Origin of the sequence: Micromonospora sp. C81 (genome assembly GCF_018070425.1) — a bacterium.
GTDB lineage: Bacteria > Actinomycetota > Actinomycetes > Mycobacteriales > Micromonosporaceae > Micromonospora > Micromonospora zamorensis.
Genome location: NZ_JAGPXS010000003.1, coordinates 114,697 through 169,931 on the forward strand (window position 1 = coordinate 114,697; position 55,235 = coordinate 169,931).

Below are 55,235 nucleotides of genomic sequence, written 5' to 3' on the forward strand. Positions count from 1 at the left end.
TCGGATTCCTGGAAGTCGGGGCGTCCGGCCCGCCCGGATGCCCCGACTTCCCGAATGCCAGTCCACACGGCAGTTATCCACAGCCGTGAACCGTTCTCCACAGGTTATTCACAACGCCACCCACTGATCTCCACGGCGGCTCCCTACAGTCGAGACCCATGACGCAACGCCGGGTACTGGTGGTCGAGGACGAACGGACCATCGCCGAATCCATTGCCGCCCGCCTCCGCGCCGAGGGCTTCAGCGTGGAGATCGCGGCGGACGGGCCCAGCGCAGTCGAGCAGTTTCGCAGCGGCCAGCCGGACCTCGTCGTCCTGGACGTGATGCTGCCCGGCTTCGACGGCCTGGAGGTGTGCCGGCGGATCCAGGCCGACCGTGCGGTGCCGGTGCTGATGCTCACCGCCCGCGACGACGAGACGGACCTGTTGGTGGGGCTCGCGGTCGGTGCGGACGACTACCTCACCAAGCCTTTCTCGATGCGGGAGCTGGCCGCGCGGGTGCACGTCCTGCTGCGCCGGGTGGATCGGGCCGCCACCCCCGCGCCGCCAGCCATCCGCCTCGGCGACATCGAGATCAACGAGGCCGAGCGGCGGGTCCGCCGCGACGGCGCGGACGTGCACCTCACGCCGACGGAGTTCGACCTGCTGGTCCACCTCGCCGGGCGGCCCCGCACGGTGCTTCCCCGCGAACGGCTGCTCGCCGACGTCTGGGGATGGGTCGACGGGAGCGGCACCCGCACGGTGGACAGCCACATCAAGGCCCTACGCCGAAAGCTGGGCGCCGATCTCATCCGCACCGTGCACGGGGTCGGCTACGCGCTGGAGCTGCCGTCGTGACCGCCGCCCTGCCCACCCGCCTGGACCGGGTGCTGGAACTGCTGCCCCGCCCGCTGGATCCGGTGCGCTCGATCAAGCTGAAACTGGGCGTGCTGCTGGTCGTCTCCGGTGCGGCCGGCCTCGGGTACTTCTCGTACGGCATCGGCTGGCCACCACCGGTGACCTCGGCGACCGCCATCGCCGTCGCCCTGCTCACCTCCCAGGTCCTCGCCCACGGGATGACGTCGCCGCTGCGGGAGATGACGGCGGCGGCCGGCGCGATGGCCCGGGGCGACTACACACGACGGATACGCGCCACCTCCCGCGACGAGGTCGGTGAGCTGGCCCAGGCGTTCAACAAGATGGCCGCCGACCTCCATGCCGCGGACCAGCGCCGGCGTGAGCTGATCGCCAACGTCTCACACGAGCTGCGTACGCCGATCACCGCGTTGCAGGGCGTGTTGGAGAACATGGTGGACGGGGTGGCCGATCCCGAGCCCGCGGCGCTGCGCTCGGCGCTGGCCCAGACCGAACGGCTCGGACACCTCGTCGCCGACCTGCTCGACCTGTCCCGCCTCGACGCCGGGGTGGTGCCGCTGCGCCGGGTACGGATGGACGTGTGGGACTTCCTCGACGAGGCGGTCGAGCACGCGACGGCCAGCGCGTCCGGCGCCGGCATGGACGTGCACTTCGAGCTTCGCGAGTTGCTGACACCGCTGGCGGTCAACGCGGACCCGTGGCGGTTGCACCAGGTGTTCGCGAACCTGCTCGACAACGCGGCGCGGCACAGCCCACCCGGCGGCGTCGTGCGGGTCAGCGCCGAGGAACACGGCGACCAGCTCCGGTTCGAGGTGAGCGACGAGGGCCAGGGCATTCCGGCGGACGAGCGTTCCCGGGTCTTCGAGCGGTTCACCCGCGGCGACCGGGCGGCCGGCGGCGGGACGGGTCTCGGTCTGGCGATCGCGCGATGGGTCGTCGAGTTGCACGGCGGCCAGATCCGGGTCCTCGATCCGGTCGGACCGCACCGGGGAGACCAGCCCGGCTGTCGCATCCAGGTCACCATCCCGATCGACGGGCCACACCGAAAAGAGGCCGCATGACCAGCCCTGGCAGCGTTCCCGTTCCGGCCACCGGGCCGACCGGAGCGCAGATCCCCCCACCCGGCAGACCCGGCACGGTTGCCCCGGCGGCCACCGGTCGGCCCCAACCGTGGCCGGTCACGCCGGCCCTGCCCAGGCCGCCGTCACTGATCGCGCGCCGCTGGCCAGGGCCGTCCGGCTCCGCCCGACCTCTGGTCCTGGCGGCCTTGGCGGCGGCGACCGTCGTCGGCGCGTCCACGCTCACGATGGTTCGTCCCGGTCTCGGCTGGCTGGTGGCCGCGCTGGCCGGCGCTGCCGCACTCGTCACCGCCACGCTGAACACCACTGCAACACCTTCGATTACGCCGACGAACACCCCCACGGCCGCGGTGCCACCCGGGCCGACGAACACCCCCACGACCGCGGCACCATCCGGGCCGACGAGCCCGGGAACGGTCGCCGCGACACCGACCGCCACGCCGGCTCCGCCGGCCGCGGCGACCACCGCCCGTCCCGGTGCCACGGGGGCACCGGGGCGGGCGGCACAGGTCGCCTGGGCTGCCGCGACGGTCGCGTTGGTCGCCGTCGGCACGGCCCGGGCCGCCGGCTGGCTCTTCGCCCTGTGCCTGCTCGCGGCCGCGGTGACCGGGACGCTCGCGGTGACCGGTGGGCGAAGCCCGCTCGGGATGCTGGTCGCCGCGACGCTGCCGCCCGCCGCGACGGTACGGGCGCTCCCCTGGGCGGTACGCGGGCTGCGGTTCGGGCAGCCGGCCACCTCGGGTATCGCGGTCGGGCGCATCCTGACCAGCCTGGCGATCTCGGCCGGCCTGCTGCTGCTGTTCGGTCTGCTCTTCTCCTCCGCCGACGCGGTCTTCGAGAACCTGGTCACCGGCCTGCTGCCAGACGTCTCGTCGGTCGGAGTGCTCGGCTGGCTGGCGCGGCTGGCGCTGATCGGCGGAGCCCTGCTCGGTGGCGCGTTCCTGGTCAGCCGTCCACCCGATCTGGAGGGTCTGCGCACGACACCACCCCGACCGGCTCACCGGTTGGAGTGGACCCTCCCGCTGGTGTTGCTGGTCGCCCTGTTCAGCGTGTTCGTGCTGGTCCAGCTGACGGTGTTGTTCGGCGGCGCGGGGCACGTCCTGCGCACGGCCGGGCTCACCTACGCCCAGTACGCCCGCGGCGGGTTCTGGCAACTGCTCGCCGTCACCGCACTCACCCTGCTGGTGATCGCGATCGCCGCCCGCCGGGCACCGAAGGCCACCCGGGCGGACCGCCTGCTGGTGCGCGTCCTGCTCGGCACGCTCACCGGGCTCACCTTGGTGATCGTCGCCTCGGCGCTGTACCGGATGCAGGTCTATGCGGACGCCTACGGCGCCACCCGGCTACGGCTCGTGGTGGCGACCATCGAACTCTGGCTCGGGCTGCTCTTCGTGCTGGTCGGGGTGGCGGTGGTGCGGTTGCGGGCCGACTGGCTGCCCCGGTTGGTGATCGGCACGGCGGTGCTGGCCCTGCTCGGACTGGCCCTGGTGAACCCGGACCGGTTGATCGCCGACCGGAACGTCGACCGGTACCTGCAGACCGGCCGGCTGGACGTCACCTACCTGTCCGGGCTGTCGGCGGACGCCGTACCGGCACTGGCCCGGCTGCCCGAGCCGATGCGCGTCTGCGCGCTGGGGCAGATCGCCGCCGAGCTGCCCTCGGACGGCCTGTGGGGGACGAACCTCGGCCGGGATCGGGCGCGGCGTGAACTCAGCAACATCCCGCTGACCGCGAGGGCCGACTGCAACGGTGGCCGGTCCTGGTGACCGGAGCGGCTTGACAATCCCGCGCGGCGGGCGAGACTGCCGGGGTGGCCAAGCAACTCCCTGACGTGGGGTCGGGCGGTGCGGTACCGCCGCCCCGGCGGGCTCGGATCGTGCTGGCCGAGATCACACGGCAGGACACCCGCGCCGAACGGACCCGCGCCGAGCTGGCCCAGCAGACCCAGGTCGGTGAGGCGCTGGTCCGCGGCCTGGTCCGGGCCCAACTCGCGCTGGCGTTGCGGCTCTCACTGGTGGTGGTCATCGGGTTGGGTGGGCTGCCGTGGCTGTTCGCCATCGCGCCGTCCCTGGGCCGGACCACCATCGCCGGCGTCAACCTGCCGTGGCTGCTGCTCGGGGTCGCCTCCTTCCCGTTCCTGATCGGGGTGGGCTGGGCGTACGTGCGGCTGGCCGAGCGCAACGAGCAGGACTTCAGCGACCTGGTGCAGCGGCCGGAGCGCTGAGGTGAGCAACGATTTTGTGGTTCCGGCCATCGTGGCGGTCACCCTGGTCACCGTCGGGATCGGCTTCTACGGGCTGCGGCTGGCCCGGACCACGTCGGACTTCCTGGTCGCGTCGCGGGCAATCAGCCCAACGTGGAACGCCGCCGCGATCGGCGGGGAGTACCTGTCGGCGGCGAGCTTCCTGGGCATCGCCGGCCTGGTCCTCAAGGACGGCGTGGACGTGCTCTGGTACCCGGTGGGGTTCGCCGCCGGCTACCTCGCCCTGCTGCTCTTCGTGGCGGCACCGCTGCGCCGCTCCGGCGCGTTCACCCTGCCCGACTTCTGCGAGCTGCGGCTGGGGTCCCGCCGGCTGCGCATCCTGGCCACCGCCTTCGTGATCTTCATCGGTTGGCTGTACCTGGTGCCGCAGCTCCAGGGCGCCGGGCTGACGCTGGCAACGGTGGCCGGCTCCCCGTACCCGGTGGGCGCCCTACTGGTGGCCGCCGTGGTCACCGCGAACGTGGCGCTGGGCGGGATGCGGGCGATCACCTTCGTGCAGGCGTTCCAGTACTGGCTCAAGCTGACCGCGCTCGCCGTACCGGTGATCTTCCTGGCGTTGCAGTGGCAGGCCGACGGTCGCCCGGCGGTGACCCCGCCCGACGGGCCGACGTTCCGGGTCGCGACCACCGTCGTGGTCGAGCACCGCGCGACCCTCACCCTGCCCGACGGCGAGATCCGGGAGGTACGCCCCGGCGACGAGCTGACCTTCGCCGCCGGCGACCCGGTGCCGGACGTGTCCGGGGTGGCCGCCGACGCCAGCGACTGGTTGCTGCCCAGCGCCGCAGGTGACGACGACCGAGGGCTCTTCGGGACGTACTCGCTGATCCTTGCCACGTTCCTGGGCACCATGGGCCTGCCGCACGTGCTGGTTCGCTTCTACACCAACCCCGACGGCGCGGCGGCCCGCCGGACAACCCTGGTCGTGCTGGCCCTGGTCGGTGCCTTCTATCTGCTGCCCACCCTGTACGGGGTGCTCGGCCGGATCTACACCCCGCAGTTGCTGGTCAGCGGGCAGACCGACGCGGTGGTGGTGCTGCTGCCCGGCGCGGCCCTCGGCGACGGGACGGTCGGGCGGCTGCTCACCGCGCTGGTCTCGGCGGGCGCGTTCGCGGCCTTCCTCTCCACGTCGTCCGGGCTGCTGACCAGCGTCGCCGGGGTGATCTCGACGGATGTGCTCGGCCGAGGCTCGGTACGCGGCTTCCGTCTGGCCACGGTGATCGCCGGAGCGGTGCCGACGGTGCTGGCGCTGCACGTCTCCGGACTGGACGTGTCGCAGGTGGTCGGGCTGGCCTTCGCGGTCGCCGCGTCGAGCTTCTGTCCGCTGCTGGTGCTCGGCATCTGGTGGCGTGGCCTGACCGACCTTGGCGCCGCCGCCGGTGTGCTGGTCGGCGGCGGGGCGGCGATCGGCGCGGTGCTGGTGACGGTGCTGGGCCCGCCGCTGTCCGGCTGGCCGGCCACGCTCACCACCCAGCCGGCCGCCTGGACGGTGCCGTTGGCCTTCACCGTGATGGTCGCGGTGTCGATGGCGACCCGCCGCCGTGCCCCCGCCGACGTCGCGGCCACCATGCTCCGCCTGCACACCCCGGAAGCCCTCCGGATGTAGAGCGCCGGAGACGGTGGGCGCCGGAGACGGGGGCCGAGGTCGAGGGCTGAAGCGGGAGCCGACAACTCACTACACTGCGCTCGTGACGTACCCCTCGGATCTGAACAGATCGATTTCCGAGCTGCTGTCGACGCTCGGTCGCAATGACGCTGGCAGCGCTGCCGAGGCGGCGCCGGTCGTGCAGGGCGTGGGTGAGGCGGCCGACGGGATGGTCCGGGTGGTGGCGCTCCCCGGTGGACAGATCGAGTCGGTCTGGATCGACCCCCGCTTGATGCGCTCTGCTTCGGAGACCCTGGCCGAGCACGTCCGGGAGGCGACAAACGCTGCTCTGACGGACCTCCGCTCGGCAGTGGCCGCCGTCGCGGTCGCGCCGGACACCACGGCGTTGCTGGAGCAACTGCGCGAGGTGCAGCGCAGCGCTGTGCCGCAGTTGCAGGGCATCATCGACACCCTCGGCGACGTCCAGGATCGGCTCTCTTCCGGTAGGCGGCCCTGACATGGCCCGGGTTGTGAACCCGGACGGGCTGCGCGATGCCGGCACCAACCTGCAGGACATCTCCGACCGTTTCCTCACTGAGCTGCGGGCATTCATGGCCGACCTGCAGGGGTTCGGCGCGCCCTGGGGAGGCGACGACATCGGCAGCCTGATCGGTGCGGCCTGCGAGGAGGTGACCGCGTACGCCGCCCAGTGCTTCGAGTCCGCAATCGAGGAGCTCGGCGTGGTCGGCGTCGACCTCAACCGGATGGCGCATCTGATCGACGAGGACGAGCGGGCTGTCGCGGAGCGCCTAGCCGGGCTCGGCCAGCAGTTGGGATGAGCTGACATGGGACTGCAACTGCCGGGTGAGCTGGTCACCTTCCTCAGCATGATCGGTTACGACTGGCCGCAGGCGGACGAGACGGCCCTGGTCGAGATGGGGCAGCGCTGGCTCGCCTTCAGCGGCACACTGCAGACCCTGACGGCGGAGGCGGGGCAGGCAGCCCAGCCGGTCGGAACCGGCAACGCCGGTGCCGACATCGAGGCCTTCCAGCGGTACTGGACCGAGCAGGACGGCCCGGTGCAGGTGTTGCAGGACGGGGCGCTCGCGGCCACCCTGGCCGGCACCGGGCTCATGGTCGTCGCGGCCATCGTGCTGGCCTTGAAGATCCAGGTCATCGTGCAGCTGGTGATCCTGGGCATCCAGATCGCGCAGGCGGTGGCGACCGCGGTCGCGACGTTCGGGGCCACCCTCGCGGAGATCCCGATCTTCCAGATGATCACCCGGGAGATCGTCGGTCTGCTGATCGACGAGGTGATGGGCGCACTCCTCGATGGGTAAGCGCGCCCGGGGGAAATTCATCCGCGCCGCCCTGTCCCACCTGCGCAAACAACGGGCGCGAGCGCGTCGCGGGCAACGGTCCGGCATGACGCCGGAACGGCTCCGGCACACGCTGCTGGGCGAGCGGGACGGTCGAGCCTCCGGTTGGCACCACCGACCAGGTGGCATCGATCCACCCGGCGCGAAGCTGATCAAGGTGACGAAGCGGGACAATCGCACCGGTGTCTACAACGGCAGGGTTGCGATGTTGAACCGACGAAACGGTGAGTGGCGGGAGAAGCGCGGCGGGAGCACCTTCTTCCCCGACCACTGGACACCCCAGGACGTCGACAACGCGATCACCCGGGGGTTCCACTCCCCCGACGTCGTGAAGGACCCAGAGACTGGACGCTGGTCGGGCAAGTTCAACGGTGTCCACCTGAAAGGCTTCTACGATCCGGAGACCGATACCCTCGCCCACGGTTTCCCGACTCTTCCTGGAGGCACTCCTTGAGCATCGAGTTCCACTGGTCGCAGGAGCGCATCGCGGAATACCACTCCACTGACCGGCGGCTCGCCTGCCTGGGGATGTGGTTGACCGACGACATCCAGAGCGTGCACGAGCTCTGCCTCGATCTGTTGGCCGACCTGGAGGACATCGCAGCCGGGCGGAAGGAGACCGAGAGTTGGGAGGGCAACGCCTGGGCTGCCGAACTCAGCGCAGAGGGCGTCGATCTGCAGAACCTCTGGCGTGACGTGCTCAACGCCCACTATCCGCTCGCGGAGACCCGCCGGGTGGTGGCGCAGTACTGGCGGTTGCTCGCCGAGGACCCGGACCGCACACGTGCGGTGGCCGAGTGGGAGCGCGAGAACGGTCGCCAGCACCCTTATCCGGCGCTCTGAGGGGCCTGTCCACCTCGGGGATGATCTCGGGTCCGCCCGTCGCGGGACGACAGAGCTGGCGATCGGCGGATAACGTCGGCGCATGACTGTTGAGCACCCCGCGCTCGCACTGCGTGGCCTGGCCAAGCGGTTCGACGGCACGATCGCGGTGGCCGGCGTCGACCTGGACGTCCCCGCCGGCTCCTTCTACGGCCTGCTCGGCCCGAACGGCGCCGGCAAGACCACGACCCTGTCGATGGCGGTCGGGCTGTTGCGCCCGGACGCCGGCTCGGCCCGGGTGCTCGGGCAGGACGTCTGGCAGGACCCGGTGGCTGCCAAGCGGCTGCTCGGCGTGATGCCCGACGGTGTGCGCCTGTTCGACCGGCTGACCGGGGCGGAGCTGCTGGCGTACAACGGTTTGTTGCGGGGGATGGACCCGGCGGTGGTCGACCAGCGGGCCGCGGAGCTGCTGGACGTGCTGGCGCTCGGCGACGCGGGTCGGACGCTGGTGGTGGACTACTCGGCGGGCATGAAGAAGAAGATCGGCCTGGCCTGCGCGCTGCTGCACGGCCCTCGGGTGCTGGTGTTGGACGAGCCGTTCGAGGCGGTCGACCCGGTCTCCGCCGCGCTGATCCGGGACATCCTCACCAGGTACGCGGCCGGCGGCGGCACTGTGGTCTTCTCCAGTCACGTGATGGAGGTCGTCGAACGGCTCTGCTCGCACGTGGCGATCCTGGCCAGCGGCACCATCAAGCGGGTCGGGACGATCGGCGAGGTCCGTGGTGACCGCTCGCTGGAGCAGGTCTTCGTCGAGGTGGTCGGCGGGCGCACCGCGACGGGTGAGGAACTGTCGTGGCTGTCCCGGTGAGCACGGACGCCGCGCCCGTGCGCACGGTCTCCGCCCGGCACTTCGTACGGCTCAAGCTGCGCGTGATGGGCAACAACTTCCGCGGCCAGGGCTGGCGGATCGCGATGTTCATCGGTGGCGTGTTCCTCGGCCTCTGGTTCGCCGCCAGCGGCTTCTTCCTCTTTGCCCTGCCCGGCCTGACGGGCGATGGGCAGTACGCGGTGCTGGTCGCGGCGGCGGGCGGTGGCCTGCTGGTGCTTGGTTGGCTGCTCCTGCCGCTGGTCTTCTTCGGTGTGGACGAGACACTGGACCCGGCCCGGTTCGCGCTGCTGCCGCTGCCCCGCCGCACTCTGGTGACCGGCCTGTTCGCGGCGGCTCTGGTGAGCGTGCCGGTGCTGGCGGTGCTGATCGCGTCGTTCGGGTTGGTGCTCACCGCCTGGTCGTTGGGCGGTTGGTCGGCGGGGCTGGTGGCGGTGGTCGGTGTGATCGCCGGGCTGCTGCTCTGCGTGGCCGCCAGCCGGGCGGTGACGAGCGCCTTCGCGACCATGTTGCGGTCTCGTCGGGTCCGCGACCTGGCGGCCGTGCTGCTGGCGGTGACTGCCGCGCTGCTCGGTCCGTTGCAGGTGTTCGGTCTCGCCGCGCTGCGGGAGGCCGACTGGACCCGGTTGACCGGTGTGGCGACCGTGATCGGTTGGACGCCGTTCGGCGCGCCGTGGACCGCCGGCATCGACGTGGCCCAGGGGCGGGTGTGGGCGGCCCCGGTCAAGTTGCTGATCACGGTGGTGGCGCTCGGTGCCCTGCTGGCCTGGTGGTCGCGGTCACTGGAGTCGGCGATGGTGGGTGCGGCGAGCGCCGGTAAGGCTCCGGTGCAACGCGGTGTCACCGGCGGCGCGATCGCCCAACTCTTCCCCAAGGTCGCCGGCTGGGCCCGTCGGGACCGGTTCGGCGCACTGGTCGCCCGGGAGGCCCGTTACTGGTGGCGGGACGCCCGCCGCCGGGCCAACCTGATCACGATCGCGGTGGTCGGCATCTTCGTGCCCGTGATGATCAACCTGGGTGGCGCGGGTTTCGTGGCCGGGGACGGGCCCGATTCGACGACGAGTGCCGCCAACAGCTCACCGGTCCTGGTCACCATCTCCATGCTCTTCGTGGGTGTGGTCGCCGCGGTCACCCTGGCCAACCAGTTCGGCTTCGACGGCAGCGCGTACGCCGTGAACGTGGTGGCCGGGGTGCCCGGTCGGGTCGAGCTGGGCGCACGGATGACGGCCTTCTCGCTGTACGTCCTGCCGATGCTGGCGTTCGTCGCGGTGGTGCTGTCGATCGTGCTCGGCCGGCCAGGTTGGATCGGGCTCACCATCGGCGGCCTGGTCGCCACCTACGGTGCCGGGCTGGCGGTGAACAGCCTGGTCTCGGTGCTCGGGGCGTACTCGCTGCCGGAGACGAGCAACCCGTTCGCGATGAACAGCGGCGCGGGTATGGCGAAGGGGCTGCTCACCCTGCTGGCCATGCTCGCCTCGGCGGTCGCGGCGGTGCCGATGGTGGTGGCCGCCGCGCTGCTCGGCGACGCCTGGCTCTGGCTGGCCCTGCCGGTGGGTGCGGCGTACGGGCTGGGGGCGGCGCTGCTGGGCGCGTACCTGGCCGGCGACGTCCTGGACCGACGCCAACCGGAACTGCTGGCCACTGTCACCCCACGCCGCTAGCCGGTCTGCCGGCTGGGGGCCAGGGCAGCGTCGGCGACGAAGCCACGCCAAGCGGCCGGAGCGAAGGTGAGGGTCGGGCCCGACCGGTCCTTGCTGTCCCGAACCAGCACGACGCCGGGCAGATTGTCCGCCACCTCGACGCAATTGCCGCCGGAGTCGGTCGACCGAGTGGAGGTGCGCCAATGTGGTTCGTTGAGCGTCATGGTGTCACCTTCAGCTTCCGGATCAGATCCATTGAGGCGCTTGTGGAGAGTGCTTCGCCGAGGAGGCTATCCCATTTGCGATCAATCAATCGGAGTATCTCCGGGTCGTCAATAACGTGTCCGCGAGCGGCATTCTCCAGGTAGAGCACCCTGTCCCCGTCTGGCAGATCGGCGAACACGAAGCCGCCCCCAAAGCCGACATGCTCCCCGACGCTCAGTGGGATGACGTGCAACCGGACGAACGGCAGGTCGGCCACCTCAAGCAATCGGCCAAGCTGGGCATCGAGCACGACCGGGCCGCCCACCGGCCGGTAAAGGCCCGTCTCGTCCACCAGGAAAACGCAATACGGCGGCATACTCCGGGACAGCAGCAGTTGGCGTTCCAACCGAACCGCAACAAGCTCGTCGACCACAGCCGGCGGATGCAGTCCACCGGCCGAGATGACAGCGCGGGCGTATTCCTCGGTCTGGAGAAGACCGGGCACGAGGCATGCCTCGAAGGCACGTAGGCGCGTCGCCTGCTGCTCATATCCGCGCCACGGGACGAACCAGGATGGACCGCGCTCCTGGTCGGCAGCCTTGAGGAGTTCGGCGAGGAGGCCGCCGGTGGCGAGGGCCTCGTCGGCGGCGACCGCGAATTCCATTGTCGGCCGACGCCGCCCGGTCTCGATGGCGGCCACCGTGGACGGACTCCACTTGGTCAGCGAGGCCAGAGCCTCCTGGGACACCTCGGCACCGGCTCGGGCGGCCTTCAACGCCCGTACCCACATCTCGACGTTCATCCTTACCTCTCCGGTAAGTACGTGACCCCGCTGCGTAGTAAGCCCTGGCATCCTCCCCTCTCCGCGCCCCTCAGTCCAGGGTGGATGACACGCGGCCCGGCCGGTGGAGGCGATGTCCCGGCGTCCGGTCCTGCGATCGGGCCGCCCTGGTCATCCCCCCGATCGGGGCGGCCCTCGTCGACCGGGAGGAGATCAGCCATGTTCGGGTTCGTCCGTGGCAGGAACGGGGCGCGGTGGTCGTACCGGAAGCGTCGTGCCACCGGCGCGGCCGCCCGCGCCAAGTGCTCGTGGCCAAGATCCGCACAACATCAGGGTTGTTGGTGCCTCCCGCGTGTCGGAGGCAGCAACATCCGGGAAGTTGCTCGGATCTTGGAGCGTGACGTGGAGCGTCATCGGTGAGCCGCCCGCACCTGCCGATGCGGCCGCTGTGGCGGTGTCGGGGCTGCGGCGCGCTCTGGCCGTGCCAGCCGGCGCGGCTGGCGCTGCTCGCCGAGTACCGGCACGACCGTGTGGGGCTGCTGGTCTACCTGGGCTCGGCGATGGCGGAGGCGGGCGATCAACTCGCCCGCCTCAATGGGCGCCCCGCCGACCTGCACGAGCGCTTCCTTGGTTGGGCGAGGGTCCGGGGCGGCACAATGTTTCACGTGAATCATGAGCCGGGCGCCGAGATCCATTCCACCGACCCGTTCGCGGTGCCGAGCGGGCAGCGATCGCCGGTGCGTCGACTCCGCGGCCGGCTCGCCGCGCCGGTGACTCTCTGGACGGCCCCCGGCCCGGCCGGGCTCACGGTGTCGTCCACCCTGGTCGCCGAGGGGGAGCCGGACCGGCTGGTTGGGCTGATCGACGCGGAGTCCGACTTCTGGGCGGCAGCCGAGGAGGCGGGCCGGTTCGCTGTCACGCCGCTCGGCCCGCCGCACCGGCAGCTCGCCGACCGGTTCGCCGGCCTGTTCCCCTCTCCGGGTGGGCTCTTCGCCGCGGACACGTGGATCGAGACGCCCTACGGGCCGGTGCCGGCGGACGCGGGCGGTTGGGCCGCCTGCCGGCTGGACACCGCCCGGGAGTACGGCTGGGGCCTGCTGGTGGAGGCCACCATCGAGGCTGTCGACCTGGCCGAGGAGGCCGCTCCGCTGCTGCACTATCGCGGTCGGTACCACGAGCTGCCGAACTGAACGGGCGACCCCCGGGGACCGACCGGTCACCGGGGTGATCTGAGTCACTGGGCGCAGCCAGGCAACCGCTCGGCGCACTCGACGACCGACGTCGATCTCGGCCTTCCCCGTCGGGGAGCGCGCTCTTTACGGTGCGCGAAACTCCCTCTGACGCCTGTGAAGGTGGTGATCCACAGATGTCCACGGACACACCCGCTCCGGCTGCTTCCCAGTCGGACAAGTACCTGGCCGTACAACGGTCGGACGAGTTCGCCGGGCTGCGGCGTGCGCTGCGCGGCTTCGTCTTCCCGATGACCGTCGCGTTCTTCCTGTGGTATGCGCTCTACGTCATTCTCTCCGCGTACGCCCGGGACTTCATGGGCACGAAGCTGTTCGGCAGCAACATCAACGTCGCGCTGGTCTTCGGCCTGCTCCAGTTCGTCTCCACGTTCCTGATCGCCTGGCTCTACTCCCGGTACGCGGACCGGAAGATCGACCCCATCGCCGACCGGATCCGCGCCGAGATCGGGGAGGTGACCCGTGAAGACGGTTCACGCGGTTGAGACGTTCCTCGCGGCTGAGGCGGGCAATCACACCGCCCGCAACCTGACCATCACGCTGTTCCTGGTCTTCGTGGCGGTGACCCTGGCCATCACGATCTGGGCCAGCCGGCAGACGAAGACGGCAACCGACTTCTACGCGGGCGGCCGGTCCTTCTCCGGTTTCCAGAACGGCATGGCGATCGGCGGCGACTACATGTCGGCCGCGTCGTTCCTCGGCATCGCCGGCATCATCGCGCTCTACGGCTACGACGGCTTCCTCTACTCGATCGGCTTCCTGGTCGCCTGGCTGGTGGCCCTCCTGCTGGTCGCGGAGCTGCTGCGTAACTCGGGTCGGTACACGATGGCCGACGTGCTGGCCTTCCGGATGCGCCAGCGTCCGGTGCGTACGGCGGCGGCGGTCTCCACCATCACGGTGTCGATCTTCTATCTGCTCGCGCAGATGGTGGGCGCCGGCGCGCTGGTCGCGCTGCTGCTCGGCATCAAGCCGGGCACGACCTTCCTCGGCATGGACGCCGCCACCGCGAAGATCGCCACCATCATCATGGTCGGCGCTCTGATGATCATCTACGTCACCGTGGGTGGCATGAAGGGCACCACCTACGTGCAGATCGTCAAGGCGTTCCTGCTCATGGGCGGCGCGCTGCTGATGACGATCCTGGTGCTGGCGAAGTTCAACTTCAACCTGTCGGCGCTCCTGGGCCAGGCCGCCGAGGCGTCCGGCAAGGGCAGCGCGTTCCTCGAACCCGGGTTGCGGTACGGGGTCGAGGTCGCCGGCAACTCGACGCAGACCTTCTACAACAAGGTGGACCTGCTGTCGCTGGGTATCGCCCTGGTGCTCGGCACCGCCGGTCTGCCGCACATCCTGATCCGCTTCTACACGGTGCCGACTGCGAAGGCGGCCCGTAAGAGCGTGCTCTGGGCGATCGGCATCATCGGCACCTTCTACCTGCTCACCCTGGCCCTCGGCTTCGGTGCGGCGGCGTTGGTGGGCAGCGCGGCGATCACCGCGCAGGACAAGGCCGGCAACACCGCGGCGCCCCAGCTGGCCGAAGCGCTCGGAATCGACTTCTTCGGCGGCGAACTGGGTGGTGCGGCACTGCTGGCGATCATCGCGGCGGTCGCCTTCGCGACCATCCTGGCGGTGGTCGCCGGGTTGACGTTGGCCTCGTCGTCCAGCCTGGCGCACGACTTCTACGCCAACGTCATCAAGCGGGGTGACACGTCGGAGCGGCAGGAGGTACGCGTCGCCCGGATCTCCGCCCTGGTGATCGGCGCGGTGTCGATCGCCCTGTCGATCTATGCACAGAACCTCAATGTGGCGTTCCTGGTGGCGCTGGCCTTCGCGGTCGCCGCCTCGGGCAACCTGCCGGCGATCCTCTACAGCCTCTTCTGGCGGCGGTTCAACACCTCCGGCGCGGTGTGGGCGATCTACGGCGGTCTGGTCTCGGCCGTGCTGCTGGTGTTCTTCTCGCCGGTGGTCTCCGGCGCGGCGACGTCGATGTTCCCGGACCACGACTGGCAGTGGTTCCCGCTGTCCAACCCGGGCATCCTCTCCATCCCGTTCGGTTTCCTGTGCGGGTGGATCGGCACCGTCATCTCCAAGGAGCACGACGAGGACAAGTACGCGGAGCTGGAGGTGCGGGCCCTCACGGGCTCCGGCGCCCACTGATCCGAGCGCTCGTCACGAGAGGCCCCCTGTGCTCAACAGGGGGTCTCTTCGTGCAAATGGGGGTCGGTAGGCTGACCGGCATGAAGGTTGCTGAGCGCTTCGGTTCCGGTCACCGCGTTCTCGTCACCGGCGGCGCCGGTTTCGTCCCGTCGCACCTGGTGGATTCCCTGATCGCCCGGGGCTGCACGGTGGTGGCGCTGGACAACTTCGTGACCGGCTCCAAGGAGAACGTCGCCCACCTGCTGGACCGGCCCACCTTCACGCTCGTCGAGGCGGACCTCTCCGACGGCCTGCCGACCGACCATCCGGCGCTGGCCGAGCGGTTCGACGCGATCCTGCACATGGCCTCGCCGGCCAGCCCCACCGACTTCGCCCAACTGCCGGTGGAGATCCTCCGGGTCGGCTCGGTGGGCACCCTGCACCTGCTGGAGCGCGCGGTCGCCGACGGCGCCCGGTTCCTGATGGCCTCCACCTCCGAGGCGTACGGGGACCCGAAGGAGCACCCGCAGCGCGAGACCTACTGGGGCAACGTCAACCCGATCGGGGTCCGCAGCGTCTACGACGAGGCCAAGCGCTTCTCCGAGGCCGCGACGATGGCGTACCACCGCTACCGCGGGCTCGACGGGGCGATCGTCCGGATCTTCAACACCTACGGCCCGCGGATGCGCCCGGACGACGGCCGCGCCATCCCCACGTTCATCTCCCAGGCGCTGCGCGGCGAGCCGATCACCGTGCACGGCACCGGCAACCAGACCCGGTCCATCTGCTTCGTCGAGGACCTGGTGCGGGGCATCCTGCTGCTGCTCGACTCGACCGAGACGGGCCCGGTCAACTGCGGCACCGAGCACGAGCTGACCATGCGGCAACTCGCCGAGTTGATCGTGTCGCTCTCCGACAGCAGCTCGGAGGTGACCTTCGTCACCCGCAGCTCGGACGACCCGGAGATGCGCCGCCCCGACCTCACGCTCGCCCGTGAACTGCTCGGATACGAGCCGACGGTCGCGCCCGAAGATGGCCTGCGGCGCACGATTGAGCACTTCCGGGCACGGCTAGGGTAACCAGTTCACCGCGTACCGCCTGCCGCTGAGTGTCGCCTGAAGGCGGCGGTGGCTCCCGCTACGTACCCTGAGTTACATGTCCGCGACTTCGTCTGCCGGCGTCCCGCATCCGTACCTGCACCGCAGCGCCGGGCGCGCGTCGGTGCCCGGCCCCGATCGGGGCGCCTCCGGGCGTGCCCGTCCGACCGAGGCACGCTTCTACCCGTCGTACGACGAGGAGGAGCCCAGGCCCGGCGGCCCGACGGGGCCACGCGGGCCCGGCGGCCCGGGTGGTGCCGGCGGGTCCGGGCGGCGTGGCCCGCGACCGCGCTGGGGTCGGATCGCCCTGGTGGCCGGGGTCGCGGTGCTGGTGCTGGCGTTGCTCGGCAGCGTGGGGGCCTGGCTCTACGCCCGCAACCTCAACAATGACCTGGCCCGCACCGACCCGTTCGCGGAGATCACCGGTGGCCGGCCGGTCAAGACCGTCGACGGCGCGCTGAACATCCTGTTGGTCGGCAGCGACTCACGGGACCCGGACGCACCTGTCGACACCAGGAGTGAGTGGCGCGCCGACACGGTCATCGTGATGCACATCCCGGCCGACCACCAGGAGGCCTACCTGGTCTCCATTCCGCGTGACCTCTACGTGCCGATCCCGGAGAGCGCCGGCGCGGACTGCGACTCCGGTGAGCGCGCGAAGATCAACGCGGCGTTCGCGTTCGGCGGGCTGCCGCTGGCGGTACGCACCGTGGAGTGCTTCACCGACGTGCGGATCGACCATGTGATGGCGATCGACTTCGGCGGGTTCAAGGAGGTCACCGACGCCCTCGGCGGGGTGGACCTGAAGGTGGAGCGGACGGTCACCTCGATCCACAAGCCGTACCGGACGTTCACCAAGGGCACCAACCACATGGACGGCGCGGAGGCTCTGGACTGGATCCGGCAGCGTAAGCAGTTCCCGGATGGGGACTTCGCCCGGATGCGGCATCAGCAGGAGTTCCTTCGGGCGCTGATGGACAAGGCGGCGAGCAGCGGCACGCTGGCGAACCCGAAGAAGCTCAACGATTTCCTCCAGTCGGTGACTGCGGCCGTAACCGTTGACCAGGGTTTCTCGGTTACAGACATGGCGCTGCAGTTCCGCAACCTGCGCGGCCAGAACCTCACCTTTGTGACCAGCCCGAACTCGGGCAGCGAGACGAGAAACGGCGAGTCGGTGGTCGTCTCGGACCGGGAGAAGGCGCTTGCCATGTACAAGGCCATGTCGGCGGACACCATGGCGGACTGGGTCAAGGCCAACCCGCCGAAGGGCAACGCCGGCGGCTGACCGAGGCGGGCACCCCGCTGCCGACGGCCCGCCGGCGAACCCGCCGTTCGGGTCATCGAGTGGCGACGATCGACTGAATCCGGGAAGATCGACATCCGATTGATCCGAGATGAACTCGCCAAGTCGTTTTCATGTCCGTACAGTGGTGCCGCCCCCTCCTGATCACGAGCTGGAGCACGAATGCCGGTTCAGGCCAGTCGTCGCCCTTCCTCCTCCGGGTCTGCCGCGCCCAGCGGCCGGATCTCTGCGGCCATACCAGTGCAGCCACGCCCCTCGGGCGGCGGACCGGGCGGTCGTCCGCCCGGCGGCGGCGACGGCGGCAGTTCGGGTGGCGGTGGCGCGGGTGGCGGTGGGTCGGCGAAGAAGCGGACCAAGCGCAAGGACCCCCTCTGGGCCCGGCTGACAGTGGTGTTCGGGGCGGTGCTGATGCTCAGCAGCGGGGCGGCCATCGTCGGCACCAAGGTGGTGATCGGGCAGGCGACCGGCGGCATCGCCCAGCGCAACCTGCTGGGGGAGGCCGGCAAGTCCGACGCCGAGGGCGGGGCGAGCCTGGAGGGGCCGATCGACATGCTGCTGCTGGGCGTGGACGCCCGGGAGCGCTGGGCCGCCGACAACGTCCGCTCGGACAGCATCATCATCCTGCACATCCCGGCCACGCACGACCAGGCGTACCTGATCTCCATCCCCCGGGACACCGAGGTGCAGATCCCCCCGTTCAAGAAGAGCGGCTACGCCGGAGGCAGCGGAAAGATCAATGGAGCGTTCCAGGCCGGCGCCGCCAACGGTGGTGGCTGGGAGGGTGGCGCGCAGCTGATGGCGCAGACGATCAAGCGCCTCACCGGGATCAGCTTCGACGGCGCGGCGATCATCAACTTCGGTGGCTTCAAGAACGTCATCGACACCCTGGGCACGGTGCGCATCTGCGTCAGCCAGGAAGTCGAGTCGCTGCACATGTCGTACGTCGACGGCAAGCCGATGTGGAACGCCGACGCCAAGAAGACCGGCAAGGCGCGCACCCCGGTGGTGCACAAGAAGGGCTGCCAGGAGATGGAGGGCTGGGCTGCACTGGACTACTCCCGGCAGCGCAAGACCCTCCGCAACGGCGACTACGACCGCCAGCAGAACCAGCAGCAGCTGATCAAGGCAATGGCCAAGAAGGCCACCGACCGCGGGATGCTGACCAACCCGGCCAAGATCAAGCAGTTGATCAAGGCGGCCGGCGAGGCGTCCGTGCTGGACACCGGCGGCGTGCCGATCGAGGACTTCATCTTCACCATGCGTGGGGTCACCGGCAACGAGCTGACCATGCTCAAGACCAACAACGGCACCTTCAACGCCAACGGCAACAACACCGAGGGTCTGAACGAGGAGACCAAGGAGATGTTCCGGGCGGTCAAGCAGGACAAGCTCGCCGAGTTCGTCTTCACCCACCCCGAGGTGATCTCCAACCGCAAGTGACGGCCGGGAGTCGCGAAAACCCAGCGACGGCATCGTCACCGCCCGTAGCCTGACGTGAACAGGTTTCACGTATCGGCTGCGGGGAGGCGGTCACGTCCAGGTGGGGACGGAACGCGGCGGGCCGGGCCGGAGCGGCCCCGTCGGCCCGAGCACGCCGCGCCCGCGGGTCACGGATCATGCTCGGCGTCGGCCTGGTCCTCGTGCTGCTGGCCGGGCTCGCCGTGGCCGGGATCAGGACGCTGAGCAACCGGTACGAGCGAACGGTGACCAAGGAGCAGTTGCTCGACGCCGACTCCCGCACCGACCGCACCGACCTGGACGGGCCGCTCAACTACCTCCTGGTCGGCTCCGACCGCCGCCCCGGAGGCAGCGGGCCGGACCAACGCTCCGACACCATCCTCATCGTGCACGTACCCGCCGGCCAGCGGGAGGCGTACCTCGTCTCCATTCCCCGTGACCTGCTGGTCGCCATCCCGGCCGGGAACGGCTTCGGCGGCGGCCAGGACAAGATCAATGCGGCGTACGAGCACGGCGGCGGCGGGCAGGCCGGCGCCCAACTGCTCTCCGCCACGCTGACCCGGCTCACCGGCATCCGGTTCGACGGTGCCGCACTGATCGACTTCTCCGGCTTCCGCAAGGTCATCGACCTGCTCGGCGGGGTGCAGATGTGCGTGGACACCGAGGTCCGCTCGATCCACACCAACCGGGTCTTTCCCGTCGGCTGTCAGCAGATGGACGGGGCACAGGCACTGGACTACGTCCGGCAGCGCTACGACCTGCCCGGCGGCGACTACGACCGGCAGCACCACCAGCAACAGTTGCTCCGGGCGATGCTGGACAGCGCCGGCAGGGCGGACCTCCGCAGCAACCCGATCAAGCTCGACCAGGTGCTCCGGGCGGTCGGCGGGTCGTTGACCGTCGACACCAACGGCGTACCCCTGGAGGACCTGCTCCTCGCGCTGCGCGCGCTGCCGCCCGACGGAATGCGCGGCGTCCAGGTGCCCTCGTCACCGCAGACCATCGACGAGGTCTCGTACGTGGTGCTGGACAACGGGGGCAACGGGCTGTTCGAGGCGGTTCGCGGCACCCGGGTGCCCTCCTGGGCGCAGGCCAACCCCCGCTGGGTGACCCGGTTGTGACGGTGTCGACGGCCGGGTCGGTGCCGAACCGGCCGACGAGGATCTAGTGTTGCTTCCTGTGTTCGGACCCCAGGTTCCCACCGTGCCCGTGACCGAGATCGCCGACGAGACCTACCTGCTGGATGTGCGGGAGGACGACGAGTGGGCGGCCGGCCACGCCCCCACCGCTCACCACCTGCCGATGATGGAGTTGCCGGCACGGCTGGCCGAGGTGCCCACCGACCGGGAGGTGGCGGTCGTCTGCCGTTCCGGCGGCCGCTCCGCCCAGGTCGTCGCCTACCTGATCAACAACGGCTGGGAGCAGGTGCGCAACGCCGACGGCGGGATGCGCCAGTGGGCTGCCGTCGGCCGACCGGTGGTCGACGCGAACGGGCAGCCCGGCCAGGTCATCTGAGGCGGACGGGATGGGCGGGCCACTGGTCTTCGCGCACCGCGGCGCCTCGTACGACCTTCCCGAGCACACCCTCGCCGCGTACCTTCGCGCTCTCGACGAGGGCGCCGACGGCCTGGAGTGCGACGTCCGGCTGACCCGGGACGGGCACCTGGTCTGCGTACACGACCGTCGACTCGACCGCACCAGCAACGGTCGCGGTCTGGTCAGCGCGCGTACGCTCGCCGAGCTGGACGCACTGGACTTCGGCTCGTGGCATCCGGGCAGCGCACCGGGCGGCGACCTGCCGCCGGACGACTCGCACACCCGGCTGCTCACCCTGGCCCGGCTGCTGGACGCGGTGCTCGACGCCGGCCGGCCGGTCCGGCTGCTGGTCGAGACGAAGCACCCGTCCCGCTACGGCTCGAACGTGGAACGCCGACTGGTCAGCCTGCTGCGCCGCTACGGGCTGGCCGACCCGGCGCCGGACGACCCGGTGCAGGTCACCGTGATGTCGTTCTCCCCGCTGGCGGTCCGCCGGGTGCGCGAACTCGCCCCGACGCTGCCCACCGTGCTGTTGCTGGAGGTGTTGCCGCCCTGGCTGCGGTTGGGCCGGCTGCCGTTCGGCTCCCGCATCGCCGGGCCGGGTATCGGCCTGGTCCGGGGCCGTCCGCAGCTGCTGCCCGCGCTCCAAGCGGCCGGCAACGAGGTGTACGTCTGGACGGTCAACGAGCCCACCGACCTGGAGCTGGTGCTGTCCGCCGGGGTGGACGGGATCATCACCGACCGGCCGGCGTACGCCCTCGCCCGGCTGGGCCGCTGACGGGCGGGGGTGCCCAAATCCGGGTCGACGGGGCAGACTCGCCCCCATGCCGGAGCGTATTGACTTCCCCGCTCTCCTCGCCGGCCACACCGTCGTGATCGAGATGATCAATTCTGGGGACGCCGGCCTGCCGGTCCTCACCCAGCTCCTCCGGGTGGCCCAGCCGGCACTCGGCGCGACCGGTATGGCGTTCGTCGAGTTCGGTCCGACCGGTGGTCGCGTGATCTCCGCGACCGGCGCGGCGGAATGGGCCCTCGGTCGTCCGCTGGCCGCCGACGACCCGGACACCGTCTGTCTGCTCGCCGGGCCGCGGGTACGCCAGGTACGGGTGGACCACCTCAACGGCAAGCTGGCCGGCGAGCTGAGCGGCAGCGACCTGCACTGGATGGTGGTCTCCCGGGCGGAGATCGGCGGCCACATCGTCGGGAGCATGCACGCGCTCTACTCGGACGACGACGAGCCGGGACCGGACCAGCAGGCGGTGATCGGCTACCTCGCCTCCTGCGTCGCGCACATGTACGGCGACCAGAGCGGCCTGCCGGTGCACGGCGACGGCCCGGTGGTGGCGGCACTCGCCGACGGGCTGGCCGTCGTCGACCGGGACGGGCACGTCCGACTCTGGAACCCGGCCGCCGCCCAGGTCACCGGGCGGTCGGTCGAGCAGGCGCTGAGCGCGCCGTTGCCGTTCCCGCTGCCTCCCTCCGGCCAGGTCCGGGACCACCGGATGCCGGACGGCCGCTGGCTGCGGATCACCTCCGGCGAGCTGCCCGGTCCGGGCACGTTGCGGGTGGTCACCTTCCGCGACATCACCGACCAGCAGCGCCGCGACCACGACCGGGAACTGTTCGTCGCGGTGACCAGCCACGAGCTGCGCACCCCGGTCACCGTCATCAAGGGGTACGCGGACACCCTCACCGACCACTGGGAGTCGCTCACCGAGGTGGACCGGCGGCAGGCCGCCCGGGTGATCGGGCAGCGTGCCAACGAGTTGGCCCGGTTGGTCGACCGCCTCCTCTCCTCGGCCGCCGAGACCGGGCCGGGGGACGACCCCGCGACCCCCTTCGACCTCGGCGAGGCGCTGCGCTCCGCCGTCGGCGACCTGCCGGCGGACCTGCGTCGCCGGCTGGTGCTGCTCCTCCCGACCGACCTGCCCAAGGCGCTCGGCCACCGGCCCAGCCTGGCCACGGTGTTGACCGAGCTGACGACCAACGCCGGCAAGTACTCGGCACCGGACTCCCCGATCGAGATCACCGCCTCCGTGGACGGTCAACTGGTGGCGTTCCGGGTCAGCGACCGGGGCATCGGCATCCGACCGGAGCACGTGGAGCGGGCCTTCGACCGGTTCTGGCAGGGCGAGTCCGGCGACCGGCGCGGCTATCCGGGGGCAGGGCTCGGCCTCTATCTCGTCCGCCGGATCGTTGAACAACAGAATGGATGGGTATCCCTACGTCCGAGGACCGGCGGCGGTACGGTCGCAGAGGTGCGGCTACCACGCGGTTGACCGAGGTGGCGCGACGTGGAGGCGACGGTGGCAGCGGCAACGAGAGAGCGGGCGTGGTGCGTGGTGGTTCCCCACCACCCGGTCGGGGCACGGCTGGCCCGGCACCGGCTCGCCGGCGAGTTGGCGGACGTCGTACCCCCGACGCTTCTCGCGGATCTGATCGCGGTGCTCGCGGAGCTGGTGGGTAACGCCGTGCGGCACGCCCGGCCGCTGCCCGGCGGAGTCATCCGGGTGGCCTGGCACCTACGCCCCTCGGCCGAGGGCGCTCTGATCCAGTTGCGGGTCACCGACGGCGGTGCGAGCACCGGGCCGCGGATCCGGACAGCCAGCCTCGACGCGGCGGACGGGCGAGGGCTGCACATCGTGGCCGGTCTGGCCACGCGTTGGGGAGTCGAGCGCGACGGCATGGGCCAGCGCGTCTGGGCCGAGTTCGACCCGGTGCCGGCACCCCGACCCGACCTGGTGCCGGCACGCTGACCGTCCTTGATCCTGACCTCGTCGGTGCGACCGGTGCTCGACAGGCTCGGGATGGGTGGGTCCCGCCCACGGAAAGCCGGTCGGGGCTCTAGGCTGTGACGCCGTGAGCAAGCGTCGAAAGAGCCAGCGCACCGCAGCCGACACCGCCCCCCGCCGGGAGAAGGTGCGGGACATCTTCGTGCCGCGTCCGTTCGACGGGCTGGTCGACGAACCCGAGTGGATCGCCCTGCGCGAGTTGGTGCCGGCCGCCTCCGCGCCGCTGCGACTGGCACCCGCCCTGGTCGAGGAGTTCGGCGACCGGTCGGCGACGCTCGCCACGGTGCTGCCGATGGCCGCCCCGGCGATCAGCAAGCCGGACGGTCGGGTGCTCATCGGCCTCCAGCGCCACCAGCAGTCCGGTGACGTCTCCCGGGACCTGGCCGAGGCGCTGCTCTGCGCACTGCGGACCGAGCCGGGTGGCCAGGTGGCCGTGCCGCCGCTGCCCGGCCCCGGCCCACGCCTCCAGGACATCCTCGCGGACGGTCCACTGGACATCACGATGCACGAGGGTTTCGAGTTCTGGCTCGACCCCGGGGCCGGCGATGATCCGACCGTCCAGGCGTCTCTGGAGCGGGCCAACGCGGCCATCTACCCGACCGTGCGGTTGACCGCCGCGAAGGCCGCGTACTGGTGTCAGGTCCCGGAGAAGGCACACGTGCGCTGGGTGTTGCCCGAGGACGAGGACGCCGCCCTGGACGCGCTGGCCCGCCTCGGCGCGGCCGGTTCGCTGACGCTCGGCGAGCAGACCAAGTTCGCCGGCATGTTCCGCGCGCACGGCCGTCTGGTGCCGGTCTGGGACCTTCCGGAGGAGACTCCGGCCGCCGACTGGGAGGACCCGGTGGCGCAGTTCGCGAAGCGGTACGCGGAGGCGCTCGCCGCCACCGACCCGCTGGACGCCGCCGGCCGACGCGCCCGTCAGGGGCTGCTCGGCCGCCAGCTCACCCTCCGCTGAGCCCGGCCCGGCCCGTTCCGGCCGGCAACGGCTCGCGGGTGATCGGGCAGGACATGCAGCGCGGCCCTCCCCGGCCGGACCCCAGCTCGGAGCCGGCGATCGGGATCACCTCGATGCCGGCTCGCTCCAACTGTGCGTTCGTCTCGGTGTTGCGCTCGTAGCCCACGCAGAGCCGGGGCGCCAGCGCGAGGGTGTTATTGCCGTCGTCCCACTGCTCGCGTTCCGCGGTGACCGGGTCCAGCCCGGTGTCGATGACCCGGAGCAGGTCGAGGTCCATCGCGTCGGCGGCGGCCCGCAGGAACGGCGCCGGCCCGTCCACCCGCGGGTCCTCACCGTCCGCGCCGGCGATGACGGTGTACGCCGACAGCGTGCTCGCGATGTTGGGGTACATCAGCACGGCGTCCACGTCGACCATCGTGCAGACGGTGTCGAGGTGCATGGTGGCGCGCTTCTGGGCGATCGGCACCACCAGGATGGTGTGGGCCAGGCCGGCGGCGAAGACCTGCCGACCGAGGCGTTCGGCACCGGCCGGTGTGGTCCGTTCGCCCACCCCGACCGCCAGCACCCCGGGCGCGAGCAGCAGCACGTCCCCACCCTCAAGGTGTTCGAGGTTGGGGCGGTAGACGAACTCGGTGCCGGCGAAGCGCGGGTGGTGCCGGTAGATGGCGTCGGTCAGCGTGGTCTCGCGGCGGCGGGCGGGCATGGCCAGGCTAGTGACGCCGACCCGGTCGCCGATCCAGAGCGACGAGTCTCGGGTGAACAGCAGGTTGGGCAGCGGGTCGATGACGAAGTCGTGCCGATCCATCAGGGTGTAGACCAGCCCGCCGGGCCGCTCCGAGCTGATCCGCAGTTCCTCGTGGGCCAGCCCGGCGGTCAGCACGTCGGCCAGTGCCGCCGGGTCCAGGTAGGAGAGGTGGTCCGCGACGCGGGCCCGCAGGGTGTCGCCGAGCCGTCGGGAACGCAGCACCTGTTCGGTGAGCTCGGCGCGAGCGTCCGCGACGGCAAGCGTCTCGGCCAGCAGGGTGGCCAGGTAGAGCACCTCCACCCCGCGCTCGCGCAGGGCGGCCGCGAACGCGTCGTGCTCCTCCTGGGCCCGCCCGACCCAGGGGATCGCGTCGAACAGGAGCGAGTCGTTGTTGCGTGGGGTGAGCCGGGCCAGTTCGGGGCCGGGCCGGTGCAGCAGTACGGTGCCGAGCCGCCCGACTTCACTGTCGACGTAGTGGGTCACTCCCGCAGCGTAGGGCAGGGTTTGGCGGCATCCGAGAAAAGAACTGTGGATGAATATGGCATTCATCCACAGTCATTCCGGCGCTCCGGCTTGCCGAACCCCGGTAGTGGCAACGTAGGGTAGTGGGGACATAACTTCGAGGGACCTTTTGCCGGAGGTCGACGACGATGACTGTCTTTCCCGCACGACGAGCCGTACCGTCCGCTCGGGCACTGCCGCCCGTCGCGGTGCCACACCCCCGTGCCGAGTCGACGGGGGTTCTCGAACCAGTCCGTCCGACACCGCTCGAATGGGCCCGCCGCCGTCGGGCCGAGCGAGGGGCGCGCCGCCTGGAGGCGGCCGGGGCGCGGGCGCTGGGCCAACTCGATCACCTCGGGCCCGCCTGGCACGTGATCGAGTGGCCGCGCACCGACGTGACAGACATCCTCGACCGCGGTCAGGACGAGCGCGCCGGGTTCCTCGCCATCGGGCCGAGCGGCCTCTTCGCCGTGACCATCGCCGACCACGGCCGGGCCAGAGTGCTCGTCGCCGGGGACGTCGTGCAGATCAACGGCAAGCGACCGCCGTACGTGGCCGAGTCCCGCCGGGACGCCAAGCGGGCCAGCAAGGCCCTCTCCGACGCGGTGGGGCTGCCCGTCCCGGTGACGCCGGTGCTGACCTTCGTCGGCTCCGGCGTTATCAGTGTCTACGGCCTTCCGAAGGACTGTCTGATGGCCACCCACCGCGAGCTGGATCGGCTTCTCGTGGCCGGTGGCAGTCGGATCAGCCCTGCCACGGCCGAGAAGCTGTCCCGGGTCGCACAGCACCCTGGCACCTGGCTGAACGGCACGTACCGTCCAGCTGCCGACTACCGGTGGTATGACGAGGGCCGAACGGCCGCTGACAAGCCGGCCAGTCGCCGGTAACGTCACCGGCGACGCCACGCGGCTCCGGTCCCCCGTCCACCTCACCGGCTTCCCGCGCCGTCACCGGCCGCCTCGGTTCAGGCTGTGCGGCCAGGGTGACCAGGTGCGCTCGGTGATTCGTCGGCGACCCGCTAGCGTGGACAGTCGATCGGTGCACATAGGAGGCGCGGTGGCCCACGTCGAACTTTCGCTCTCGGAAGCGTTCGTGCCGGCGGCGCGGGCCTCGACAGAGCCGGAGTCCGACAATGTCGGCCAATGGTCCTCGACAGTGTCCCGGGCCGACGAGCCGTGCCTGCTGATCGACGCCGACACGAGGGTGGTGGCGATCTCCACGGCCGGCTGCGAGCTGCTCTGTCTGGGCGAGCCGGGCGCTCTGATCGGGCGACCGCTGCTCGACGGAGGGCTGCGCCTGCTCGATTTCACCGCCAACCGGGGCGAGCTGACCGAGGCCGAGGCCGACAAGATCCCGCCCCTGCTGGCGCTCTCGTCCGGCCGACTCGCTCGTGGGCTGCTCCGGGTGCAGGCCGCCTCGGCCGACAACTCCGACGCGACCGTCGACGCGATCTCCACTCCGGTGCTCACCGACGGCACCGTCGCCGGTTCGCTCACCTTCTTCTCCGAGGTCTGACCTGCGGCGGAGTGTGTTGTTCACCGCACGCGGCGTTGCTGGGATGAGCCCGCGCGCAGGCCGTAGGGTGCCCTCATGCTCGATATCGCGCTGCTGCCGGGGGACTACGCCGTGTGCCGCCTGGCCGCCGGCACCACCCTGCCGTACGCGTTGTCCAGCGGGCTTCGCGACACCGACGTGGTCACGGTGAGCTGGACCTCCGACGGGATCTCCGTGATCTGCCCGACCGACCGGGCTCCGGCACAGGCCGTGGTGGAAACCGTGTGGCGCTGTCTGCGGGTCACCGCCCCGGTGGGGATGGCCGCCATCGGCAGCCTGGCCGCGCTGGTCGACCCGCTGGCCGAGGCACGGGTCAGCGTGGTCACGTTCTCCACCTTCGACACCGACTATCTGCTGGTGCCGGCCGTCCGGCTGACCGAGGGCACTGCCGCGCTACAGCGCGCCGGGCACCGCGTCACCTGCTGAGCTTCACCCCCACCGGCCGCTCACCCTACGATGGGCTCGGCCACCCCGGCCGCGACGAATTCTCCGATGTCCGAGGATCGGCCCGTGCCGTTCACCCCACCCCGCCCCGCGTCTCCCCCATCGCGGGCGACGATCCACATCTCACCGGCGACTCGTGGCCGGTCGACCGGTCGCGTCCCCGCAGGGACCGCCGCCCGGGTCCTGCCGGTCGCACTCGCGGTGTTCGTCGTCACGGTGCTGGCCGGCTGTGGCGCCCCACCCGAGCTGAGTGAGCCGACCGCCCTGCCCACCCACACCGCGGCACCGACGCCACCTGGCGCGAGCACCGCTCCCGCCACCCCGCAGGTGACCGCACCGCCGCCCGTCGCGGTCACGCCCACCGCCGATGCCGGTCTGGTCGCGACCGCCTGTCGCAACGGGCCGACCGGGCAGCGGGTGGTGCAGCTGCTGCGCGGGCGGGCGGGAGTCCTCCCGGCCAACGTCCGGGTCCAGGTCCGCACCGGCCCACTCTGCGCCGCCGACTGGCAGTTCACCGTGCTGGAGGTGACCGGCCACGAGGAACTCCAGGTGGTGACCCGGGGCCAGGCGGCCGCACCGACGCTGGTCACGGCCGGCACGGACGTCTGCACCATCGAGGTACGCGCCACCGGCCCCGCCGGGATCCGCGCCCTCGCCTGTGAGGCCGGTCCGGCCGCCGGCCCGGGTGCGTAGGCTGATCGGCATGCCGGGAACACCGCCGACACGTTTCGTCTACCTCGGGCCGGAGGGCACCTTCGCCGAGCAGGCCCTGCGTTCCGTCCCAGCCGCCGAGCGCGGCACCCGTACGCCCGCCCGCAGCGTCGGTGAGGCACTGGACAGCGTCCGTGACTCCGACGCCGATGCCGCGCTGGTGCCGCTGGAAAACTCGATCGGCGGCGCGGTCGGCGTCACGCTGGACGAGATGGCCGAGGGCGAGCCGCTGGTGATCACCCGGGAGGTGATCCTGCCGGTGGAGTTCGTGCTTGGCGCCCGACCCGGCACGTCGCTGACCTCGATCCGGACGGTGGCGGCCCACCCGCAGGCGTCCACCCAGTGCCGGGGCTGGCTGCGCGACCACCTGCCCGACACCGTCGTGGTCGACGTGCTGTCCAACGGCGCGGCTGCCGCCGGTGCCGGCGCCGGCGAGTACGACGCGGCGATCTGCGCGCCGATCGGGGCGACCCGGCACCGGCTCGCGATACTCGCCGACAAGATCGCGGATCATCCCGACGCGGTGACCCGGTTCGTGCTGGTGTCCCGCCCGGGGCCGCCCCCGCCGCCGACCGGCGACGACCTCACCTCGCTCGCGGTCTACATCGCCCACGACCGTGTCGGCGCGCTGCTGTCGGTGCTGATGGAGCTGGCCGTCCGCGGGGTCAACCTGACCCGCATCGAGTCCCGCCCGACCGGGGAGGCGCTGGGCCGGTACGTCTTCTTCCTGGACTGCACCGGTCACGTGGCCGACGTCCGCCTAGGCGAGGCGTTGCAGGGGCTCCGCCGGGTCTGCGCCGACGTCCGGTTCCTGGGCTCGTATCCCCGGCACCGGTGGGCCGAGTCGGCGGGCGAGCGGCCGGTGCCCGCACCGGCCGGCCTCTCCGACGTCGACTACGCCGACGCGGCAGCCTGGCTGGCCCGACTACGCACCGGCGAGCTGACCTGACCAGGCGCGGGACGCCCCCAAAACTCGGGAGCGCCCGCACCGCCGCTGTCAGCTCAGCAGACCGCCGAGCAGACCGCCCTCCTGCTGCTGCTGGCCACTGCCCAGGACCGGCGGCTCCTCGGACGGCTGCACCACCACGAAGCCCTGGCCGGCGAAGCTCATCGTGAACGACTCACCGGTGCGTCGGCCCAGCAGCGTGCCGAGGCCCATCTGCTCGGCCCGGTGGTAGCCGGTCTGAAGGTTGGCCGACCAGCAGACCGCGGCCTGCGGGTCGACGTACGTCGGGGCGTCCACGTTGAGCACGACCGGCGTGCCCTTGGTGGTGATGGCGATCCGGCCGTAGCCGCTGAACACACAGTTGAACAGGCCGGACGACGAGGCCATCCCGGCGCCGCCGACCATCCTGATGTCGTACTGCAGGGTCGAGTCGAAGGCGAGCACGCTGGAGCCGTTGATGGAGAGGGCGTCGCCCGGCTCCAGGTCGATGATGTGCACGTCCTTGGCCAGTTCGGCGAGGAAGACGTCACCCTGGCCGGAGACCTTCATCAGCGGGACGCCCTCGCCGGTGAGCTTCTGCTTGAGGAACTTGCCGAGCCCACCCGAGCCCAACGCCTGGAACTGCACATTTCCCTGGTAGGCGACCATCGACCCGACCCGGGCCATCGCCTCACCGTTGAGCTCGATCTTCAACATCTTGGAGTTCTGCAGCCGCATGCCGGGCTGTGCGGACTCCTTTTCCAGATTCTCCGAGGAGAACAGCTCGCTGCGCATGAAAGGGTGCCTCCTGACAGGGTTGCGGTCGCTGCACCGAAGGTAGGCGACCCGGGCAACCACGTGCCAGCGGCCGCGCTGCGAGGACCGGCTGCCGCTGACCGGTGGCGCTCAGCCCCAGCCCAGCGCGTGCAGCCGCTCGTCGTCGATGCCGAAGTGGTGGGCGATCTCGTGCACCACGGTCACCGCCACCTCGTCGATGACGTCGTCGTCGTTGTCGCAGATCCGCAGGATCGGGTGTCGGTAGATGAAGATCCGGTCCGGCAGGACGCCGGAGTAGTCCCAGCCGCGGCTGGTGAGGGCGTGACCCTCGTAGAGACCGAGCAGGTCGGCCTCGCCCGGCGGCGGGTCGTCCTCGACGAGGATCACCACGTTGCTCATCAGGCCGAGCAGTTCCTCGGGCACCTCGTCGAGGGCATCGCCGACGAGTTCCTCGAAGCGCTCGCGGGTCATCTCCACCGGCACCTCACCCATTCTGCCCGATGCGGGGTGCGCCCGGCCCGGTCAGTTGGAGCACCGCAGGGATCCGCGGGGCCACGGAGAGAGTGTTTCCCGAGGTGGGCGAGGGCTCTCTCCGTGGTCGAGCGGTTCGTGGGTCGACCGGCTCAGGAAGCCAGGCGGGCGTTGAGGGTGATCTCGGCGCCGGGCGAGAGCAGGCGGGAGATCGGGCAGTTGGCCTTGGCGGCCTCGGCGAGCTTCTGGAACTCCGCGTCGTCGATGCCCGGGACCTGGCCGACGGTCTCCAGGTCGATCCGGGTCACGGTCATCCCGGCGTCGGTCTTGTCCAGGTGGACCTTGGCGGTGGTCTCGACCGAGGTGGCCGTCGAGCCCGCGTCGGCGAGGGCCTTCGAGAACGCCATCGAGAAGCAGCCGGCGTGCGCGGCGGCGATCAGCTCCTCGGGGTTGGTGCCCTCGCCCTCCTCGAAGCGCGACTTGAACGAGTAGTTGCCCGACAGGCCGCCCTTACCGGTGCGGACGGTGCCGGCGCCCTCGGTGAGATTGCCCTGCCATTGTGCTGAAGCGGTACGGATAGGCATGGGGAGAACGCTAGCGGAAAGGTGACCGCCGAGCGACCGACCGGGGCGGACGCAGGCCCTGCGATCCCCGTCACGCACAGCTGGCTGTGCCATGATGCGACCCAGGTCCGTGACCGGACGGAAGGATGACCGATGTCCGAGGAGCTTCCCATCCCACGGCAGGGCGACCGCTCCGACGGTCTGGCCGTGATCGAGTGGGGTGCCGACGACGACCCGGCCGCGCGCCGCCGGTTCGGTTGGTCCCTGGCCGGGCTCACCCAGGACCCCAGGGTGCCCCTGCTGCTCGCCGGTCTGGGCGCGGTGGCCGGGGTCGCCTCGATGGTCGGTGAGTGGCTGGTGATGAGCCTGCCGAACGGCGGGCCCGAGGGGGACGCCACGATCGAGGTGCCCGCCGGGGTGTCCGAGGTCGGCGGCTTCGGTGTCGGCTACCTGGTGGGGCTTCTCGCACTGGTCTGCACCGTGGTGTTGGCGCTTCGCGGCACCGCGTCCGTGCGGTCGAATGCCCGGTTGACCGGCCTCACGCTGGCCGGTGCCCTGCTGGCGTTGCTGGTCGCCGCCACGGCCACCCTCAACGATTCCGGTCAGCGCACCTTTTTCTACTCGGCACAGGACGGCTTCAAGGCCGAGTACGGTCGCGGCCTGATCATGGCCTTCGCCGCCTGTGTGCTGCTCGGTGCGGCCCTGCGGCTGGCCCCGGCCGGGACGCCGGAGGACGACCAGCCTGGGGACGCGCCGGCGGCCCGTGCCTGGCGCCGTCGCCGGGACCGCGACCCGGTGCAGGAGGACGGCCTGCCCGCACCGGCCGACCTGACGGTCACCCCCGCCGCGCCTTTCGCGCGCCCCGACACCCAGTCCTGAGCTGCGCGGATCCCGGCAACGGCTGTCCTCGCCGCGCCGCGTTCGACGGACACCGGTGGGGTGCCGCCCGTTGGCGTCCGATTCGCCTGGAAGCCATGGATGCGACCCGTTCCGCGAGGTACGGTTGCTGCCCGCCGTTACGCCGGGCCTCGGCTTTTCCGACCGCACGGCAGGCTGCGACGGCGGCGGGCGAAGGAGGAACCATGACCCGCCCGGGACTACCCAAGCTGATCGCGACCGACCTCGACGGGACACTGGTCCGCGGCGACGAGACCGTCTCCGCGTACACCCATGGGGTGCTCGACCGGGTGCGGGCCGCCGGAATTCCGGTGGTCGGCGCGACCGGTCGCGGCCCCCGGCTGACCGAACTGACCCGCAACGACATCCGCGCCGCCGACTTCCTGGTGATGGCCGGCGGCGGACGGGTGGTCGACCAGAGCGACCCCTCCGGCCCGCTGGTGCTCCGCGACGAGCGGCTGCCCGCCGAGGTGCTGGCCCGGCTGCTCGCCGACCTGGAAGCCGCTGTCGGCCCGCTGACGGTGATGGTCGAGGCGTCCGACGAGCATGACGCGCCGCTCTGGGGTGACTACCACGAGAGCTGGCCCTACCAGGACCGGTTCGAGGCGCGGACCCGCGCGGAGTGCCTCTCCTGCGATGTGATCAAGGCATTCGCCCGGACCGCCGACCACCACGTGGACGAGCTGCTGGCGGTGGCCCGCCGGATCGTCTCACCGCAGGTCGCCACGCTCACCCAGGCCGGGCTCGGCTTCATCGAGATCTGCCCGCCCGGCGTGGACAAGGCGAGCGGGCTGACCGTGGTGGCGCAGACCCTCGGGGTCGACCCGGCCGACGTGCTGGTCTTCGGTGACATGCCCAACGACCTGCCGATGTTCGAGTGGGCCGGCTGGGCGCGGGTGGCGGTGGCCAACGCGCACCCGGACGTCCGGGCCGCCGCCGACGAGGTGACCCTGCGCAACGACGACGACGGAGTGGCGGTGTACCTCGACCGGCTACTGTCCCGGTGATGCAAGAGACACCCCGCCTGATCGCCACCGACATCGACGGCACGCTGATCCGCGACGACCACACCGTCAGCCCACGCACCACCGACGTGCTCGCGCGGATCTCCGCGCAAGGCACGCCGGTCGTCCTGGTCACCGGCCGTCCGGTCCGCTGGCTCAAGATGGTGTACGACCAACTGGCCGAGCCTCTGCCGGCTGTCTGCGCCAACGGGGCAGTGGTCTACGACCCGTTCTCCGACGAGGTGCTGCGGGCTGACCCGCTGGCGCCGCAGCACCTGGCCGAGGTGGCCCGGAGGCTGCGCGCCGAGGTGCCCGGCATCAGCTTCGCCGTCGAGATCCTCAACAGCCGGGAGATGCGACACGAGGCGCACTACCCGCTGCGCTGGGACGCCGACGCCGCCGGCATCCGACCGGTCGAAACGCCCGAGGAACTGCTCTCGGCCCCGGCGGTGAAGCTGCTGGCCCGGGCCGGCGAGCAGGACCCGGACGCGTTCGCCGAGCTGATCGCGGCAGCGGTGGCGGGGCTGGCGGAGGCCACGCACTCGTCGTCGTCCGGCCTGGTGGAGATCTCCGCCGCCGGGGTGACCAAGGCTGCCGGCCTGGACTGGTACTGCGATCGACTCGGGGTGAGCGCCGCCGACGTGCTGGCCTTCGGCGACATGCCGAACGACGTGCCGATGCTCACCTGGGCGGGGCGGGGCGTGGCGGTCGCCAACGCGCACCGCGCCGTCCTGGCGGTCGCCGACGATGTGACGACGGCGAACACCGAGGACGGCGTGGCGGCGTACCTGGAGAAGGTCTTCGGTCTGGACTGAGCGGGCCGCGACCGGTCAGAGGTACTGACCGGTGTTGTGGCCCTCACCGCCGCCCGGCTGGGCGATGCCCGGCATCCCGGGGACCATCCCGCCGGGGCCGCTGGGCAGCGCCTGCCGGCCGCCGCGCATCTGCTCCAACTGGACCCGGGCGGCCATCTGCTGGGCCACCAGGGCCGCCTGGATGCCGTGGAACAGGCCCTCCAGCCAGCCGACGAGCTGGGCGTGCGCGATCCGCAGCTCGCCCTCACTGGGGGCCTTGTCCTCGGCGAAGGGCAGCGAGATGCGCTCAAGCTCGTCGCGCAGCTCGGGGGCGAGGCCCTCCTTCAGCTCGACGATCGACCGCTCGTGAATCTCCCGCATCCGGTTGCGGCTGGCGTCGTCCAGGGGTGCGGCCTTCACCTCCTCCAGCAACTGCTTGATCATGCTGCCGATCCGCATCACCTTGGCCGGCTGTTCGACCAGGCGGGTCGGGTCCTCGCCCTGGCCCTCGTCGGTCTGCATCGTGCCGATCGGCCGGCCGTCCGGGCCGACCACCACAACGGTGCCGGAGTGGCCGGAATCGTCGGGGCCGGGCTCGTCGTCTTGTCCAGCGGAGCGCGCTTCGGTCATGGGGTCCATCTTTACCCAGCGAGCGCGACCCATGCCGCCCGGGACCTACTCCCGGGGCCGAAACACCCGGGCGGGGCGCGCTACCGTCGCGCCATGCCTGTCGACCCGCGCGCCGTGCTGACCCGACCCGCGCCGGAACCCGACCGGACCGTCGCGTACGGCGACCACCCGGATCAGGTGGCCGACCTGCGCTTCCCGGCGGGGACCGGCCCCGCGCGACCGCTGGTCGTCGTGGTGCACGGCGGTTTCTGGCGGGCCGAGTACGACCGGCGGCACACCGGCCCGCTCGCGGCCGCTCTCGCTGCCTGCGGCTACCCGGTGGTGCAGCTGGAATACCGGCGGACCGGGCAGCCGGGAGGCGGTTGGCCGGGCACGTTGACCGACGTGCTGACCGGCGTGGCCGAGCTGCCGGCGCTGGCCGCCGAGGCGCTGCCCGGCCGGGTGACCCGGGCCGCGCCGATCCTGCTCGGGCACTCTGCCGGCGGCCACCTGGCGATGTACGTGGCGGCCAGCGCCCCGGCGACGGTGGCCGGGGTGCTCGCCCTGGCCCCGATCGCCGACCTGGGCGAGGCGTACCGGCGGGACCTGGACGCGGGCGCGGTGGCGGCGTTGCTCGGCGGCGGCCCGGCGGAGGTGCCGGACCGGTACGCGGCGGCGGATCCACGAATGCTGGTACCCATTCGAACACGCACCGTAGTCATTCACGGCTTGGAGGATCAACAGGTTCCGGCGGAGATGAGCCGCGACTTCGTCACAGCAGCCCGTGGCGCAGGATCCGATATCTCCCTTGTTGAACTGCCCGGATGCGAGCATTTCGGGCTGATCGACCCTGAGTCGTCCGCCTGGCCTCAGGTTCTCGACGCTTTGCGGGCCCTGCACGATGATCTATAGCCATTGACGCAGCGTCGCGGACCAGGTAGAACGCCGGAGGGGCGGTGTTCGGCCCTGCAACGCTCCTTGGAAGGAACTCGGTGTCGCAGATGAATCGCAGGCGGGCGCTCCAACTGTTGGCCGCGCTCGGTACCACCGGGTTCGTCGCCGGGTGTGGCTCCGACACCGACGCCCAGCCGGCCGCCGACCGCAGCCCGATCAAGATCGGGTTGATCACGCCGCAGGGCGGCGGGTTCAAGAGCATCGGCGACGACATCACCAACGGCTTCCAGGTCTTCCTCGACCTGCACGACCAGCGGCTGGGCGGCCACCCCGTCAACCTGCTGACCGCCGACGAGGGTGACACCGCCAAGACCGGCAAGGCCGCCGTCGAAGGCCTGCTCAAGCAGGGCGTGCTGGCGCTCACCGGCGTGGTCAACTCGGCGGTGATGGTCGGCATCCGCGACACCGTCGAGGAAGCCCGCGTCCCGCTGATCGGCTCCAACGCCTCACCGAGCAGCCTGCAGAGCGTCTTCTACATCTGGCGGACGTCGTACGTGCTGGACGAGGCCGGCCGGGCGCTGGGCCGCTACCTGCGCGACCAGTTGAGGCCGAACAGCCGCGTCGCGATCATCATGCCGGAGAACGTCGGCAGCCCGGACGTGGTGCGCGGCTTCCGGGAGGAGTTCGGCGCGAACGACGCGCGCATCTCCGACCCGGTGACCTACACGAGCGCCAACCCCAACCCGGGCAAGACGACGTACGCCTCGGACATCACCAAGGCACTGGCCAAGAAGCCCACGGCCGTCTTCTGCTTCTTCGCCGGGGCTGCCGCTGTGGAGTTCATCAAGCAGCTTCGGGAGAAGTTCGCCGGCCCGGTCTACGCACCCGGCTTCCTCACCGAGGGCTCCGTGCTGGAGAACCTGAAGGACAACGCGCTGGGCATCCAGACCGCGCTGAACTACTCGGCCGACCTGAACAACACGTCCAACCGGGTCTTCGCCTCGGCCTACCGCAAGAAGTACCAGGTCACCCCCACGACCTACGCGATGGCGTCGTACGACGCGGCGCAGGTCCTCGACCAGGCAATCCAGCTGACCGGCGGGAAGCCCACCCCGCAGCAGGTCAACCTGGCCCTCGGCAAGATCGGCCAGATCGACAGCCCGCGCGGCATCTGGCAGTTCAACCAGCCGCGCACGCCCCAGCAGAAGTGGTATCTGCGGGAGGTACAGCGCGACGGTCAGGTCATGTCGAACGTGCTGATCAACGAGCTGGCCACGCTGGGCTGAACGCCCACCCGGAGCACGATTCGGGGCCGGTCTCTCAGTGGGAGGCCGGCCCCGAGGCGTTCGCGGGTCAGTGCCGCAGTTCGGCGATGCAGCACTTCACGCTGCCGCCGCCCTTCTTCAGCTCGGCCAGGTCGACCGCCACCGGGTTGTATCCGGCGGCCTTCAGCTTGCCGGCCAGCCGGGTGGCCTCGCTGTTGAGCACCACGTTGGCGCCGTCGCTGACCAGGTTGAGCCCGAAGGCCATCGCGTCCTCGTCGTCGGCGATCACCGCGTCCGGGAAGAGCTGGGTGAGCACCCGCTGGCTGGCCGCGGAGAACGCGCCCGGGAAGTAGACGACGTTCGAGTCGTCGATGGCCGCGAGCGCCACGTCCAGGTGATAGAAGCGAGGGTCGATCAGGCGCAGCGACACCACCGGCCGACCCAACGCCTCCTGCGCCTCGCCGTGCGCCGGAAGCTCGGTGCGGAAGCCGTGCCCGGCCAGGATGAGCCCGCCGTGCGCCTCCGGCACGTACGCGAAGTCGCCCTCGCCCTCGTTGGTCTCGCTCGGTGCGATGAACCGCCAGCCCTGCGACTCGTAGAAGGCGTGGTGAACGGCGGCCTCGGCGGCCCGCTGCTCGTGCTTGAACCGAGCGCCGTACACGCTGCCGTCCACGGTGAAGCCGCCGTTGGCGGCGTAGACCATGTCGGGCAGGCCCTGCTCGGGGGTGAGCAGGTGCACCTCGTGACCGAGGCCGACCAGCGTCTCGCGCAGCCGGTCCCACTGTTTGACGGCCAGGTCCCTGTCGACCGGGGTGGTCACGTCCATCCACGGATTGATCGCGTACTCAACCGCGAAGTGCTCCGGCGAGCACAAGAGATATGTCCGCTTTCGCGGGACTCGGTGCTGGTTCACGGTCACCAAGAGTAGGTACCGTTGAACTTTGGTAACAGCCACAACCGTTGCTTCCCAGAGGCGGAACGTTGCAGATAGACGCGGTAGACCAGCGGATCATTGCGTTACTCGTCGCCGACGCCCGTGCGTCGTACGCCGACATCGGCACGCGGGTGTCACTCTCCGCCCCGGCAGTCAAGCGTCGCGTCGACCGGCTGCGGGCCACCGGCGTGATCAGGGGATTCACCGCCGTCGTGGACCCGGCCGCCGTCGGGTGGACCACGGAGGCGTTCGTCGAGCTGTTCTGCGCCGGCCGGACCACCCCCGCACAGATCGGGGTGGCCGCACGCCGACACCCGGAGGTGGTCGGCGCGTACACGGTCTCCGGGGAGGCGGACGCCCTCGTGCACCTGCGCGCCGCCGACATCGCCCACCTGGAGGCGGCGCTGGAGCGGCTGCGCGCCGAGTCCTTCGTGACCTCCACCCGCAGCACCATCGTGCTCTCCCGGCTGGTCGAATCCCCGGGCGTGGGTCCCTCCACCCGACCTTGACCTCAAGCCCGCTTCAACAGGTGCGATGGTCGTGGCGTGGCACGAGGCCCGCCGAGGCCGAGGGGGACCACATGCGGGCGATCTGGTTGCGGGAGTTCGGCGGGCCCGACGTGCTGGTGCCGGGCACCGCCCCCGACCCGACGCCCGGCCCCGGGCAGGTGCTGATCGACGTCGCGCACGTGAACATCACCTTCGTCGAGACGCAGCAGCGCTCCGGTCGCCCCGGGCCGTTCCAGGTCACACCACCGCTGATCCCCGGCAACGGCGTCGGCGGGACGATCACCGCCGTCGGGCCGGACGTCGACCCGGCACTGATCGGACGACGGGTGGTCAGCGGCACCGGCGGCTCCGGCGCCTACGCCGAACGCGCGGTGGTGGACGTGTCAGCACCGATCGAGGTGCCCGCCGGGTTGGCGCTGGACGACGCGTTGGCACTACTGGCCGACGGGCGTACCGCCACCATGCTGATCGAGGCAGTGGGCGTACAACCCGGTGACCGGGTGCTGGTGGAGGCCGCCGCTGGCGGCGTGGGCAGCCTCCTCGTGCAGCTCGCGTCCCGGGCCGGCGCCCGGGTGATCGGCGTCGCCGGCGGGCCCCGCAAGGTGGAGCTGCTGACCGGCCTGGGCGCCGACCTGGCCGTCGACTACCGCCTGCCCGACTGGGCCGACCGCATCCGAGCTGCGACGGGTGGGGTCGACGTGGTGCTCGACGGGGTCGGCGGGGCGGTGGCCCGAGCGGCATTCGAGCTGCTGGACCCGGGTGGCCGCATGGTCAGCTTCGGGTTGGCCAGCGGAGAGTGGTCGCCGGTCTCCGGGGAGGCCGCCACGGCACGGCAGGTCACACTGATCCGGCCGGACGTGCCGCCCGCACGGCTGCGGGCGTACACCGAGCAGGCCCTGGCGGACGCGGCGGCCGGCCGCCTGCGACCGCTGATCGGCCAGCGATTCCCGCTGGACCGCGCCGCCGACGCGCACGCCGCCATCGAGGCGCGCGCGACGGTCGGCAAGACCCTGCTGGACGTGCTCTAGAGGTACATGCCGGTGCGGTGCTCCGAGTCGTCGCGTCGGACCGGCTTGTCGCCCTCACCGAAGAACCGCTTGCCGCCGAACTCGCCGTGCAGACGGTCGTCCAGCTCGTCGGCGAGACCCGTCATCACCTGCACCGCCAGCATCAGGTGGGTGGCCTGGAAGTTGCGGCCAAAGACCGGGATCGACGCCCAGACCGTGTCGTCGGCGCAGTAGAGGCGGCCGATCGGCATCCGGTTGGTCAACTCGGAGAGCTTGACGTAGAGGCGTTCGGTCGGCTCCACCTCGGTGAGAACCGGGGAGAAGACGTCCACCAGAGGTGGATTGTCCCGCACCCGCACGAAGACCATCGCCGAGCCGGCGCGGATGGTGATGTCGCCGTCCGAGTCGATCTGCAATCGGTCGGTGTCCGACTTCAACATCGTGGAGACCACCGTACGGACCCGGTCCGCCAGGTCGAGCACGTCGTCCCGCTCGACCTGCGCGGCGGCCGCCTCGGCGAGCGCCTCCTCCAGGTCCGCCTCGACATCGGCGTCCGGACCGAACTCGCTGCGCGCGGTGCCCAGCGGTTCCGAGGACAGCGGTTCCCCCTCGGCGTCGTGCACCAGATAGACCAGGAAGGCCGGGTGCGGAGCACCGTAGACGTCGCGCAGCGTGCGGGAGAGCAGCGTGGCGACCCTGGTCGACTCGCCCGTCGTGGCGTTCAGCCCGAAGGAACCACCGGAGCCGGGGACCACCCCCGGCGGGGACCAACCGAGCGCGACCATGTCCGCCACCGCGCCCCGGTCCAGTCGGTAGCCCGCCGGCAGGGCGGCGTTTCCGACCGCACGGGCGGACAGCACGCCGTCGGCGTCCACGTCGACGCTGATCGAATAGACGGCGTCTCCGGTGCCGGAGGCGGTCGGGTCCAGCGTCACGTCGAGATGCGCCCCCACCGGAAGGTCCCGCAGTCGCACGGCGAGCGCGCGAGCGAACTCCTGCCACGCCTCGGTCACCTTCGCCCGCAGGTCGGTGGTGCTGGGCTCGTCGAGCAGGATCGATTCCACCGGCTCAGCCGTAGCGCCAGGCAGCTCACCGTGCGGCGCCGAGGGGTGGTCAGCCGTCATGATCGCCTCCGTCCGTCACGATCACCCTACCCACGCCGCCCGTGGGCCGAATCAGCCCGGACCGGGATCGGACAACGGCGGTCAGCGCGCCGTCGGGTCCGCAGGGTCGGCGCCCAGCTCGACGGGCCAGGTGCCCGCCAGCGCGCTGACCCGGGCCGCGGCGTCGGCCGGGTCCGCCCCTCGACCAACCGCCAACCCGAGGAGGTACGCGGTGACCGGCGCCCCGGGCCGCAGCACCTGGTGGGCGACGTCCCGGGCCAGATCCAGCACCGCCGGCACGGGCACACCGGCCGGGTCCAGATCCAACTCCGTGCACACCGCCGTGACCCAGTCGTCCATCACCGTCATCGCGCCCACTCCTCCGCCCGGCGTACGTCCTCGTCAGTGTCGCAGTCGAACCAGGGCGGCGGGCCGTCGCCGGACCAGGGCACCTCCCGTACGACGAGCCCGGCCAGCAACGCCCGGACCGGCGCCCCGCTCAGGCTGCCACCGCGCTCGACCGCCAGCCGGTCCAGCCCGGCGCGCAGCGCGGCGACGCGCCAGACACCGCAGAGCGACTGCCGCCGCCCGTCCCCGTCGACGAAGCAGGCCCCGTCGGGCCGTCGCTCGCCACCGCCTACCGCGGCCTCCTCGGCGACGTGACCCAGCAACTTTCCGATCGCGGAGCGGGTGAGCAGCGGCAGGTCGGCGGCGAGCAACGCGACAAGCGCCGTGTCGGAATCCAGCAGCGCCAGGCCGGCAGCCGCTGCGGCGACCGGCCCACCGCCGGGTGGCTCCTCCCGGATGACCCGCACGCCTGCGGGGACGGCGTCGGCCGAACCGACCAGCACCCGGAGCGTGGCATCGCTGACGGCGGCCAGCACCCTGTCGCGCATCGGCCGGCCACCTACCGGAAGCGCGGGTTTGTCGACTCCGCCCATCCGTCGGGCGGCCCCACCCGCGAGCACCACGGCGGCGTACGTCCCCATCCGGCCACCGTAGCCGTGTGGACGCCCCGACGGCGCTGGCCGTGTGGATGCCCAGACGCGCTCGCTGCCGGTGCCTGGTGGCCGGTGGCCGTGCGGGCGTGCCGGCCTGGGGTGGAGGATGGCGGGATGGGACGGGCAACTGATCGACGGGGCGTACTCCGGATCGACCTGGACGCGGCGGCTGACGGACGCGGGTCGGTCCGCCGACCGGACACGCTCGCGGTGGAGGAGCCGCTGGAGATCCGGGTCGGTGCGGCCGGTCCCGGCCGCCGGCGACCGCTCGCCGTCACGATGCGCACCCCGGGCGACGACCTGGACCTGGCCATCGGGTTCCTGCTGACCGAGGGGCTGATCCGGTCGACCGATGACGTGTTGACCGCGCAGCTCTGCGCCGGCGCGGAAACGCCGAACACGTACAACGTGGTGGACGTGGTGCTCGCGCCCGGTGTGCCGGAACCGACCACCGATCCGTCCCGGAACTTCTACACGACCAGTTCCTGCGGGGTCTGCGGCAAGGCCAGCATCGACGCGGTCCGCACCCGGTCGCTGTTCCCGGTCTCGGAGGATCCGCTCAGCGTGCCGGCCGCCCTCCTCACCGAACTGCCGGACCGGCTGCGCGCCGCCCAGCGCGGCTTCGATCGGACCGGCGGACTCCACGCGGCGGGGCTGTTCACCCCGGACGGTGACCTGGTGGTGCTCCGGGAGGACGTGGGCCGGCACAACGCCGTGGACAAGGTGATCGGCTGGGCGGTGCGGGAACGGCGGCTGCCGCTGGCCGGGCACCTGTTGCTGGTCTCCGGGCGGGCCAGCTTCGAGTTGACCCAGAAGGCGTGGATGGCGGGGTTGCCGCTGCTGGCCGCTGTGTCCGCGCCGAGCACCCTCGCCGCCGAGTTGGCCGAGGAGGCCGGTATGACGCTGGTCGGCTTCCTGCGCGGCAACACCATGAACGTCTACGCCCGTCCCGAACGGGTCACAGTCTGATCACCAGCTCGTCGAGCAGCCCCAGCCGGATCACGGCATCGCGGGCAACCAGGAAACCGGCGATGCCGAGGACCCAGCCGAGCATGCCGCCGGAGTGGCGTGCGATCCAGCCGTTGAGCCGCACCAGCACCGGCTCGACCAGCCTCGGCCACGCCATTCGCGCCACGAGCAGCAGCACCGCAGGCAGGACCATGACCACGCAGTAGGCAGCGAGCAACCCCACGATCTCCGCCGCACCGATCCCGGAGGTGGTCAGCAGACCGACCGCACCGAGGTACGGCAGCATCGTCGCCACCTCCGCGAGCGCGGCGAGTAGCGCCAGCCCCACCAGCCAGCGCATCGACGAGTCACCGGCGGTGACCCGGTCCCGCCACCGCAGCACCCCGCCGCCGCGTGGCCGTCGTTTCCCGTCGTACCGGAAGCTGAGAGCGAACAGCCCAACGCCGAGAACGAGCTGCGCCCAGAGCACCGGCCGGTTGTCCATCGCCCCGCCGAGGACGTCGGCCAACTGGCTGCCACCCACGGCGAGCAGCAGCCCGACGGCGAAGTAGAAGAGGGCGATGGTGCCCAGGTAGACGAGGATCCGCCGCGCGTTGACCGTCCCGGGCGCGAGCAGCAGCCAGATCGGGATGAAGAGGGTGCCGATGCTGGTGCTGTCGATCAACGCCAGCCCGGCCAGCGACAGCAGCAATTCGGGGGTCACGAGATCATTCTCCGGTGGTTGTGGCGCTGCCGCGTCGGCCGTGGACAGGAGCACCGCCTACATCCTTCGACGGATGCCCTGGACCTTCGCGCACGGATCTGTGATCGACTCGGGTTCGTTGAAATCGGGGTATAGCAGCAGCGGGGACACCCCGAGTTCCGGAAAGCGGAGTCGATCAAGCCCGAGTCGATCAAGCCGGCCTGCCGCCCGCTTGGACGCCGCACGCCGACGGCCTCGCCGTCGGGTCGCCTGGTCAGGCCAGGTCGAGGATGCTCCAGTTGGTCGGCAGCACCTTCGCCGCCAGCTTGGGCTGCACTGTCGCGTAGTGCGCCTCGTGGGCGAGTGCCGCACTGGCGGCCTGACCGAGCGAGATGTCTCCATCAACGGCACGGGCCAACGTGCCGGTGTCCCGCACCTCGGCTGCGTCGAGCGGCAGCAGACAGATCACCGGCGCGCTCATCATCAGGGCCAGCAGCGCCGCGCCGACCTCGTCGCCCGCGCCCGCGATGGCGGCCGCCAGACAGGTGGCCGGGACGGCAACCTGCCGGCCCTCGTCGGCGACCTCCAGCATCAGCTCCCCCACCGAGACGTTGCCCTCGATGTAGGCCGTCAACGCCGACGCGTCGAACACGGCCGCGATCTGATCGCTCATCCGGCCCGTCCCAGCATCCGGCGGGCCTCCGCCAGTGCGTCCGCCGGAATCGGTGTGGCCAGTCGCGCCCGCCACCGCGCCCGGCCCGCCTCGGTCGGCTCAATGCCGGCTCGCCGCAGCACCTCGTGAAGATGCCCGGCGGCCATCTGGGCACGCACCGCAGCGGTGATCGCGGCCGAGACGTTGGGCTGCTGGTCGAGCCACTCCGCGACGTCGTCGGGGAGGCTCACGGAGCGCTTCACGGTCATACCCGGCAGCCTACCCACTCTGGTAGCACCCACGGTATTACCATGCTGGTCAGCGGTGGCCACGTCGGCTCCGTCTGCGGGGACGGACCACGCCCGGCATTCCGACCGACGGCCAGCCGTCCAGCTCGGACGGGGGCACGCCGCGGCGGAGCAGGTCGTCCAGCAGCACGGCGAGCGAGTAGTCCGGGTGCAGGCTCAACGTGCGTTCCAGTGCGACCGCCGCCAACGCCCCCTGCCCCGCTCGCCACGCCGCGAACGCCAGCAGCGCGCCCGGGGCGGCAACCAACTCCGGCTCGACCCGACGCAGCACGTCGGTCCAGAGGGCGATGTCCCGGTCCCGACCGTCGGTGCGTTCCCAGGCGTGGTCGCGGACCGGCAGGTGGGTCATCAGCAGGCTCAACCAGGCCACCTCGTCGTCGTCGAGCCGCTCACCACGTCGCTGCCGGCGCTGGGCCTCGCGGACCGCCGTCACCCCGGCGGAACGCACCGCACGACCGCCGAGCAGATCACTCTCGGGCGCCTGCTCGATCAGCTCGGCCAGCCTCAGCCGGGCCCGGGCGGTCGCCGCGCGTGCCGCCTCCCGGGCCGAGCCGTCCACGGGTGACACCTGCGCCACGAGGGCGGCCCGGTCGGGGAGCGCGACCTGGCCGGCGAAGACAGCGGATGCGGTCAACGGGTTGGCGTCGGGGTCGTAGCGCCGGCCCTCGGGTGGGCAGCAGTCGGGCTCGGTGCAGAGATAGGACCACCACCGGCCGTCGGTCACCCGCAGCGCGTCGAGCACGTCCATCCCGCCGGCGCTCAGTGCGGCGCGCACCGCGTCCACGGCCGGCGTCACCCGATCGGGTTGCCCGTAGCCGACCACGGTGGCGGCCTCCGCGCCCTGCCGGCGGATCACACCGGCCAGGTGCCGGGCCCGCTCGACCTGGTCGGTCGACGGGTCGGGCAGGTCCGCACGAGCGGCGAAGATGATCTGCCGACCGAGCAACGCCACGGCGACCACGCTGTCGGTGGGATGAAAGCCGAGCAGGTACGGCACTGCGGCGATCAGGTCGGCGGGTGAGCGGACGGCGAGCTGGGGGCGGTCGGTCGAGGTCATGACGGAAGCGTGCGGCGGGTCCGCCCGGCTCGACAGACCCTGTGGATGACACGCGGCTTATCCACAGCTACTCAGAGTGTTTTACCTGTTCAGCCCGCACCTACGGGTTGCCGGAACGGTGTCGGTGTCCTCGGGCGGGACCGTGCTGTCATGGGGAGCGGTTACGGTGCGCTGATGGACCTGGCGTACCTGCGCGCGCACCCGGCACACCTGCCGACCTTCCGGACCCATCAGCGGCTCCGGGAGACGCCGGTGGCCGGCGGAAACATCTGTGCTGCCGCCCGGCTCACCCTGGACGACGGCCACTCCGTCTTCGCCAAGTCCTGGCCGGAGGGGGCCGACCGACCGGCGCCGGAGGGCTTCTTCGCCGCCGAGGCGGCCGGCCTGCGCTGGCTGCGGGAGGCCGGCGCTGTCGGCGTACCCGAGGTGGTCGTGGCATTGCCGGACCTGCTGACACTCGACTGGGTGGAGCCCGGCGAGCCGACGCCGGAGGCCGCGGACCGCTTCGGCCGTGAGTTGGCCGAGCTGCACCAGGCGGGTGCGGCCACCTTCGGCGCCGCGTGGTCCGGTTTCATCGGGTCACTTCCCCAGGACAACACCCCGACCGACGGGCCCTGGTCGACGTGGTTCGCCGAGCGACGCCTCACCCCCTACCTGCGGCGCTCGGCCGACGCCGCTGCGCTGACCAGCGCCGACGTCACACTGATCGAGCGGGTGATCAAGCGGGTCCATGGGCTCGGCGGCGACGAGCCACCCGCCCGCATCCACGGCGACCTGTGGCCGGGCAACGTGCTGTGGGGCGCCGACGACCGGGCCTGGCTCGTCGACCCGGCGGCGCACGGCGGGCACCGGGAAACAGATCTTGCCCAGCTCGCCCTCTTCGGCGGCATCCCCCACCTGGATCGGGTGCTGGCCGCCTATCAGGAGAGCTGGCCGTTGTCGGACGGCTGGCGCGAGCGGGTGCCACTGCATCAACTGCATCTGCTGCTCGTGCACACCGCCCTGTTCGGCGGCAGTTACCGAGATGTGGTGGTCCAGACCGCCCGTGCCGCCCTGGGCGGCGCCGAGCGCGCTACGGTCGACAGGTGAGCGCCGCCCCGGGGACCAACGGGGTCCTCGTCGACCGGTACGGCCGCGTCGCCCGGGACCTGCGCGTGTCCCTCACCGACAAGTGCAACCTGCGCTGCACCTACTGCATGCCGGCCGAAGGTCTGCCCTGGCTGGCCGGCCCCGAGTTGCTGACCGACGAGGAGATCGTCCGGCTGGTCCGGGTGGCCGTCGAGCGGCTCGGTGTGACCGAGGTGCGGTTCACCGGCGGTGAGCCGCTGATCCGGCCCGGGCTGGTCGGCATCGTGACCGCGGTCGCCGCGTTGCAGCCCCGCCCCCGGATCTCGCTGACCACCAACGGCATCGGGCTGGACCGGCTGGCCCCGGCGCTGAGCGCCGCCGGCCTCGACCGGGTGAACGTCTCACTGGACACTCTGGACGCGGACCGGTTCACCCGGCTCACTCGCCGTCCCCGCCTCGACGCGGTGCTGGCGGGCCTCGCCGGTGCGGCGGCCGCCGGGCTCAGTCCCGTGAAGATCAATTCTGTGCTGATGCGCGGTGTCAACGACGAGGAGGCGCCGGCCCTGCTGCGCTTCGCCCTCGACCACGACTATCAACTGCGAATCATCGAGCAGATGCCGTTGGACGCCCAGCACGGCTGGGACCGCAGCACGATGGTCACCGCGGAGGAGATCCTGGCCTCCCTGCGGACCGCCTTCGACCTCGGTCCCGACCCGGCGGAGCGCGGCGCAGCGCCCGCGGAGACCTGGCTGGTCGACGGCGGCCCCGCCCGGGTCGGTGTGATCGCCAGTGTCACCCGCCCCTTCTGCGGAGACTGCGACCGCACCCGGTTGACCGCGGACGGCCAGGTCCGCGCCTGTCTCTTCGCCACCGAGGAGTCCGACCTGCGTGCCGCCCTGCGCACCGGCGTGGACGACGACGAGTTGGCCCGACGCTGGCGCACCGCGATGTGGGGCAAGCGCGCCGGGCACGGCATCGACGACCCCACCTTCCTCCAGCCGACCCGGCCGATGTCCGCGATCGGGGGCTGAGCCGTGACCCCGGGCCCGCTGACCGTCCGCTACTTCGCGGGCGCCCGCGCCGCCGCCGGCCAGACCGAGGAGGTCCTGCCCGCCGGCCGGTCCCTCGACGACCTCACGGCCGAGCTGGTGCGACGCCACGGCGACCGGCTCGCCGCAGTGCTGCGGGTGGCGAGTTTCCTGGTGGACGGCGTCACCTGTCATGATCGTCAGGCACCCCTGCCGGCCGGGGCCACGATCGATGTCCTGCCCCCGTTCGCGGGCGGCTGAGGGAGGCGCACGCATGTTGGCGGTTCTGGGGTTCGTGGGCGTCCTGGCCCTGATCACCGGCTTGATCCACCTCTACCTGTGGAAGCGGCTCGTTCGGGACATCACCACACCGGGCCGCTGGCGCCGGATCGGCGCGATCGCCGCCCTGGTGCTGGCGCTGCTCGTGCCGGTCACCCTCGCCGGGACGCAGGCCGGGCTCTACTGGCTCGCCTGGCCGGGCTACGTGTGGCTCGCGCTGATGTTCTACCTGCTCGTCGTGCTGATCGTGCTCGAAGTGCCGATGCTGGTCACCCGGCTGGTGCTGCGTCGCCGGGTGGTCGCCGCGGAGCCGACCGCCGCCGCGCCCGAGCCGGTGCTGGTCGGTGCCGCCGGGCCGACCGACCCGCCGGCCGCCGGCGCCGTCGCGGCACCGGATCACGACCCGGGCCGCCGGCTGCTGCTGGCCCGAGGGGCGGCCATCTTCGCCGGCCTCACCGCCGCCGGCACCGTGGGGTACGGCGTCCGCACCGCCCTCGGCCCACCACGACTCGACCGGGTGCAGATCCCGCTCGCCAAGCTCCCCCGCAGCATGGACGGCCTGCGCATCGCCACCGTCTCCGACATCCACCTCGGTCCGCTGCGCGGCCGCGCGCACACCGAGCGGATCGTCGCCGCGATCAACCGCCTCGACGCGGACCTGGTCGCGGTCGTCGGGGATCTGGTCGACGGCTCTGTCGCCGAACTCGGCTCGGCCGCGGCGCCGCTGCGCGACCTGCGCTCCCGTTACGGCAGCTTCTTCGTCACCGGCAACCACGAGTACTACTCGGGGGTGGAGGAGTGGGTCCAGGAGGTCGACCGTCTGGGCCTGCGGGTCCTGCAGAACCGGCGTCAGGAGATCCAGGCCCGGGGTGGCGTGCTGGACCTGGCCGGCGTGAACGACCTGGACGCCACCGGAGACAGCGGCCTGGCGGCCGGGCCGGACTTCGCCGCCGCGCTCGGTGACCGTGATCCGAGTCGCCCGGTGGTGCTGCTCGCCCACCAGCCGCTGGCCGCGGTGGAGGCGGCCCGGTACGGCGTCGACCTGCAACTGTCCGGGCACACCCACGGTGGGCAGATGGTGCCGTTCAACCTGGCCGTGCGGCTGGAGCAGCCGGTGGTCAGCGGGCTCGGCGAGGTCGACGGCACCAAGGTCTACGTGACCAACGGCGCCGGTTTCTGGGGGCCACCCGTCCGGGTCGGCGCCGAGCCGCAGATCAGTCTGGTCGAGTTGCGCTCGGCATAGCGGACGTCACGTCCGCGCGTGGCGGCGGGCGGCCGGCGCGGCGGGCGTGACAGGATGCGGCGTGCCTCCGTTCAGCGCCGTACCCCCCGGTGGCCTCCCGCCATTCGTCGCGGACCTGCACATCCACTCGAAATACTCGCGCGCGTGCAGCCGCGACCTCACGCTGCCGAACCTCGCGTGGTGGGCCCGGCGTAAGGGCATCGGTCTGCTCGGCACCGGCGACTTCACCCACCCCGCCTGGTACGACCACCTGCGGGAGACCCTGCGCCCGGCGGAGCCGGGGTTGTACCGGCTGGACGCCGAGGCGGAACGGGACATCGCCCGCCGGCTGCCGCCGCGGCTCGCCGGGACGGCGGAGGCGGACCCGGTCCGGTTCATGCTGAGCGTGGAGATCTCCACCATCTACAAGCGGGACGACCGGACCCGCAAGGTGCACCACCTGATCTACCTGCCGGACCTGGACGCGGTGGCGCGGTTCAACACCGCGCTCGGCCGGATCGGCAACCTCGGCTCAGACGGCCGGCCGATCCTCGGCCTGGACTCCCGCGACCTGCTGGAGATCACCCTGGAGGCCAGCCCGGACGGCTACCTGGTGCCGGCGCACATCTGGACGCCGTGGTTCTCCGCGCTGGGCTCGAAGTCGGGCTTCGACGCGATCGCGGACTGCTACGCCGACCTGGCCGAGCACATCTTCGCAGTGGAGACCGGTCTCTCCTCCGATCCGGCCATGAACTGGCGGGTCGGCAGCCTGGACGGCTACCAACTGGTGTCCAACTCGGACGCGCACTCCCCGCCGGCCCTGGGCCGGGAGGCGACGGTGCTGACCGCCGAGCGGGACTACTTCGCCGTCCGGGAGGCGCTGCGGACCGGCGACGGCCTGGCCGGCACGATCGAGTTCTTCCCGGAGGAGGGCAAGTACCACGCGGACGGGCACCGGCTGTGTGGGGTCAACTGGTCCCCGGAGCGCACTCGCGCGGCTGGCGGGCGCTGCCCCGAGTGCGGCAAGCCGCTCACCGTCGGCGTCCTCAGCCGCATCGAGGAGCTGGCCGACCGACCGCAGGGGCACCGGCCGACGCACGCCCGGGACGTCACCCACCTGGTGCCGCTGGCCGAGATCCTCGGCGAGATCAACAAGGTGGGTGCCCGGTCGAAGAAGGTCGAGGGGCGGTTCAACGAGCTTCTCGCCGCGCTCGGCCCTGAGCTGGAGATCCTGACCACGACGCCACTGAGCGACATCGCGCAGGCGGGTGGCGAGCTGCTCGCGGAGGGCATCGGGCGGTTGCGGCGCGGCGACGTCCGCCGGGTGCCGGGTTACGACGGCGAGTACGGGGTGATCACCCTCTTCGACCCGGCCGAGCTGGGCGCCCACGCGGGCACGGCACAGGAGACGCTGTTCGACGTACCCGTGCCGGCGCAGCGGCGGCCCGCGGAGCCGGCGGCCAAGGCCACGGCCAAGCGCCCGGCGGCGGCCAGGGCGGAGCCGAAGCGCAAGCCGGTCCCCGCGCCGGCGCCGCCGATCGCGTCGCCGCCGTCTCCCCACGAACCGTTCGAGCCGATGCTCTCCGGGATGGAGGAGGTCGGCACCGGCCTGCTGGACCGGCTGGACGCGATGCAGCGGGTGGCCGCCTCCGCACCCGGTGGTCCGCTGCTCATCGTGGCTGGTCCGGGCACCGGCAAGACCCGGACGCTCACCCACCGGATCGCGTACCTCTGCGCGGAGCTGAACGTCTTCCCCGAGCACTGCCTGGCGATCACGTTCACCCGACGGGCCGCCGAGGAGCTGCGGCACCGCCTCGACGCCCTGCTCGGCCCGGTCGCCGAGGACGTCACCGTCGGTACGTTCCACGCGCTGGGGTTGACCATCCTGCGGGAGAACGCGGACGCGGCCGGCCTGCCGGTCGACTTCCGCATCGCCGACGACGCCGAGCGCGCGGCCGCCCGCGCGGAGGCGGGCGACGACATCGCCAGCTACGCGGCGCTGCTGCGCAAGCAGGACCTGGTCGACCTGGACGAGCTGGTGAGCCTGCCGGTGGAGTTGCTGCGGGCCGATCGGAAGCTGGTCGCGCGCTACCGGGACCGCTGGCAGTGGATCTTCGTCGACGAGTACCAGGACGTGGACGCGACGCAGTACGAGCTGCTGCGGCTGCTCAGCCCGGCGGACGGCAACCTGTGCGCGATCGGCGACCCGGATCAGGCGATCTACTCGTTCCGGGGCGCCGACGTCGGCTACTTCCTGCGCTTCTCCGCGGACTTCACGGACGCGCGGTTGGTGCGGCTCAACCGCAACTACCGCTCGTCGGCGCCGATCCTGGCCGCCGCCGTGCAGGCCATCGCACCGTCCTCGCTGGTTCGTGGCCGGCGACTGGACCCGGCCCGGCTCGACCCGGAGGCCCCGCTGGTCGGGCGCTACCCGGCGGCGTCGGTGGCCGAGGAGGCCGACTTCGTGGTCCGTACCGTCGACGAACTGGTCGGCGGGCTGTCCCACCGCTCGCTGGACTCGGGCCGGATCGACGGCCGGTCCACCTCGTTGTCCTTCTCCGACATCGCCGTGCTGTACCGCACCGACGCGCAGGCCGCGCCGGTCGTCGACGCCCTGACCCGGGCCAACATCCCGGTGCAGAAGCGGTCACACGACCGGCTGCGGGACCGGCCCGGGGTGGCGGCCATCGCCCGCGAGCTGCGGCACGCCGACGGGCTGGCCGGCTCGCTGGCCGCCCGGGTGCGGCTGGCCGGCCAGGTGGTAGCGGAGCGGTTCGCCGTGCCCACCCTGGACGGCGCCGCCAGCGCCGTCCGTCCGGATGACGTCCGCTCGGCCGTGGACCTGCTGACCCCGCTGGCCCGGCGCTGCGGCGACGACCTGGAGACGTTCCTGTCGCAACTGGCTACCGGAGCGGAGGTGGACGCGCTCGATCCGCGCGCGGAGGCGGTCACGCTGCTCACCCTGCACGCCGCGAAGGGCCTGGAGTTCCCGGTGGTCTTTCTGGTCGGCGTCGAGGACGGGTTGCTGCCGCTGCGCTGGTCGGGCTCCACGCCCGACGAGGACGCGGTCGCCGAGGAACGGCGGCTCTTCTTCGTCGGCCTGACCCGCGCCCAGGACCGGCTGTACGTCACGCACGCGGCCCGCCGGACCCGGCACGGTGTGGAGCGGGACTGCGCCCCGTCACCGTTCCTCGGCGTCATCGACCCCGGCCTGTTCGAGCGGTTCGGTGAGGCAGAGCCGCGCCGTCCGAAGGACCGCCAGCTCCGGTTGATCTGACGATCGCCACGCCGTTCCGGCCACGGTGCCGGCGATCTGTCCGGTGGGGCGCCGGGGCATCACCCTGAGGAACGCCGGTCAGCCGACGAGCACGCCGAGCCACGCGCCAGCAAGCAGAGCCGGCCCGAGTGGCAGCAGCGTGTCCCGGCGTACCCGCCGCGCCGCGAGCAGACCGAGCACCAGAGCACCGTGCAGCACATGCGCCAGGATCAGCCCGGTGAGCAGGGCGTCCCGGCCCAGGCAGCCAAGCGGCAGGCCGAGGACGGCAGCGAGTTTCACGTCTCCGAAGCCCAGCCGGGAGCCGGGGAGCAGGGCCAGCAGCACGTGCGCCGCCCCGGCGACGGCCGAGCCGGCCAGCGCGCCGAGCAGCCGGTCCGGGTCGTCGGCCAGCACCGCCACGCCGGCCAGGCCGGCGAGGGCCAGCAGCCCGGCGGCGAGGACGAGCGGGTTGGGCAGCCGCAGGCAGGCCAGGTCGACCGCAGCCAGCACCAGCCCCACCGCCGCCAACGCGAGGAACACCGGCAACGCCGGGTCGTCACCCCGAGCTACGGCGAGGCTGCCGTACACGACGGCCGCCACCGTCGGGCCGAGCAGGACCCAGGCACCGCGCACAGGTCGCGGCCGGGCTGGCGGGGTCGCGAAACGCCGGGCCAGCGGGGGTACGACGAGACCGACCAGCCCGCCGAGCAACGCCACCCCGACCAGTGCAGCGGTCGGCATGAGCCGGACGTTAGCTGTGGTCGCCCGTCGGCGCGGTCCCCGATCGCGCTTCCGCGCTCACCCGACGGGGGCGTTCGGTGCTCACCACCAGGGCCACCCCGGCGACGATGACCGCACCGCCGAGCAGCACCTGCGGGGTGATCGGCTCGGCGACCAGCAGCGCGCCGAGGGCCACCGCGACCGCCGGGTTGACGTAGGCGTACGTCGACACCAGCGAGATGGGCGCGTTGTGCAGCAGCCAGACGTAGGCGGTGAACGCGACCAGCGAGCCGGCCACCATGAGGTAGCCCAACGCCAGCCAGGATCGGGTGCTGACCGCGGCCGGGTGGAAGTCCCCCAGTTCGCCCCGACCGGCGGCGACGACGGCCAACACCAGCGCGCCGGCCACCATCTCGTACACCGTGGCCACGAAGGGGTCGGCCGGCATCCGGATCCGTCCGGACAGGAACGACCCGACCGACCAGGAGGTGGCCGCTGCCACCACGGTCAACGCCCCCACCAGCGGTACGGCGTCCGAGCTGCCGGCGGGCAGCACCAGCAGGACCAGACCGGCGAAACCCACTGTGACCCCGGCGAACGTCCAGAGCGGCGGCCGGTCCCCGTTGGCGGAGCGCAACAGCACCACGAGCAGCGGGACGGTCGCGACCAGCAGCGCGGCGATGCCGGAGGGCACCGCCACCCCGGGCGGTCCGGATTCGGCGAGCACCACCAGTCCGTTGCCGCCGGCGAGCAGGAGCACCCCGACCAGCGCGGCGGAGCCGAGTTGCCGGCGGTCCACCCGCAGTGCGCCGGGTCCTCGGCGGAGCCGCAGCACCGCCGCCAGGATCAGTCCGGCCACGGCGAACCGCAGTGCGGCCGACAGCAGCGGCGGCAGCGTCTCCACTGTGATGCGGATGGCCAGATAGGTGGAACCCCAGAGCAGGTAGACCACGATCAACGCGGTCCAGATCAGGGTCGGCGTGGCGCCGGCGCGGCGGCCGGCGAGGGCCGCGGCGCTCGGTGGAGGTGAGCTCATCAGTGGACCACGCTACGGTGACCTCGGAGTCGGCGTCCCGCATTGGTGGCCGGCCTCTCACCACTCGTGCAGGAGGGCGGCATGACGAACTACGGACCACCGGGTGGCGGCAACCCGGGACCGTGGCGTGGACAACGACCCGACGAGACGCCCGGACGGCCGGTGCAGCAGCCGTACCCGCCAGCAGCGGAGCCCTACCCGCCGGCGGTCCCGTCCTACCCGCACGCACCCCAGGGGCATCCCGGGCCGTACAACGGCCCACCCGCCGCGCCCTACGGTGGCGGAGCGCAGCCGCCCTACGGCCGTGAGCAGGGTGCCCCCTACGGCGGGGCCGAGACGCCCTACGGTCGCGAACCCGGTGCGCCCTACGGCGGCTCGTACGGGTCGACAGGGGTGAACCCGACGTACGGCGGGCAGCCGTACCGGCCGGAGGGCGATCCGTATGGCGGCGATCCCTACGGTGGCGATCCGGCTCCGGCACCGGGCCGGCGCGGTCGAGGGCCGCAGATCGCGGTGCTGGCCGTCGTACTGCTGCTGGTGGTGGCCGGCGGTGCGTTCTGGTTCCTGCGCGGGCAGGGCGACGACGCGGCGCCGGTGACCGCGCCGTCCGGTTCGGCCGTCGCCGGTGAGCCCAGCGCGGGCACGGACGCTGCCGAGCCGGCGCCGAGTGCCGCAGCGCCGGAGTCGTCGGCCGATCCCCGCTTCGCCAAGGTCGGCCAGTGCGTCCGTAACGAGGGCGCCGCAGGCGGCAAGCCCAAGTTGGTGATCAGCGGTTGCGCCGCCAAGTCGTACGAGGTGCTGAGCCGGATCGACGGCGCCACCAGCGGCGAGCGGGACGCCGAGGCCAAGTGCGGCAAGGTCGAGGGCTACACGAACTGGTACTTCTTCGACAGCGAGCTGGACACTCTCGACTTCGTCCTCTGCCTCAAGCAACGCTGAGACCACCCGGGGATGACATGACGACCTACGGACCAGCGGGCTCCGGTCAGCCGGACGACCCTTACCAACGCCCACCCACCGGGTCCGACGGCTCGCCACCGGTCGATCCGACAGTGCCCCAGTGGGGCCCGCCGCCGCCCGCCGAGGATCCGACCCGGCAGGAGTGGGGCCCGGCACCGAGCGGTGGGGAGCCGCCCACCGCGCCGATGTGGGCGCCCCCACCCACCTCCGGCCCGGGCTATCCACCGCCCGGTCCGTTCCCGCCCGCCGGTCCGATGCCGGGTCAGCAGCCCACGCCGTGGGGCCAACCGCCTCCCGGCGGCTACGGGATGCCGCCCGCCGCACCGGTGAAGAAGACCGGCGGCAGGATCGCCCTCATCGTCACGCTGGTGGTGCTGCTCGTGCTCTGCCCGTGCCTCGGCCTGGCCGGTTGGGCGGTCTGGAAGATCGCCGACGCCAGCGACGACGTCGCGCCCAGGCCGTCGTCGAGCGCGCCGGTCTTTCCACCCGCCCTGCCCAGCGACGCACCGCCGTCGGCGGCACCGACCCCGGACCGGGAGTTCGCCAGGGGCGACTGCGTGGTGAACGAGGGCACCGAGGAAAACGCGGAGCTGCGCAAGGTGCCGTGCGGTCCGAACACCTACCAGGTGCTGCTGCGGATTCCGGCGACCACCGACGGGGACCGGTGCGAGACGCTCGCGCCGCAGGCGACCGCGAACTACGTGCACGACAACTCGGTCGACCTGTTCGACTACGTGCTCTGTCTGAAGAAGCGGTAGCCCACGATTGCCGAAACTAGGGCTGTCTAGCGTCCAAGCTAGACAGCCCTAGTTTTGTCTCGACGGTGTCGACACGCCGGTAGCCCCATCTATCCATGTCTAGCCCCGCAGCTAGATGGCCCGATACTCTCCGATGCGTGGATCCGGTCCGCAACCCGTACGCGCCGGGCGCCGGCCAGCGCCCGCCCGAACTCGCCGGGCGGGGGCGGGAGCTGGACGTCTTCGACATCGTGCTGGAACGCATCGCACGGGGACGCCCCGAACGCAGCCTGATGCTCACCGGGCTGCGTGGCGTCGGCAAGACGGTCCTGCTCAACACGCTCCGGTCGCAGGCGATCAACCGCCTCTGGGGCAGCGGCAAGATCGAGGCACGTCCGGACCAGTCGTTGCGTCGCCCGGTCGCCGCCGCGCTGCACATGGCGGTCCGGGAGCTCGCCCCCCGACACCGCGCGCCCGATCGGATCGACGCGTTCCTCGGCGTCCTCAAGGCCTTCGCCCAACGATCCGCCCCGACCGGGCGG

Annotated in this window: 62 protein-coding genes (1 of these 62 running past the window's edge); 45 read left to right on the forward strand and 17 right to left on the reverse strand. The window is 71.7% G+C overall.

Features of this window, described 5'->3' with window-relative positions:
- Window positions 1-158 precede the first annotated feature (158 nt).
- The 12 genes from KBX46_RS06665 to KBX46_RS06720 all read left to right on the forward strand — a co-directional run bounded on the left by KBX46_RS06665 (window position 159) and on the right by KBX46_RS06720 (window position 10,526).
- Window positions 159-836: a response regulator transcription factor gene (locus KBX46_RS06665; protein WP_088950714.1), complete on the forward strand. Its 678-nt coding sequence runs from the start codon at window positions 159-161 to the stop codon at window positions 834-836.
- On the forward strand, window positions 833-1,915 hold the full coding sequence (locus KBX46_RS06670) for a cell wall metabolism sensor histidine kinase WalK (RefSeq protein WP_210792051.1): 1,083 nt from the start codon (window positions 833-835) through the stop codon (window positions 1,913-1,915). The genes KBX46_RS06665 and KBX46_RS06670 overlap by 4 nt, the downstream gene beginning before the upstream one ends.
- The gene (locus KBX46_RS06675; RefSeq protein WP_210791644.1) at window positions 1,912-3,699 is read left to right on the forward strand and encodes a DUF4153 domain-containing protein; all 1,788 of its coding nucleotides are present in this window, start codon (window positions 1,912-1,914) and stop codon (window positions 3,697-3,699) included. The genes KBX46_RS06670 and KBX46_RS06675 overlap by 4 nt, the downstream gene beginning before the upstream one ends.
- A gap of 44 nt (window positions 3,700-3,743) precedes the next feature.
- Window positions 3,744-4,157, forward strand: a complete 414-nt coding sequence (locus KBX46_RS06680) for a hypothetical protein (protein WP_231927173.1) — start codon at window positions 3,744-3,746, stop codon at window positions 4,155-4,157.
- A 1-nt stretch (window position 4,158) separates the two neighbouring features.
- A complete protein-coding gene (locus tag KBX46_RS06685) occupies window positions 4,159-5,799 on the forward strand; it encodes a cation acetate symporter (protein ID WP_210791646.1) in 1,641 nt (546 codons plus the stop codon).
- 82 nt (window positions 5,800-5,881) lie between these two features.
- Window positions 5,882-6,295, forward strand: coding sequence for a YbaB/EbfC family nucleoid-associated protein (locus tag KBX46_RS06690; protein WP_210791648.1), 414 nt, complete (start codon window positions 5,882-5,884; stop codon window positions 6,293-6,295).
- Between the two features lies 1 nt (window position 6,296).
- Window positions 6,297-6,617: a hypothetical protein gene (locus KBX46_RS06695; protein WP_210791650.1), complete on the forward strand. Its 321-nt coding sequence runs from the start codon at window positions 6,297-6,299 to the stop codon at window positions 6,615-6,617.
- A 6-nt stretch (window positions 6,618-6,623) separates the two neighbouring features.
- Entirely contained in the window at window positions 6,624-7,118 is a 495-nt protein-coding gene (locus KBX46_RS06700) for a hypothetical protein (protein WP_210791652.1), read from the forward strand.
- Between the two features lie 85 nt (window positions 7,119-7,203).
- A complete protein-coding gene (locus KBX46_RS06705) occupies window positions 7,204-7,611 on the forward strand; it encodes an EndoU domain-containing protein (protein WP_210791654.1) in 408 nt (135 codons plus the stop codon).
- Window positions 7,608-8,000, forward strand: a complete 393-nt coding sequence (locus KBX46_RS06710; protein WP_210791656.1) for a hypothetical protein — start codon at window positions 7,608-7,610, stop codon at window positions 7,998-8,000. Before KBX46_RS06705 ends, KBX46_RS06710 begins: the two co-directional genes overlap by 4 nt.
- A gap of 82 nt (window positions 8,001-8,082) precedes the next feature.
- A complete protein-coding gene (locus KBX46_RS06715; RefSeq protein WP_088950716.1) occupies window positions 8,083-8,847 on the forward strand; it encodes an ABC transporter ATP-binding protein in 765 nt (254 codons plus the stop codon).
- Window positions 8,832-10,526, forward strand: a complete 1,695-nt coding sequence (locus KBX46_RS06720; protein ID WP_210791658.1) for an ABC transporter permease — start codon at window positions 8,832-8,834, stop codon at window positions 10,524-10,526. Before KBX46_RS06715 ends, KBX46_RS06720 begins: the two co-directional genes overlap by 16 nt.
- On the opposite strand, the gene KBX46_RS06725 is transcribed toward KBX46_RS06720, so the two are convergent.
- Entirely contained in the window at window positions 10,523-10,729 is a 207-nt protein-coding gene (locus KBX46_RS06725; protein ID WP_210791660.1) for a DUF397 domain-containing protein, read from the reverse strand. The genes KBX46_RS06720 and KBX46_RS06725 overlap by 4 nt on opposite strands.
- Entirely contained in the window at window positions 10,726-11,511 is a 786-nt protein-coding gene (locus tag KBX46_RS06730) for a helix-turn-helix transcriptional regulator (protein ID WP_210791662.1), read from the reverse strand. Before KBX46_RS06730 ends, KBX46_RS06725 begins: the two co-directional genes overlap by 4 nt.
- Window positions 11,512-11,927: 416 nt before the next feature.
- Between KBX46_RS06730 and KBX46_RS06735 the strand changes: the two genes are divergently transcribed.
- The 12 genes from KBX46_RS06735 (at window position 11,928) to KBX46_RS06790 (ending at window position 24,011) form a co-directional block, all read left to right on the forward strand.
- A complete protein-coding gene (locus KBX46_RS06735) occupies window positions 11,928-12,680 on the forward strand; it encodes a flavin reductase family protein (RefSeq protein ID WP_210792030.1) in 753 nt (250 codons plus the stop codon).
- A gap of 176 nt (window positions 12,681-12,856) precedes the next feature.
- Window positions 12,857-13,222, forward strand: a complete 366-nt coding sequence (locus KBX46_RS06740) for a DUF485 domain-containing protein (RefSeq protein ID WP_088950720.1) — start codon at window positions 12,857-12,859, stop codon at window positions 13,220-13,222.
- Window positions 13,200-14,891, forward strand: coding sequence for a cation acetate symporter (locus KBX46_RS06745; protein ID WP_210791664.1), 1,692 nt, complete (start codon window positions 13,200-13,202; stop codon window positions 14,889-14,891). Before KBX46_RS06740 ends, KBX46_RS06745 begins: the two co-directional genes overlap by 23 nt.
- An 80-nt stretch (window positions 14,892-14,971) precedes the next feature.
- Window positions 14,972-15,949 (forward strand): NAD-dependent epimerase/dehydratase family protein, encoded by a 978-nt coding sequence (locus KBX46_RS06750; protein WP_210791666.1) that lies wholly within the window; start codon window positions 14,972-14,974, stop codon window positions 15,947-15,949.
- 76 nt (window positions 15,950-16,025) lie between these two features.
- A complete protein-coding gene (locus KBX46_RS06755) occupies window positions 16,026-17,252 on the forward strand; it encodes an LCP family protein (RefSeq protein WP_210791668.1) in 1,227 nt (408 codons plus the stop codon).
- Between the two features lie 180 nt (window positions 17,253-17,432).
- Window positions 17,433-18,710 carry an LCP family protein gene (locus KBX46_RS06760; protein WP_210791671.1) on the forward strand — a complete coding sequence of 426 codons (1,278 nt, stop codon included), beginning with the start codon at window positions 17,433-17,435 and terminating at the stop codon, window positions 18,708-18,710.
- 200 nt (window positions 18,711-18,910) lie between these two features.
- Window positions 18,911-19,849 (forward strand): LCP family protein, encoded by a 939-nt coding sequence (locus tag KBX46_RS06765; protein WP_210792031.1) that lies wholly within the window; start codon window positions 18,911-18,913, stop codon window positions 19,847-19,849.
- Between the two features lie 58 nt (window positions 19,850-19,907).
- Complete coding sequence (locus KBX46_RS06770; RefSeq protein ID WP_030487745.1) at window positions 19,908-20,243, forward strand: rhodanese-like domain-containing protein; 336 nt, start codon at window positions 19,908-19,910, stop codon at window positions 20,241-20,243.
- A 10-nt stretch (window positions 20,244-20,253) separates the two neighbouring features.
- On the forward strand, window positions 20,254-21,042 hold the full coding sequence (locus KBX46_RS06775) for a glycerophosphodiester phosphodiesterase family protein (protein ID WP_088950726.1): 789 nt from the start codon (window positions 20,254-20,256) through the stop codon (window positions 21,040-21,042).
- 46 nt (window positions 21,043-21,088) lie between these two features.
- On the forward strand, window positions 21,089-22,543 hold the full coding sequence (locus tag KBX46_RS06780) for a PAS domain-containing sensor histidine kinase (protein WP_210791679.1): 1,455 nt from the start codon (window positions 21,089-21,091) through the stop codon (window positions 22,541-22,543).
- Window positions 22,544-22,603: 60 nt separating this feature from the next.
- Window positions 22,604-23,020 (forward strand): ATP-binding protein, encoded by a 417-nt coding sequence (locus KBX46_RS06785; RefSeq protein ID WP_088950728.1) that lies wholly within the window; start codon window positions 22,604-22,606, stop codon window positions 23,018-23,020.
- 103 nt (window positions 23,021-23,123) lie between these two features.
- The gene (locus tag KBX46_RS06790; RefSeq protein ID WP_088950729.1) at window positions 23,124-24,011 is read left to right on the forward strand and encodes a DUF5926 family protein; all 888 of its coding nucleotides are present in this window, start codon (window positions 23,124-23,126) and stop codon (window positions 24,009-24,011) included.
- Here KBX46_RS06790 and KBX46_RS06795 read toward each other — a convergent pair.
- A complete protein-coding gene (locus KBX46_RS06795; protein ID WP_088950730.1) occupies window positions 23,998-25,239 on the reverse strand; it encodes an arginine deiminase in 1,242 nt (413 codons plus the stop codon). The two genes, KBX46_RS06790 and KBX46_RS06795, sit on opposite strands and share 14 nt — an antisense overlap.
- Window positions 25,240-25,406: 167 nt before the next feature.
- Here KBX46_RS06795 and KBX46_RS06800 point away from each other — a divergent pair, with 167 nt between their 5' ends.
- The 5 genes from KBX46_RS06800 (at window position 25,407) to pheA (ending at window position 28,915) form a co-directional block, all read left to right on the forward strand.
- A complete protein-coding gene (locus tag KBX46_RS06800) occupies window positions 25,407-26,144 on the forward strand; it encodes a hypothetical protein (RefSeq protein WP_088950731.1) in 738 nt (245 codons plus the stop codon).
- 169 nt (window positions 26,145-26,313) lie between these two features.
- A complete protein-coding gene (locus tag KBX46_RS06805) occupies window positions 26,314-26,772 on the forward strand; it encodes a hypothetical protein (protein WP_088950732.1) in 459 nt (152 codons plus the stop codon).
- A gap of 75 nt (window positions 26,773-26,847) precedes the next feature.
- A complete protein-coding gene (locus KBX46_RS06810) occupies window positions 26,848-27,237 on the forward strand; it encodes an ACT domain-containing protein (protein ID WP_210791681.1) in 390 nt (129 codons plus the stop codon).
- Window positions 27,238-27,303: 66 nt separating this feature from the next.
- The gene (locus tag KBX46_RS06815) at window positions 27,304-27,948 is read left to right on the forward strand and encodes a hypothetical protein (RefSeq protein ID WP_247667098.1); all 645 of its coding nucleotides are present in this window, start codon (window positions 27,304-27,306) and stop codon (window positions 27,946-27,948) included.
- Between the two features lie 10 nt (window positions 27,949-27,958).
- Window positions 27,959-28,915 carry a prephenate dehydratase gene (gene pheA / locus KBX46_RS06820; protein WP_099856839.1) on the forward strand — a complete coding sequence of 319 codons (957 nt, stop codon included), beginning with the start codon at window positions 27,959-27,961 and terminating at the stop codon, window positions 28,913-28,915.
- Between the two features lie 48 nt (window positions 28,916-28,963).
- Here pheA and KBX46_RS06825 read toward each other — a convergent pair whose 3' ends face one another.
- The 3 genes from KBX46_RS06825 to KBX46_RS06835 all read right to left on the reverse strand — a co-directional run bounded on the left by KBX46_RS06825 (window position 28,964) and on the right by KBX46_RS06835 (window position 30,723).
- Complete coding sequence (locus KBX46_RS06825; protein ID WP_088950734.1) at window positions 28,964-29,686, reverse strand: AIM24 family protein; 723 nt, start codon at window positions 29,684-29,686, stop codon at window positions 28,964-28,966.
- Between the two features lie 111 nt (window positions 29,687-29,797).
- Window positions 29,798-30,145 (reverse strand): metallopeptidase family protein, encoded by a 348-nt coding sequence (locus KBX46_RS06830; protein WP_172862248.1) that lies wholly within the window; start codon window positions 30,143-30,145, stop codon window positions 29,798-29,800.
- Window positions 30,146-30,291: 146 nt separating this feature from the next.
- Entirely contained in the window at window positions 30,292-30,723 is a 432-nt protein-coding gene (locus KBX46_RS06835) for an OsmC family protein (protein ID WP_088950735.1), read from the reverse strand.
- A gap of 132 nt (window positions 30,724-30,855) precedes the next feature.
- Here KBX46_RS06835 and KBX46_RS06840 point away from each other — a divergent pair, with 132 nt between their 5' ends.
- From KBX46_RS06840 to KBX46_RS06850, 3 genes are all read left to right on the forward strand, one after another.
- The gene (locus KBX46_RS06840) at window positions 30,856-31,581 is read left to right on the forward strand and encodes a hypothetical protein (RefSeq protein ID WP_210791683.1); all 726 of its coding nucleotides are present in this window, start codon (window positions 30,856-30,858) and stop codon (window positions 31,579-31,581) included.
- Window positions 31,582-31,784: 203 nt separating this feature from the next.
- The gene (locus KBX46_RS06845; RefSeq protein ID WP_088950737.1) at window positions 31,785-32,606 is read left to right on the forward strand and encodes an HAD family hydrolase; all 822 of its coding nucleotides are present in this window, start codon (window positions 31,785-31,787) and stop codon (window positions 32,604-32,606) included.
- On the forward strand, window positions 32,606-33,418 hold the full coding sequence (locus tag KBX46_RS06850; protein ID WP_210791685.1) for an HAD family hydrolase: 813 nt from the start codon (window positions 32,606-32,608) through the stop codon (window positions 33,416-33,418). Before KBX46_RS06845 ends, KBX46_RS06850 begins: the two co-directional genes overlap by 1 nt.
- A gap of 15 nt (window positions 33,419-33,433) precedes the next feature.
- On the opposite strand, the gene KBX46_RS06855 is transcribed toward KBX46_RS06850, so the two are convergent.
- On the reverse strand, window positions 33,434-34,036 hold the full coding sequence (locus KBX46_RS06855) for a bacterial proteasome activator family protein (RefSeq protein ID WP_088950739.1): 603 nt from the start codon (window positions 34,034-34,036) through the stop codon (window positions 33,434-33,436).
- 84 nt (window positions 34,037-34,120) lie between these two features.
- Here KBX46_RS06855 and KBX46_RS06860 point away from each other — a divergent pair, with 84 nt between their 5' ends.
- Window positions 34,121-34,918 carry a S9 family peptidase gene (locus KBX46_RS06860; protein ID WP_210791687.1) on the forward strand — a complete coding sequence of 266 codons (798 nt, stop codon included), beginning with the start codon at window positions 34,121-34,123 and terminating at the stop codon, window positions 34,916-34,918.
- An 80-nt stretch (window positions 34,919-34,998) separates the two neighbouring features.
- Complete coding sequence (locus KBX46_RS06865) at window positions 34,999-36,186, forward strand: ABC transporter substrate-binding protein (protein WP_210791689.1); 1,188 nt, start codon at window positions 34,999-35,001, stop codon at window positions 36,184-36,186.
- A 67-nt stretch (window positions 36,187-36,253) separates the two neighbouring features.
- Here KBX46_RS06865 and ddaH read toward each other — a convergent pair whose 3' ends face one another.
- On the reverse strand, window positions 36,254-37,087 hold the full coding sequence (gene ddaH / locus KBX46_RS06870; RefSeq protein WP_197699576.1) for a dimethylargininase: 834 nt from the start codon (window positions 37,085-37,087) through the stop codon (window positions 36,254-36,256).
- Between the two features lie 59 nt (window positions 37,088-37,146).
- On the opposite strand from ddaH, the gene KBX46_RS06875 reads away from it, so the two are divergent.
- Together KBX46_RS06875 and KBX46_RS06880 are read left to right on the forward strand one after the other, a co-directional pair.
- Window positions 37,147-37,608 (forward strand): Lrp/AsnC family transcriptional regulator, encoded by a 462-nt coding sequence (locus tag KBX46_RS06875; RefSeq protein WP_088950743.1) that lies wholly within the window; start codon window positions 37,147-37,149, stop codon window positions 37,606-37,608.
- A gap of 71 nt (window positions 37,609-37,679) precedes the next feature.
- Window positions 37,680-38,636, forward strand: coding sequence for a zinc-binding dehydrogenase (locus KBX46_RS06880; protein WP_210791691.1), 957 nt, complete (start codon window positions 37,680-37,682; stop codon window positions 38,634-38,636).
- On the opposite strand, the gene KBX46_RS06885 is transcribed toward KBX46_RS06880, so the two are convergent.
- The 3 genes from KBX46_RS06885 to KBX46_RS06895 all read right to left on the reverse strand — a co-directional run bounded on the left by KBX46_RS06885 (window position 38,633) and on the right by KBX46_RS06895 (window position 40,707).
- Window positions 38,633-39,739, reverse strand: coding sequence for a hypothetical protein (locus tag KBX46_RS06885; protein ID WP_210791693.1), 1,107 nt, complete (start codon window positions 39,737-39,739; stop codon window positions 38,633-38,635). The two genes, KBX46_RS06880 and KBX46_RS06885, sit on opposite strands and share 4 nt — an antisense overlap.
- An 81-nt stretch (window positions 39,740-39,820) precedes the next feature.
- On the reverse strand, window positions 39,821-40,087 hold the full coding sequence (locus tag KBX46_RS06890) for a DUF6457 domain-containing protein (RefSeq protein WP_210791695.1): 267 nt from the start codon (window positions 40,085-40,087) through the stop codon (window positions 39,821-39,823).
- Window positions 40,084-40,707 (reverse strand): molybdenum cofactor guanylyltransferase, encoded by a 624-nt coding sequence (locus KBX46_RS06895; protein ID WP_210791697.1) that lies wholly within the window; start codon window positions 40,705-40,707, stop codon window positions 40,084-40,086. The genes KBX46_RS06890 and KBX46_RS06895 overlap by 4 nt, the downstream gene beginning before the upstream one ends.
- Window positions 40,708-40,833: 126 nt before the next feature.
- Between KBX46_RS06895 and fdhD the strand changes: the two genes are divergently transcribed.
- On the forward strand, window positions 40,834-41,688 hold the full coding sequence (gene fdhD, locus KBX46_RS06900) for a formate dehydrogenase accessory sulfurtransferase FdhD (RefSeq protein ID WP_210791699.1): 855 nt from the start codon (window positions 40,834-40,836) through the stop codon (window positions 41,686-41,688).
- On the opposite strand, the gene KBX46_RS06905 is transcribed toward fdhD, so the two are convergent.
- The 4 genes from KBX46_RS06905 to KBX46_RS06920 all read right to left on the reverse strand — a co-directional run bounded on the left by KBX46_RS06905 (window position 41,678) and on the right by KBX46_RS06920 (window position 44,387).
- Complete coding sequence (locus KBX46_RS06905; RefSeq protein ID WP_141913038.1) at window positions 41,678-42,391, reverse strand: GAP family protein; 714 nt, start codon at window positions 42,389-42,391, stop codon at window positions 41,678-41,680. The genes fdhD and KBX46_RS06905 overlap by 11 nt on opposite strands.
- A gap of 253 nt (window positions 42,392-42,644) precedes the next feature.
- The gene (locus tag KBX46_RS06910) at window positions 42,645-43,043 is read right to left on the reverse strand and encodes a hypothetical protein (protein WP_099849424.1); all 399 of its coding nucleotides are present in this window, start codon (window positions 43,041-43,043) and stop codon (window positions 42,645-42,647) included.
- The gene (locus KBX46_RS06915) at window positions 43,040-43,291 is read right to left on the reverse strand and encodes a hypothetical protein (RefSeq protein WP_099849426.1); all 252 of its coding nucleotides are present in this window, start codon (window positions 43,289-43,291) and stop codon (window positions 43,040-43,042) included. Before KBX46_RS06915 ends, KBX46_RS06910 begins: the two co-directional genes overlap by 4 nt.
- Before the next feature lie 49 nt (window positions 43,292-43,340).
- Complete coding sequence (locus tag KBX46_RS06920) at window positions 43,341-44,387, reverse strand: DUF4192 domain-containing protein (RefSeq protein WP_210791702.1); 1,047 nt, start codon at window positions 44,385-44,387, stop codon at window positions 43,341-43,343.
- Between the two features lie 174 nt (window positions 44,388-44,561).
- Here KBX46_RS06920 and KBX46_RS06925 point away from each other — a divergent pair, with 174 nt between their 5' ends.
- The 5 genes from KBX46_RS06925 (at window position 44,562) to KBX46_RS06945 (ending at window position 51,261) form a co-directional block, all read left to right on the forward strand.
- Window positions 44,562-45,476, forward strand: a complete 915-nt coding sequence (locus tag KBX46_RS06925) for a fructosamine kinase family protein (RefSeq protein ID WP_210792033.1) — start codon at window positions 44,562-44,564, stop codon at window positions 45,474-45,476.
- Complete coding sequence (gene moaA / locus KBX46_RS06930; RefSeq protein WP_210791704.1) at window positions 45,473-46,486, forward strand: GTP 3',8-cyclase MoaA; 1,014 nt, start codon at window positions 45,473-45,475, stop codon at window positions 46,484-46,486. Before KBX46_RS06925 ends, moaA begins: the two co-directional genes overlap by 4 nt.
- A gap of 3 nt (window positions 46,487-46,489) precedes the next feature.
- Window positions 46,490-46,744 (forward strand): MoaD/ThiS family protein, encoded by a 255-nt coding sequence (locus tag KBX46_RS06935; protein ID WP_099849429.1) that lies wholly within the window; start codon window positions 46,490-46,492, stop codon window positions 46,742-46,744.
- 13 nt (window positions 46,745-46,757) lie between these two features.
- The gene (locus KBX46_RS06940) at window positions 46,758-48,005 is read left to right on the forward strand and encodes a metallophosphoesterase (protein WP_210791706.1); all 1,248 of its coding nucleotides are present in this window, start codon (window positions 46,758-46,760) and stop codon (window positions 48,003-48,005) included.
- A 61-nt stretch (window positions 48,006-48,066) separates the two neighbouring features.
- A complete protein-coding gene (locus tag KBX46_RS06945) occupies window positions 48,067-51,261 on the forward strand; it encodes a UvrD-helicase domain-containing protein (RefSeq protein ID WP_210791712.1) in 3,195 nt (1,064 codons plus the stop codon).
- A gap of 78 nt (window positions 51,262-51,339) precedes the next feature.
- On the opposite strand, the gene KBX46_RS06950 is transcribed toward KBX46_RS06945, so the two are convergent.
- Window positions 51,340-51,981, reverse strand: a complete 642-nt coding sequence (locus KBX46_RS06950; protein ID WP_210791713.1) for a prepilin peptidase — start codon at window positions 51,979-51,981, stop codon at window positions 51,340-51,342.
- Between the two features lie 10 nt (window positions 51,982-51,991).
- Complete coding sequence (locus tag KBX46_RS06955; RefSeq protein WP_172862131.1) at window positions 51,992-52,996, reverse strand: EamA family transporter; 1,005 nt, start codon at window positions 52,994-52,996, stop codon at window positions 51,992-51,994.
- A 393-nt stretch (window positions 52,997-53,389) separates the two neighbouring features.
- Between KBX46_RS06955 and KBX46_RS32385 the strand changes: the two genes are divergently transcribed.
- The 3 genes from KBX46_RS32385 to KBX46_RS06970 all read left to right on the forward strand — a co-directional run.
- The gene (locus KBX46_RS32385) at window positions 53,390-53,935 is read left to right on the forward strand and encodes a hypothetical protein (RefSeq protein WP_374224948.1); all 546 of its coding nucleotides are present in this window, start codon (window positions 53,390-53,392) and stop codon (window positions 53,933-53,935) included.
- A 329-nt stretch (window positions 53,936-54,264) separates the two neighbouring features.
- The gene (locus KBX46_RS33095) at window positions 54,265-54,714 is read left to right on the forward strand and encodes a hypothetical protein (protein ID WP_099856845.1); all 450 of its coding nucleotides are present in this window, start codon (window positions 54,265-54,267) and stop codon (window positions 54,712-54,714) included.
- A gap of 137 nt (window positions 54,715-54,851) precedes the next feature.
- Window positions 54,852-55,235, forward strand: partial view of an ATP-binding protein gene (locus KBX46_RS06970; RefSeq protein ID WP_210791717.1) — the beginning only. It continues 858 nt past the right edge of the window; the window shows 384 of its 1,242 coding nt (coding positions 1-384); its start codon is at window positions 54,852-54,854; its stop codon lies off the right edge, out of view.

Coding starts and splice junctions, on each gene's coding strand:
- KBX46_RS06665 (WP_088950714.1), top strand. CDS start 159: ATGACGCAACGCCGGGTACTGGTGGTCGAGGACGAACGGACCATCGCC.
- KBX46_RS06675 (WP_210791644.1), top strand. CDS start 1,912: ATGACCAGCCCTGGCAGCGTTCCCGTTCCGGCCACCGGGCCGACCGGA.
- KBX46_RS06695 (WP_210791650.1), top strand. CDS start 6,297: ATGGCCCGGGTTGTGAACCCGGACGGGCTGCGCGATGCCGGCACCAAC.
- KBX46_RS06700 (WP_210791652.1), top strand. CDS start 6,624: ATGGGACTGCAACTGCCGGGTGAGCTGGTCACCTTCCTCAGCATGATC.
- KBX46_RS06705 (WP_210791654.1), top strand. CDS start 7,204: ATGACGCCGGAACGGCTCCGGCACACGCTGCTGGGCGAGCGGGACGGT.
- KBX46_RS06715 (WP_088950716.1), top strand. CDS start 8,083: ATGACTGTTGAGCACCCCGCGCTCGCACTGCGTGGCCTGGCCAAGCGG.
- KBX46_RS06725 (WP_210791660.1), bottom strand. CDS start 10,729: ATGACGCTCAACGAACCACATTGGCGCACCTCCACTCGGTCGACCGAC.
- KBX46_RS06730 (WP_210791662.1), bottom strand. CDS start 11,511: ATGAACGTCGAGATGTGGGTACGGGCGTTGAAGGCCGCCCGAGCCGGT.
- KBX46_RS06735 (WP_210792030.1), top strand. CDS start 11,928: ATGCGGCCGCTGTGGCGGTGTCGGGGCTGCGGCGCGCTCTGGCCGTGC.
- KBX46_RS06740 (WP_088950720.1), top strand. CDS start 12,857: ATGTCCACGGACACACCCGCTCCGGCTGCTTCCCAGTCGGACAAGTAC.
- KBX46_RS06750 (WP_210791666.1), top strand. CDS start 14,972: ATGAAGGTTGCTGAGCGCTTCGGTTCCGGTCACCGCGTTCTCGTCACC.
- KBX46_RS06755 (WP_210791668.1), top strand. CDS start 16,026: ATGTCCGCGACTTCGTCTGCCGGCGTCCCGCATCCGTACCTGCACCGC.
- KBX46_RS06760 (WP_210791671.1), top strand. CDS start 17,433: ATGCCGGTTCAGGCCAGTCGTCGCCCTTCCTCCTCCGGGTCTGCCGCG.
- KBX46_RS06775 (WP_088950726.1), top strand. CDS start 20,254: ATGGGCGGGCCACTGGTCTTCGCGCACCGCGGCGCCTCGTACGACCTT.
- KBX46_RS06780 (WP_210791679.1), top strand. CDS start 21,089: ATGCCGGAGCGTATTGACTTCCCCGCTCTCCTCGCCGGCCACACCGTC.
- KBX46_RS06800 (WP_088950731.1), top strand. CDS start 25,407: ATGACTGTCTTTCCCGCACGACGAGCCGTACCGTCCGCTCGGGCACTG.
- KBX46_RS06810 (WP_210791681.1), top strand. CDS start 26,848: ATGCTCGATATCGCGCTGCTGCCGGGGGACTACGCCGTGTGCCGCCTG.
- KBX46_RS06815 (WP_247667098.1), top strand. CDS start 27,304: ATGTCCGAGGATCGGCCCGTGCCGTTCACCCCACCCCGCCCCGCGTCT.
- pheA (WP_099856839.1), top strand. CDS start 27,959: ATGCCGGGAACACCGCCGACACGTTTCGTCTACCTCGGGCCGGAGGGC.
- KBX46_RS06825 (WP_088950734.1), bottom strand. CDS start 29,686: ATGCGCAGCGAGCTGTTCTCCTCGGAGAATCTGGAAAAGGAGTCCGCA.
- KBX46_RS06835 (WP_088950735.1), bottom strand. CDS start 30,723: ATGCCTATCCGTACCGCTTCAGCACAATGGCAGGGCAATCTCACCGAG.
- KBX46_RS06840 (WP_210791683.1), top strand. CDS start 30,856: ATGTCCGAGGAGCTTCCCATCCCACGGCAGGGCGACCGCTCCGACGGT.
- KBX46_RS06845 (WP_088950737.1), top strand. CDS start 31,785: ATGACCCGCCCGGGACTACCCAAGCTGATCGCGACCGACCTCGACGGG.
- KBX46_RS06850 (WP_210791685.1), top strand. CDS start 32,606: ATGCAAGAGACACCCCGCCTGATCGCCACCGACATCGACGGCACGCTG.
- KBX46_RS06855 (WP_088950739.1), bottom strand. CDS start 34,036: ATGGACCCCATGACCGAAGCGCGCTCCGCTGGACAAGACGACGAGCCC.
- KBX46_RS06860 (WP_210791687.1), top strand. CDS start 34,121: ATGCCTGTCGACCCGCGCGCCGTGCTGACCCGACCCGCGCCGGAACCC.
- KBX46_RS06880 (WP_210791691.1), top strand. CDS start 37,680: ATGCGGGCGATCTGGTTGCGGGAGTTCGGCGGGCCCGACGTGCTGGTG.
- KBX46_RS06885 (WP_210791693.1), bottom strand. CDS start 39,739: ATGACGGCTGACCACCCCTCGGCGCCGCACGGTGAGCTGCCTGGCGCT.
- KBX46_RS06890 (WP_210791695.1), bottom strand. CDS start 40,087: ATGACGGTGATGGACGACTGGGTCACGGCGGTGTGCACGGAGTTGGAT.
- KBX46_RS06895 (WP_210791697.1), bottom strand. CDS start 40,707: ATGGGGACGTACGCCGCCGTGGTGCTCGCGGGTGGGGCCGCCCGACGG.
- fdhD (WP_210791699.1), top strand. CDS start 40,834: ATGGGACGGGCAACTGATCGACGGGGCGTACTCCGGATCGACCTGGAC.
- KBX46_RS06910 (WP_099849424.1), bottom strand. CDS start 43,043: ATGAGCGATCAGATCGCGGCCGTGTTCGACGCGTCGGCGTTGACGGCC.
- KBX46_RS06915 (WP_099849426.1), bottom strand. CDS start 43,291: ATGACCGTGAAGCGCTCCGTGAGCCTCCCCGACGACGTCGCGGAGTGG.
- KBX46_RS06920 (WP_210791702.1), bottom strand. CDS start 44,387: ATGACCTCGACCGACCGCCCCCAGCTCGCCGTCCGCTCACCCGCCGAC.
- KBX46_RS06925 (WP_210792033.1), top strand. CDS start 44,562: ATGGACCTGGCGTACCTGCGCGCGCACCCGGCACACCTGCCGACCTTC.
- KBX46_RS06940 (WP_210791706.1), top strand. CDS start 46,758: ATGTTGGCGGTTCTGGGGTTCGTGGGCGTCCTGGCCCTGATCACCGGC.
- KBX46_RS06950 (WP_210791713.1), bottom strand. CDS start 51,981: ATGCCGACCGCTGCACTGGTCGGGGTGGCGTTGCTCGGCGGGCTGGTC.
- KBX46_RS06955 (WP_172862131.1), bottom strand. CDS start 52,996: ATGAGCTCACCTCCACCGAGCGCCGCGGCCCTCGCCGGCCGCCGCGCC.
- KBX46_RS33095 (WP_099856845.1), top strand. CDS start 54,265: ATGCCGCCCGCCGCACCGGTGAAGAAGACCGGCGGCAGGATCGCCCTC.